Here is a 57,671-nt window from a genome sequence, read left to right on the forward strand (position 1 = left end):
CGTGATGGGCAGGCCTTTGCGGGTTTCGAGCACTCGGTTCAGGTAGCTGTTGTCCGGGTTTTCGTAATCCTCGGCGTTTCCTCGGAAGCCCATTTCGTGAAAGAGGACCCGATTGATGACCACGCAGCGATCGCGTGAGCTGCTGGGTTTGATCAGCAGCTCGCGGCAGCGCTGGGCGATGGATTCGATCTGGTCGCAGATATCCGAGGCCTTCAACTGGGGGTATGCCACTCGGCAGAGCATGATGGTTCCCGTTTCCAACTCGTAGTTCAGCGAGCGTATGAAGCGTCTGAAGTCTTCCGAGGGATTAGCGTTTTTCAGCTCCTCCAGCAGTCGCCGAGCATGGCTGGCCAGCATGCGGTTGGAGCCGCGAGCGAGGGATTCGAGAAAGTCGATGGCTGGCGTTCCGATGCGGGAAAACTCGTCCAGCAGCCCTTTGCGTACGATCGGGCTAGGGTCATCCAACAGGTCGCGAAATGCTTCCTGCCTCTGGCTGTTGAATGGACTAGGCGGCACGGTTGAGATCGTGGTGCTTCTGAGCGGGATGGCAATAGGATAGCGGTGAGATTGGCCAGATTCATTCCGTTTTTCGATCGGGCTCGCCTTGGGGGGAGTTCTTCTCAGTCGGAAATTGAGAAGAACACCCTAGATTTCCCAAAAAAGTTTTCTGCAAGGGACGGATTCGTAAGATGCAGATAATCAGAGCTATAGTCGGTGGAGAGCGTGTAAAAAAGCCGAGAAACAGGCGATGCGAATTTAAGTTGCGGTCTTAGATGACGATTCCCGAGGTACGGCCTGATAGGTCGCCATCTGAATTAGAAGGGAATCTATTCAATCACCACGAGCATGGAACAGCTCTATCCACAGAACATATTAGAACGCCATTATCCGATTCTACGCGAGCAGCGGGAAAAGGAGGAGCGTAAAGCCGATGAGGAAAAGCTTCGGCTTCCCATGGGCATGCATGGAGTCAACGAGGAGTTGGAGAGTCGCTTGTACGAAAACGAGCCTCAGTCCAGCGGTACGATCGGGCTTCAGCTCAACACTTTCGCCTAATGGTCGCCGCTTGGCGTTTGGCTGATTCCGTCTAGCACGGTTTTAGAGAACTCGCTTGCCGAAAACGGCTTTGAGATCAGTCCTGCGATGTCTCTCCCCGCTAGCCGTTCCCTGATTTCGTCGGCGCAGATGCCGCTCATGGGAAAGACTGCCAGATCTGGGGAAACCTCCTTCAATCGATCGTAGAGGTTTTCGCCTTTGGCGTCCTCTAGGTTCATGTCGAGCAGGCAGGCGGTTATCTCGGAAGTCCGCTCCGTCAGGGCGCGCATGGCGTCCTGAGCCGAATCCACGCAGATGGAATCGATGCCCAGCGACATGAGCAGGGCCTCGAGCAGGGTTCTCATGCCCTCCTCGTCGTCGATGACCAGCATCTTTCCTTTCATCGGCTTCTCCATCTTGGCGAACGCAGAGAGACTTGCCGCTGAGAGCGGACGAGAAAAGGAAAAAGCGTAACCATTTCGAAAAGCCACTTTTTGTCGCCAAGGTCTGAATACTCCGAATGTCTTTGGTCGGAGCGGTTTGGACGGACAAGTTTCATTGCTTTTCATCCGTTAGAAGCAAATCGTGCGTGCTGTGAAGAGGATTTCGAGAAAAGGGCTTTTGATGGCCGGGCTCGTTTTGGGGGCGCTGGGGGCGGTCGTTCTTTTCCTCGCGCTTCCCTATTTGCCAAGCGCCGAGGATCTGCGGCGCCTGGTAGGCAGGGTGGCTGAGATGGGGCCCTTGCTCTTCTTTGGAGCGATGGCGATTCTTCCGCTTTTCTGGTTTCCGCTTTCGCCTTTCATCTTGCTGGCGCCCGTCTTCGGGAAAGGCGTTGCCATCGCCGGCACGATCGTGGCCCTGGCGTGCAACATGGCGCTCTCCTGGGTCTTGGCCGGCCGTTGGTTTCGACCGTTTTTTCATCGGTTGGTCGGGCGGTTTGGCTATTCGGTGCCCACGGTTTCGGAGAAGGGGATGGTTGGCATGACGGTGGCTTTGCGACTGACGCCAGGCGTGCCGTTCCCGCTTCAGAACTATCTGCTTGGCTTGGCGGGAATGCCGTTTGGCTTGTATATGGCGGTCTCGGTGCCGCTCAACGCGATCATGTGCGCGAGTCTTATTCTGCTTGGCGACGCGTTGCTGAAGGGCAGCGTGGGCATGCTGGTCGCCGGGGCGCTTGTTTTCTTCGGGGTCGCTCTAGGGGCCCGTTGGCTGCGCATGCGTCTGCGAGCTCGAGCCATGGAGGGAGGGCGAGATGGCGTGGGATGATCTCTTCGAGCAGTACCCTGAGGTAACCGTTAGCCAATACACGGCTTCGATCAAGACGCTGCTTGAGCGGGGCGTGTCTCCCAGCTGGGTATTGGGAGAGGTATCCAATCTTAGGAGACAGAGCAGCGGCCATCTCTACTTCTCGCTCAAGGATGCTGGCGCTCAGCTGCCGGCGGTGATGTTTCGCGCGCAGGCGAGCGGCCTGGCTTTCCGCTTGGAGGACGGGATGCAGGTGCAGGCTTTCGGTCAGATCAGCGTGTACGCTCCGCACGGACGCTACCAGTTGGTGGTCAGGGAGCTGAAGGAGAGCGGGCAAGGGCGTTTGTTTCGCGAGTTCGAGCGTCTCAAGGCGAAACTCGCTGCGGAAGGCTTGTTCGAAAAAGGGCGAAAGCGAGCCCTGCCGCTTCTGCCCTTGAAGGTCGCGCTTGTGACCTCCCCCACTGGAGCCGCCGTGCGCGACTTTACCCGAATCCTGAAGCGGCGCGGCTGGGCTGGCCGCCTGCAGATCTTTCCTTGCAAGGTTCAGGGGGCGGGCGCCGCGGAAGAGATCGCCGCCGCGATCGAGCTGATCAACGAGATCGGCGATTACGACGTCTTGGTCCTGGCTCGTGGTGGGGGCAGCATCGAGGACCTTTGGAGTTTCAACGAGGAAATCGTGGCTCGAGCTGTGTCGAGAAGCGCCATCCCTACGATCTCGGGCGTCGGGCACGAAATCGATTTCACGCTTAGCGATTTCGCGGCGGACGCGCGCGCGGAGACGCCCTCCGGCGCTGCGGAGCTCATCAGTAGCGCTTTTTTGGAGACGCTGTCGCGCTTCGAGGATTTGAGGGATGACATGGAAGCCGCGATCGAAAGTCGGATAGAAGTGTCGCGGCGAGAGCTGTCCACGCTGAAGACGCGCTTGAGAGCGCTGTCGCCTCTGGGGAAAGTTGAGAACGCCCTGTTGCGTTTGGATGAGCTGCATTCCCGTTTGGACGCCCGGTTTTTCTCCGGTCTGCACTCGTGTCGCGAAAAGTTGAATACGTTTGGCGGACGAATGGGCGACTTGGATATCGGGTCTCGGCTAAACCAGCTTCGAAATCGACTGGCTCAGGCGGGGCGGCGAATGGACGAACAGGCCAGGGAGCTAGCTCGAAGCCGTCGTCGTTCGCTTGATCTGGCGGGAACGACGCTGCGAGCGCTGAGTCCCGAGGCGACGTTGGGTCGCGGCTACGTCATTTTGAAATCAAGCTCTGGCGCGATGGTGACCAGTGTGGCGGACGTGAAAAAGGGAGACCGTCTGGGGGCCTCCCTGAAGGATGGACGGATCGAGCTTTCGGTGGACGACGTGGCCGCGGAGTGAGCTCCTTCCGGACTCGGCCTCAGGCGGCGATCTTTATCTCGTCGATGACGTGAGCCGCGAGGTGGATGTTGGAGACTTTCAGGATCATGCGAGAGCCCGCTCCTTCCTCGTCCACGCTGGCGTACATGTAGTCGATGTTGATGCCCGCTTGAGACAAGGCTTTGGTCAGGATGGCGAGGCGTCCTTTCGAATCTTTGGTTCGGATGGCGAGGACCTCGTCGGTCTCCACGGTGAATCCTGATTTTTCCAAGGAACGCTTGGCGGCGACGGGATCGCAGGCGGTGAAGCGAAAGCGACCGCAGGTCGGACCCTCTTGCATGGAGATGGCGCTCAAGCTCACATCGTGCAGGGCGAGAATGTCGCTGAGCTCGGCGATTTTTCCAGGGGCGTTTTCGATCTCAACCGAAAGCTGAGTCTTGATCTCGTATTTCATGGTTTAGGTTGGCTACGAAAGTCGAGAGGTGAGTGGATGCTGGCTAAGGGGAAAAACAAAACCGGAGCGGGGTGAGCTCCGGTTTCGATGACGCTTTGAAATTTGGCGCGTTAGTCAAGCATGTGAGCTCATGGAGAAGCGTTTCTTGATCAAGTGCTTCGCCACGCGATCGTGGCTGACGAAGCGCTGCAGCTTCGGGCGATGGAAGTATGGGGAGGCCTGCGAGCTCTCGCTAGACGGGGAAAATATCCTTAAGGGAGGATTGAACGATGGTTTGGGCGATGATTTGAGATTCATGTCGGGGGTATCGGTTAGTAAGAGACACTACAGCGAAAGCTATGTTCTGTAAACTCGCATGAATTCGAGCTGCGGCATTGGTGTGTCTTTAATCCCTTTTTGATCAAATACTTGTAAAGCGATTCCAGGATCGGTGCTAATACTTAGAGTTTGACTTTGGTTTTACATCCGCGCTTCATGCTAGACTCACCTTTCACCCCGGCCTTCGTATGAGAACAAATACAGTCGCCTGCCTCTTCGCCTGCGCCGCTTTGGTTATGATAACCGGTTGCAGCTCAACAGGGAGTTCCCAGAAATCTCGTTATCCGGTGACGGCTTCAGGAGCCATTCAAAGGGTGGAGAACGGCACGATCGTGGCGACTCGAACGGTGAAGATCGACGGACGGGCCACGAATGTCGGCACTGCGGTAGGCGCTGGGGTGGGCGCCGCAGTGGGGGCCATCGCGGTGCCTCGTCGGCAAACCACCACGATTTCCAGCCCGCAGCCCAATGTCATCCAGGCCAACACCACGAGCAATCGGCACGAGAGCGACGCGGCCATGGCGGTGGGCGGCGCGGTGGGCGTGCTGGCGGGTCGCAAGGTGGAGAAGATGCTGACGGCGCGAAAGGCGCAGGAACTGACCATCGCCATGGAAGGCGGCGAGACCGTTATGGTGGTGCAGGAGTACCGGGAGCCAGAGTTCATGGTGAACGAGCGCGTCAAGGTCTACACTACGCGGACCGGCGAGTCGGTGGTGTACCATTCGGACGAGGATCCGCACTTGGATCCGGACACCGACGCGTATGTCATTCCCGACGATGGCGAATTCGGGGAGGACGAGTTCGAACCCGTGGAGTGGTAGCGATTCGCGGGAGGTGGCGAGCGCTGCGTTCCGCGCGCGTCCGTCCGCTTGGATATTGAGCGTTTGGCCTGAATCCGTTTCGCGGATCGGTCGCGTAGTAGTTCTGTGATGAACTTCAGAAACGCAGCGAAACGCTTTGCCTCTTCTGGAGCAAAGGCGTTCGTCGGGTTAGTGAGTCTTGTTTTGCTGCAAGCGTGCTCGACTGGAGGAGGAACTCAAACGGTGCCGCGATCCGTCGCGGGCCAGGTGCAACGGGTCGATCCCGGTACGGTCGTGGCGACGCGCACTGTGGAGATCGATGGGGAAGCGACCTATCTCGGGCAGTCCGGAGGGGCGATCGTCGGCTCGGCGGTTGGGCAATCCATCGGCAGCGGGGACGGCCGCATTCTCGCTTCGGCTGGCGGAGCGGTGGTGGGCGGAATCGTCGGGGGCATGGTCGAGAAGGAGCTTAGCAAGAAGCGGGCTCAGGAACTGACCATCAGTCTCGACGACGGAAACACTGTGGTCGTCATTCAGGAACTGGAGGACGTGGGCTTCATCGAAGGAGACCGCGTCAACGTCAGCCAGACGCGAGCGGGCGAGGCTTTGGTGGCTCATGCTCACTACGAAAGCGATGGCCTCTATTAGCCGACAGTAGCGGAATCGAGTTCAACCTTCTCAATCAAGGCGGGCCGCGCGAGAGAAGGCGGTCCGCCTTTTTTCTTTTTCCCTCAGCTGAGATCTGAGAGAGTGGCGGGCATGGATGAAGGGAAGCAAAGCCTAGGGAACCAGCTCGGGCGAAGCCGTTCGCCGTATTTGCTGCAGCACGCGGACAATCCGGTCCACTGGATGGAGTGGGGAGAGGACGCGTTTCGTCTCGCTCGCGAGCGCGAGAAGCCGATTTTTTTATCAATTGGCTATTCGACCTGCCACTGGTGCCACGTCATGGCCCACCAGAGCTTCGAGAACGTGGAGATAGCGGAGGCGCTCAACCAAGCGTTTGTGAACGTGAAGCTGGATCGCGAGGAGCGTCCTGACATCGACCGAATCTACATGAGCTATGTGCAGTCGACCACCGGGAGGGGCGGCTGGCCGATGAGCGTTTGGCTGACGCCCGACCTGGAGCCGTTTTATGGGGGAACCTATTTCCCGCCGGAGGATCGCTATGGGCAAGTTGGCTTCGCGACCTTGATCCAGCGCATATCGGAACTTTGGCGAAGCGATCGAGCGACTCTCGTGGACTACGGGAAAAAAAGCCGAGACATTCTGATGCAGTCCGGACAGGCCGATTTGAGCGGAGAGGTGGCCGAAGCGAACGACGCCTTTCAGCTCTGCTTGTCGCAATTGGAGTCGGACTTTGATCCAGAGTATGGCGGGTTCGGCGGAGCTCCCAAGTTTCCGATGGCTCCGACCCTGTCGATGCTGCTCGAAGGAGTCGCTCGACTCGAAAACGCCCGCCTGCGCGAGCTGCTTTGTCAAACGCTTGGCAAGATGGCGGATGGCGGAATCTGGGATCATCTTGGCGGCGGATTTCATCGGTATTCAGTCGATCGATACTGGCACGTGCCGCACTATGAAAAGATGCTATACGATCAGGGACAGTTGGCGGAAGCGTACGCTGAGGCGTATCGGCTGACTGGAGTCGAATCCTTCGCTGGCGTCTCGAGGGAAATCGTAGACTACGTAGCCCGAGACTTGACGGGGCGGCATGGACAGCTTCTCGCCGCTGAGGACGCTGATAGCGCTAAACCGGACGCTTCCGGCGAGCATGGGGAGGGGGCGTTCTACGTGTGGACGAAAACGGAGATCAATTCGCTCTTGAGAGACGAAGCCGCTTTGTTTTCGGCCGCTTACGACATTCAGGTCGCGGGCAACGCGGCGGCCGAATCCGATCCTCATGGAGAGTTGCGGGGGTTGAACACCCTGCGACGTATCCCATCGAAGCAGATTGCGGTGGGCGATGTCGAACGCGACGAAGCCAAGGTCGAGGAACGCCTTGCTCGTTCACGAGCCATTCTTTTCGCTGCCCGGGCCAAGCGGCCGCGTCCGCACCTGGATGATAAAGTGGTGGTCTCTTGGAGCGCCCTTATGATTTCAGGAGGTTGCAGAGTGTATCAAGCTACTGGTTACGAGGGCGCGTATAGCGTGGCGCGCGACGCGGCGAACTTCATTTTTCAACAGCTTTGGGATGAGGAAACGAAGACCATGTATCGCGTGTACCGGGAAGGACGCGGTGATACCATGGGATTCGCGGAAGATTACGCTGGAATGGCGAAAGCGTGTTTGGACCTGTACGAATGCGACTTCAACCCCGATTGGATCGAAAGGTCTCAAGTGTTGCTCGACGCGTTGACGGTTCGGTTCGGAGATGCGGAAAGAGGCGGATACTTCGCGTCCCAGTCCGGGGATCGATCGGTCATTTCTCGACTGAAGGATGACCACGATGGGGCGGAACCGTCAGCCAGTTCCTTGGCCGCTCTGGCCTTGCTCAAGTTGGCGGCGATCACCGATGATGAATCCAAGCGGGAGCAAGCGAGGCGGACCATAGAGGCCTTTGGCGAGCAGTGGAAAGGCGCTCCGCGGGCCATGCCGCTGATGCTCGTGGCCGCGACGCGTTTCTTGGAGGCGGACCAGCAGATCGTGATCGTTGGGCCGAACGGAGCGACTGGGCCGCTTGCGGAGAGGGCGAATCGCCACCGTAAGCCCTTTAGCGCATTGATCGCTATTGATAGCTCGGCAGCGTTCCCCGACGTTTTCCGTAGCAACGAGAAGCTGAAGCGAATGATTGCTTCCGTCGAGCCAGGGAGCGTCCGAGCCTTCGTTTGCGAGGGATTCACCTGTCAGGAGCCAGTGAATACGGCCGAGTCTCTGGACGCGTTGCTGCGATGAGGCTTTGCGAAGCTAGGAATTGGGCGTCGCTAGCATCGTCAGGCTTTCGGCAAGCCCTCCAGGTCGATTTCGAGATAGCCAGTCCTCCTCGAAGCGGTTGAGCAACTCTTGCGGAATCGCTGCCGGCGCTTGGTTGTTCAGAATCGAGTGAGCTTTATGGGCGGCGAACAGCAACAGCTCGCGCGAAACAGCGAGCGAGGAATGGCTAGCGTTTATCGTATTCAGATTATCGATGCAAGCTGTCACTTCCTTTAGCGAGATCGAATCGCGTATCGCCTGAAAATCCTTTTTTGACGCGAAGAGAACCTTGTTGAGCCAAGATGCGTTGTGCAATGGTTGAGAGAAGTGGTCGGGGATGCGTCCCAGCTCCATGAGGTCGCGGAAATCCCTTTCCGTGGTAAGATCGGAAAACACCAGGCGGGCTGCCGTGGAGAGATGGTCGCGATGGGTGGCGTGCTTGTTCCACGCTCGCCCGGCCGCGTAAAGCGCTGAGGGGATCTTGAGCAGATCGCTCTGATGGTGTCCATTGTCACCCCATTCCGTGAGCAGCAATCCCGTCGCTCCGTGCGCGAGGGCGTTATCGGTGGCGGCCTCGATATTGAGCAGGGCGGTCGAGAGGCGCCCTCCTATGCTATTCCAGGTGGAGGTGCCCGGCACCACGTAGTAGGGAAGGCCCGCCTGCTGCATGATGGCGCATTGTTCGGCAAACGGGTGGTTCGCTTCGTAGCCCCAGAGGAGGGCGGTCGTTCCGCTAGGCAGCTCGGAAACGAGACTCGGCTTTTCCATGACGATGTCGCCCCAGAACTGAGGCTGTCTGCCTGATTTGGATACGAGTTTTTGTATTCTTAGCAAATGATCGAGGTAGACGGCGTGTTTGCCGCGGGTGTTCACCAGGGTCTTGCTGGCCCCTTGTCCGAGCTCCCAAGGCTCGTCTCCGCCGATGTTTACCTTGCTGCTGCGAAAGTTGGGCAGGAGCTCCTCCAGCAGCGAGGCGACGAAGTCGAGGGAGGCTTGGTCCGGCTTCAAGGTGCTTCCATGCTCTTTCCATCCGCTGAGCGGATGAAGAAAACCGTTGGGACTTTCGGCGAGGGATTGGTAGGGCTTGTGGCGTAGCCAGCGCTCCATATGTCCGAAGGTGTTCTGGTTCGGGACGAGTTCGATGTATCGATCGTAGCAATACGAGTCGATCTCTTGGATTTCGTCGGCGGTGAGCGGAGAGGCGTCTTGCCAGACCAGTCGATGATCGCGATAGGCGAACGTGTGCTCGGTGTAGAGCTGGAGTTGATTGTATTTCAGGTCTGCAAGTTTGTCGATCAGGCTAAAGAGCGATGATTTTCGAGGAACCTTGCAGCGGGAGATATCGAGCATGAAACCGCGTGTTTCGAGGTCGGGCGAGTCCTCGATGAGCAATGCGGGAATCCTTTCATCGCGTTGTCGAAGCAGTTGGCGGAAGGTCGTGAAAGCGCGGAATGCGGATTCTTCGTCGCTGGCTCGGATGGCGATGCTGTCTCCGTTTGCGGAGATTGTGTATCCAACTGGTGGATGCGATCCTATGTTGAGTTCGATGCCTTCCGATGCGGGTTGGAATCCTAGGCGAGCGACGGCCGACTTCAATCGAGGGGATGCAGCGTGGGGGAAGCGCACCCGGTTTTGGGTGAAGGCGGATGCCCCTTCGAGGAGTTGGACCTTTTTGGGTGGAGGAAATAGGATCACGGTGTGACGAGACCTTTGATAAGCTCGGGTAGTTCGCGGATGGATGAGAGCTCGTGAAAGCTGTCGTGATGGGTGGGAGTGGTATCGATGCGCTCGTGTTCCCACGTGAGGTGATAGGGGATGTGCACGCCTACGCCTCCGAGGTCGAGGATGGGGAGGACGTCGGACTTCAGGGAGTTTCCCACCATGACAACCTGCTTCGCTTCGATCGCCAGGCGATGGAAGAGGCGGGAGTAGGTCTCCACGTTTTTTTCCGAAACCACTTCCGTGTGCTCGAAGCAATGCGAAAGGCCGGACTTGGCGATCTTGCGTTCCTGGTCCCGAAGGTCTCCCTTGGTGATGAGGATCAATCGATAGTCTTCGCTGAGTTGGGTGATGGTTTTTTCGACGCCGTCGAGCAGTTCGACCGGATGTTTCAGCATTTGCTGACCGAACTCGATGATGCGTTTGAGCTCTTCGGATGGGATAGCTCCTTGGGTGAGCTCGATCGCGGTCTCGATGCTGGAGAGCATGAAGCTTTTCACTCCGTATCCATAAAGTTCGAGGTTTTTCATTTCGGTGGAGAAGAGCGTCTTCTCCACCGTCTTGGCTTCGTGGTACTCCGAGAGCAGCTGGCAGTACTTTTGGTGATGTTCCTCGAAAAGGTTCTCGTTGTGCCAGAGGGTGTCGTCGGCGTCGAAGGCGATGGTCGTGATGCGATTCATTGTTCGAGCTCGCAGGATGCGCAAGGCAGCGGCGAAAGGCACGAAAAAGCGTGAGAGAACCTGCGGGCGCGGTTCTGACTTGATCGTCGGAGCGGTGCGTCCACGGCTCCTGGCGTTCCTACAAGTCGGGGTAGTCGGCTCTCGATGAGTCGAGCACGAGCAGCCAATCCGGATACGCGGAGGTGGCAGGGGCGGTGAAGGTGGGCGATTGGGATTGGGTGAACGAGCCGATGGCGGCGCTCTGACCGGTCGAGGGGTTGTACCAGGATGCGGTGAAGCTGGGCATCGCGAGAGCGGAGGTGTCGATGGCTACCGCGCCGCCGTCGGGAAGATAGACCAGGGCGTAGGAATCGTCGTCCGAGTGGGCCCAGATCGAGTGCTTAGGTGGGGACGACGCGATGAAGTCGCCGCCGGGGACGAGCTTTTCGAGAGGACGTTTCTCCCAAAGGGAACGGAGGTGAATCATCTGAGCGGCCGCTGGCCGATCGAGAGCGGACCTCCAGTCGCGAAGCGTTGGCAGGGCGATGGGGTCGCCTGGGCGGTACATCTGCCAGACCGCGTTATGGCCGTAGGTGTGGCCCGCGGCGCCGCCCAGAAAATCCCAGTAGGCGTGGATGCGGACATCGTGCGGCGTGATGAATCCGTCTCGGAAATACTCCGGCTTAACGATGTATCCATTTTCGTCCAACACGTGCTCGGGGGCTCGGGTAGGGGTGGAGAAGTCCAAGTAGTTCCAGAAACGAACGGGGATGTCTTCGTAGGCAGGTTCGCCGTCCACGACCGGTTTGACGGGCTGGCTTTGGCGGGACTTGCCCAGCAGGCGGTGGAGATTGGCGGTGCGGGGTTCGTGTCCGATCTGATACATATGGAAGTCGAGCCAGTCGGAATCGGAGAACCAGGTAGCGGAGGTCTCGTTGCCGCGTGGATGGTAGGTGAGGAGTTGTTTGCCTTCGGAGGAGGCTTTCAGGCTGCGGCCCATGGCGTCCCAGGTTTTTTTGACATTCTGGTTCATCACCTCTCGATCGCCTCCAAGTATCCATATTATGGGGTCAGACTTGTAGCGATCGCCCAGAAACGCTCCAAAGCGAGATGCGTTCTCCGGATTGAATACGATGGGCCCGGCCCCGGGATTGGAGGAAGGAACCTTGTCGCCCCAGGTTGGCAGCATACCGATGTAGAGGCCGCGTTTTTCAGCTTCGTCGACGATGAAGTCCACATGTTGGAAATAGGCTTCGTTGGGGCGGGTGGGGTCGAGGTCGTGCAAGGGAAGGTCGCCGTATGCGTTGGGGACGCGGAGGCCGTTCAGTTCCGCTAGCACGACGGCCTGGACGACGGTGAAACCCTTGGCGGCTCGGTCGTCTAGATAGTGGAGGGCTTGTTCGCGATCGAGCTTATGGAAAAGCTCCCAAGCGGTGTCTCCTATCCAGATGAATGCGGAGCCATCTGGCTCGACGAGGTAGCGCCCGTTCTCGCCGATTTGCAGAGGAGGTGGCGACGCTTGAAGGGAAATGGTGAAGAGCAGAAGCGAGGCGATCGAAAGTTGGCGTAGGCTCATGGGGTGTTAGGTGAGGGGTGTCCGCGGCGGGACGAGTTTTATTCGGGGGATTGGAAGACGGCTGTAGGAGAAAACTGAATACGATCGAGGGCGGACTGGAACGACCCTTCGAGCGGACAGGAGATGTGGATCGCTTGTTGGGAGAACGGGTGAAGGAAGGAGAGCTCGGTGGCGGCTAGGAGCAGTCGATGGATTCCGATGTGTTCGCGGGCGATCGTGTTCGTCTTGTTGCAGCCGTGACGCGTATCGCCGATGATTGGGTAGCGGAGGTGCGCCAGGTGGCGGCGCAGTTGATGGCGGCGGCCGGTTTCGGGATGGAGCGCGACCAGGGAAAGCCGTGTTGTTGCGTAGCGATCGGTTGGATACGGGAGTTCAGCGGTGGCGAGTCGGGTGTAGCGAGTCGACGCTTCTTGCGTTTCGTCGCTTTTCACCATGCCGTCGACATCTCGGAATTTGCGCAAGGGCGAGTCGATCACTCCTTTTTCAGGAGTATAGCCTCGGGTGACCGCGAGGTAGCTTTTCTCCACCTTTCGCTCTTGGAAGGCCTGGGAGAGGGCGACGCAGGCTTCCTCGTCCAGGCCGAATATAAGGATGCCAGAAGTCGGACGGTCGATGCGGTGGACGGGGTACACCTTCTGGCCGATCTGGTCGCGCAGGAGCTGAATGGCGAATCGCGTTTCCCTGCGATCGATGGAGCTACGGTGAACGAGCAGGCCGCTCGGCTTGTGAATGGCGACGAAGCGATCGTCGTGGTAGAGAATGGGGAGGTCTGGATCGCTCTCGAGCATTTCGGGGCAGGGGAGGAGTTTATGTCGACCGCCTTCGGGCAGAGCAAAACGAAAAAGCCCGCGCCGTAGTCGGCGCGGGCTTCCCTCCTCTCCTGGTGTCGCGTATCGCGGCGCGACGACCGGAAATCTGTTTTGCGCGAGGGGGCGGGGCTAGAGGTTTTTTACGGTGACGCTCCCGCCGGAGGTGCGCATGGAGAGCAGAGGCCCGCCTCCATTGATGGACGCGTCGATCTTGTTTCGATCGAATTCGCCGCGCAGGTCGCCGTCGAAATCGAAGCGCACTCTGCCGCCGGCCGCCTTGGCTTTCAGGTCAAAGACCGAGCCGGAAGGGAGGCTGGCGCGGATGCTGCCGCCGTTGGTTTTCAGTTCGGTGCGTCCGCTGATGCCTTCGAAGAGCTCGGCAGTGATGTTGCCGCCGTTGGTGTGGGCTTCGATCTCAGAGGAGTAGGCGGCGATGCGGATATTGCCGCCGTTGGTGTGAATCCGAGCTGGCGCCCGCAGATCGGAGACCTCGATGTTTCCTCCGTTGGTGTGAGCGTCGAGCGGTCCGAGGATGCGATCCAGCTCGATGTTTCCCCCGTTGGTCTTCAATTCGCACTCGCCCGCTAGGTGATGGGCTCGGATGTTTCCTCCATTGGTTTTGGATTCGATCTCGATGCCATAGGGAAGCTCGATTTGGGCATCGAAGGAAACGCCGCGATTGCCGGAAAAGAGTCCGCCTAGGAAGCGGTCGTCATCATCGAGTTTGATGGTGATTACCAGTTTGTCCCCGCGCCGCTCGATCTCCCGCTTGACTTCGCGTTCCAGCTTGTCGGCTTCTGACTGGGAATTCGTTTTGAAGATCTGGTCGAGATCCAGGTGGAGATCCTCGCGTTCGGCGCCAACGAGCTGGATGTTTCCGGAGTTGAGGTGGATTTCGACTTTGTCGATCCCGCTCAAGGAAATGGTTTCCTGATGGTTGCGTACGATTTTGGCGGATGCCAGAGCCGTCGTACCGAGGGCGAGGAGGGTGATGCAGGCGAGTTGGGAAAAGCGCGGTAGTCTCATGGCGGTCGGTTTGTTGTAGGTTCGTCATGGAATACTCGCGGCGAGTCCTTCGGTTACGGGAAAAGTGGATTTCGCCTCGGGCGGGCTGCGGCTCAATCGAGCGGAGATCCGCTCTTGATGCGGCCTGCTTCGATTTCCACCCAGCGGTAGAGCGTGCCGTCCTTGCCTTTTTTCAGGCTTTTCCAGAGGGCCTTGTCGTCCCGCTTTTGCAGCTCGAGATCGCGTAGACCGGAGGCGTCGCAGGAGAGGGCGCGGGTGTATCCCTTGAACTGGCGGGGGCGGCCGATCAGCCGTGACGCGTGGTCCGGCAGCGTCGATCGCGAAGCGTCGGCTGGCGCTAGGGAGCTACGGTCGAGCACCAGAAAGCTGTAGGGCAGCGAGCGCAAGTCGACCTCCATCAAGGTGGCGAATCGGGCCCAAGCCCCTTCGGTGAAGGCTTCGAGGGGAGGCTTGCCGAAGAAATGGCACCAATGGCGGGCGTTTTCTTCCTGAAGCATCGGGCAAGCGTCGCAGCGCAGGCATGGGGCGGCGATGGCGTGGGTGCTTCGCAGGGATTCCCTCAGCGAGATGAGCAGCCGGCTGGTGGCATGGTCGCCAGCTTCGACGCAGAAGACTTGGGCGGCGCCTTTCAATTGCGACGCCAGAACGGTCCGGGTTTCGGTGGTGAGCTCGTTGAGGGCGTGGCTGAGCAGCACGGTGGTTTCGCCGAGCTGTTCGATTTGGGAGGGATTTGGGGCGATCTCCACCGCGAGGTCCGGGTAGGCGTCGGAGATGGTTTTTTGGGCGAAACGGCAGGCGAGCAGCGAATGGTCGTAGAGCAGGACCTTGTCGACCGCTTCGGCTCCGTAGCGCTCGAGCAGGCGCAGGGTGGCGATGCCGCTGCCGCAGCCCCAGTCCAGCAAAACTCGAGAGCGAAGGCTCCAGCCGGACTGCTCGGCGTTTCGCAGCGCGTCGTCCCATTTCCAGCCGATGCGAGCGGCGAAGAAAGCGTGGTAGTGGGCGAGATCCTGCTCGTCCTGCCAGTAGACGCCAGATCCCGCGCTTTGCTCGAGAAAGCGTCGGCGAAGGCGGGCCAGGATTTCCCAATCTATGTTTAGCTCGTCCATGATTTGACTAGGGCTTTCTGAAAGCGGGAGACGCCTCGGAAGTCCAGCCGGGAATTTCTTGCGGCCTGCAAGCCGACTTCGCGACGAGCGGCGGAGCAGGGACAAGCGTTTCGGCGGCGCTCTCGATTTGGCGGATGCCAGCCTGCAAATGGCAGCGTGGAGCGGCCTGTCCGCGTCGCGTTCAGCGTCGACCGCTCCTTGGGCGCCCAAGTATCCGCGAGCCGCTTGGTCCGCGCGATCCTCCGTGAGAGAAAGGAGTTTGCGACGCCCGCAGCAGGTCCCGTGGTTGGATCGCAGGACGCGTCGTATTCGTGGCGCGAGCTGCCCGTGACACGGCGCCTTGTCTGCGAACTACGTATCAGGGCAGAGGTTTCCTTCAGGGGGATCTGGGGACTCTCTGGATCGACCGCTAGGTGGTAGCGGCGGTGGGTCGGAGGACAGCCGCCCAGGCGCCCCTTGCAGGTTGTTCCCGATCGGAACACCGATTTTCGCCGTGCCAGGCATAGCTCTTATTTGAGCGCTCGTTGTCGCCGAGCTGCAAAAGGCAAACCGCCGAGGCCAAACTGCGGCGAGTCAATTACGCAGATCCACCGAACGTTATACGTATTATGATCCCTTATGCTCCGTCCTGTCCTTAATCCCCCTCACTACTGCCTGGGGTGTCGTTCCGATCAGGGGCAAGCGATTCAAATTCGAAAGGGAGCGAACTCCCTAATTTGACGAGAGGTGGGGTAGTCTCGAATCAATTGTAAAGCGAAGTTGAATTCGGTAGTTGGGTCAAGCGGGGCCGGGGGAGGTCGTTCAGGTTTCGTGATTCAATCTCATGCGAGGCCGCGAACGAGAGCGGCGGAATGAACCAAACCAAACAACGACTCACAAATGACGAAAAAAGGAAACGACTCAGCCCTCAAAGGACCCGATAGGGTAGGCGGGCTAGGAAACAAGGCATCGATTTTTTGGATCGGTATTCTCATCGCGATCTCTCCCGTCTTCGCTTTCGCTCAGACGGTGACGCTTTCATGGCTCGATCTCGCGGACAGCGAAGACGGGTTTTTCGTCGAGCGATCGACGGATGGCGTGAACTTCTCGCTGATCGGCGAGTCTGGCCCCAACGAGCCTCGCTTCGTCGACGCTTCGGTCGAGCTGGGCGTGGAGTACTTCTATCGCGTTTGCGCCTTCAACGCCTTTGGCTGCTCGGACTTTTCCGGCGTCGGCTCCATCGAAGTGGGGCAGGACGCGGAGGTTCCGAACGAACTGATCATCCCGGAGTCCGAGCTGATCGGAAACATGAGCGCCGCGGGCTCCTCGGAATACGACGAGGAGATCAACGCTTATTTGATTACGGGTTCGGGCCGTGGCTACGAAACCTACAGCGACGACTTGAGGTTCACGCACGTGGCGGTGGAAGGAGACTTCTCTCTGACCCTGCAGGTGCATACCTTTGAGCCGGACGCGGACTGGGCCCGTGTGGGTCTGATGCTGCGGGAGGACTTGAGCCCCGAGGCGCGTCATGCCTCCATGACCATCAACGGAAGGAACTATTTCGAATCCCTGGTCCGCTCGAGCAAAGGCGGCCGCGTTTCGGCCTCGATGGAGCAGGTGGTTCGTGACGAGGTTTATCTCAGAATCCAGCGAAAGGCTGGCGAAGTGCTGCTGACCTATTCCCACGATGGACAGGACTGGATCGCCGACTCCTGCGAAACCCTGACCTTGACCGGTCGGGCCCATGTCGGAATCGCCATCGGATCGCAGCGCGACGGGCGCGTTTCCGGCGCGTTGGTGGAGGTGCTCGAATCGAGCGTGGAGGGATTCCAGGGCATCGAAGGCGTCGCCTCGCTGCTGGGACGGCCGGTGGAAACGGTCATCATGGGAGCCATGATCGAAGAAGGTGAATACAGCTACGATCCGGTCAGCGGGGCCCACAGGCTATCCGGCTCCGGGCGCGGACATGAGACCTACGAGGACAACCTGAAGTTCGCCCGTGTGAGCCTGACCGAGGACGCCAGCCTCACGGTGAAGATTTCCGACTTCCAGGCGGTCAAGTCCTGGGACCGGGCGGGCATCATGATCCGAAGCAGCGACGCGGCGCAGGCGGCCCACATGACGATGGCATTCAACAGCGGAGGTTTCTACGAGTATCTCTGCAGATCAAATGACGGAGAGGGCGTCTCGAGCACCTTGCTGGAGCCCATCGCAGCCGAAGGCTACCTGCGCTTGGAGAAATCCGGCCCCACGGTTCGTGCCTCGTACTCTGCGGATGGAAGCAAGTGGACGCTCGCCCACGAGGCGCAGCTTCCCTTTGGCGAGTCCTATCTCATCGGCTTCACGGTCGGTTCCCAGGCGGACGGCGACCTAACCTCCGCTCGCTTCGAGGTGGTGGACGAATCGACCGCCGATGCTCGGAAAAGCCCAACCATTCTCGGCCAGATCGCCACTTCCAGCGTGATCGGCCAGATGGATGAGGAAGGCAGCACCCACTTCGACGATCAAAACGGATTTTTCCTCATCGAAACCTCCGGCGTCGGCTACGAGTCCTACTTCGACGAGCTGCGCTACACTTGGGTCAAGACCAGCGGCGATTTCACGCTGACCGCGTTCGTGACCGATTTCGTCCCCGACGACAGGTACGCCCGCATGGGGCTGATGGTGCGCAAGACCTTGGACCCGGACTCGCCTCACGGGTCGATTCTGATCAACGGCAAGGACCAGTTCGAGACGCTTTGCCGTCTCAAGGCTGGCGAGGGCAATCAACGCGCCACCAGCGGCCGAGCCCTTGGCGAGGGCTATCTCCGTCTGCAAAAGGCCGGTGATCTGCTCACCCTCTCCGCCTCCAGCGACGGTGTGGATTGGTTCGTAGTGGACCGCGCCACCATCGCTTTCGGAGAGCAGTTCTACGTGGGAGCGAGCATTGGCTCCCAAGTGGATGGAGCGCTTTCCAGCGGGGCGATCGAGTTCATCGAAGAGTAGGGCTTCGCCCATTTGAAAGAGAACGGAACTCTCCGGGTCGCAACCCATCGAGGCGGGTTGAGGCTTGTCATGCGAAGCGTGGCTGTCTGAATCGGCCCCCTCGATGAAGACGATCTGGAGAGTTTCGAGCTATTTGTTCCGCTACAAATGGCGGTTTGTTGGCACCATTGCCCTCGCCATCGGCAGCACCTTGTTTTTCCTGGTGGTACCGAAGATCGCTGGGTACATCGTCAATCGACTGACCTTGCAGGATAGCCTCGAGGGCTACGCTCCCCTGGTGGGGCTGCTGGTGCTTTGCTTCCTCATGCGCGAGGTTTTGAATTCGCTGCGCATCCGGGTGAACAACGTTCTGGAGCAGAAGGTCCTGATCGATCTGCGGCTCGATTTGCACGGCAAGCTGCTGGATCTGCCGGTTCGATTCTTCGACTCGCGCAAGTCGGGCGACATAGCTTCGCGCGTCATCGAAGACGTGCAGAACGTGGAGCGGGTCATTCTGGATGGCACGGAGCAGGGGAGCACGGCGCTGCTGACGCTGTTTGGGGTGAGCGCCATGATGTTCTATTCGGAGCCGCGCCTGGCGACTCTGATGATTCTGCCCATTCCCATCATGATCATTTTGTCGCGACTTCACTTCAAGTCGCAGAGCAAGAACTGGCGCAAGGTGCGCGAGGCTTCGGGAGAACTGAGCTCGCTGCTGGTGGAGGATATCCAGGGAAACCGTCTGATCAACTCCTTCGCCTTGAAGGGCCGCGAGTCCCGACGTTTTTCCGACAAGGCGGAAGAGCTGAAGCTCTACACCCTCAAGGGCATGTTTCGCTGGTCGCTGCACGGCCCGCTCAATGGATTCATCGTCAGCCTTGGCACCGTGGCGGTCATCGGCTACGGCGGCTACCTCACGTTCACTGAACCGGACACCTTCAAGACCGGCGACCTCGTCGAGTATCTGCTCTATTGCTACATGCTCTACCAGCCGCTGACCCTGATCTCCTCGCTCAACAACATGCTCGCCACCGGCAAGGCGTCGGCGGAGCGCGTCTTCGACCTGCTGGATTTTCCCATCGAAATCGAAGACCCGAAAGACCCGAAACCCTATCCAGCGGCGCCGCTCGAAGTGCGCTTCGAGTCGGTGGATTTCAACTACACCGAGCGCTCGAACTTGCTTTCCGATTTTTCGCTCACCATGCCTGCCGGAAAGGTGACGGCTTTGGTAGGCCACACTGGAGCGGGCAAATCCACTGTATCCAGTTTGCTGCAACGCTACTACGATGTCACCGCAGGCAGCGTATCCATCAATGGAGTGGACGTGCGCCACGTTTCGCTGCAGGACCTGCGCTCGAATGTCGGCGTCGTCGCTCAGGATCCCTTTCTGTTCGATGGGTCGGTGCGCGACAACCTGATGCTCGCTCGCGAGGACGCGACGGAGGAGGATATTGTCCAGGCTCTCGAAGGCGCCTGCGCCTGGGAGTTTGTATCCAAACTTCCTGACGGCATGGATACCTTGATCGGAGAGCGCGGGATACGGCTCAGCATGGGAGAGAAGCAGCGCCTCACCATCGCCCGCGTGATCTTGCGAAATCCGCCGCTGGTGATCCTCGACGAAGCGACCTCTTCCGTGGATACGCTGACCGAGGCCAAGATCCAGGCCGCGGTGGATAACCTAGTGAAGGAGCGTACCACTTTGGTCATCGCCCACCGCCTTTCCACCGTGCGAAAGGCCGACCAGATCGTGGTGCTGGAAAACGGCCGCATCATCGAGTCCGGCTCCCACGACCAGCTGCTCGAGCGCGACGGTCACTACGCCGACCTCTGGCGGGTGCAGACCGACGTGATCGCGGAGTAGACGGCCCCGCCTCTCTGCCGCGAGACGCGGCGTCGACCGAGAATGAACGAACGTTCATTCTATTCTTGACGAACAGTGAATGACCATTCATTCACTATAGTCCAATCGAAGAATCGAAGGACAGGATGAAGAGACGAATTTTTAGTAGTGTGGGTATCATCGCGGCCGCCGCGTTTCTGGCAGGGTGTGGTGAAAAACAGGGTGGAGGCTCTGCTCAGATGCAGATGCCTCCACCAACCGTTTCCGTGATGGAGGTGCAATCCGAGTCGGTCACCCTGACGCGCGAGTTGCCGGGACGGGCGGTTGCGTATTTGATGGCGGAAGTGCGCCCGCAAGTAAGCGGCATCGTGGAGGAGCGGCTTTTCGAGGAGGGCAGCGCCGTCGAGGCGGGGCAGGCCCTTTATCAGCTCGATGACGAAACGTACTTGGCGAGCTACAATATGGCCAAGGCAAATTTGGCGGCGGCCCAGGCGTCGCTTTCCATCGCTCGCACGGAGGCCATGCGTACGGAATCCCTCTACCAGAGCAAAGCGGTGAGTCAGCAGGAGCTGGACAATGACCGGGCTACCCTGCAGCAGGCGGAAGCCCAGCTCGCGGTCGCTGAGGCGTCGCTGGCCAATGCCAAGGTCGCTCTCGACCACAGCCGTATCGAATCTCCCATCAGTGGCATCATCGGCCGTTCTTCCGTCACCCAAGGAGCGCTGGTCACCGCCAATCAAGCCACCGCGCTGGCCACCGTGCATCAGCTCGATCCGATTTACGTAGACATCGCTCAATCCAGCGCCGAGCAGCTTCGTCTCCGTAAGGCCCTCTCGGAAGGCGACCTGCGAGGAGTCGACCTGCCGGTTAAGATCATTTTAGAGGACGGAACGACCTACGAGCATGCTGGCGAGATCGCTTTTTCGGAAGTGAGCGTCGATCGGCAGACGGGCGCCTACACCTTGCGGGTGGTGGTGCCGAATCCAGACGGATTGCTGCTTCCGGGCACTTATTTGAAAGCGGTGATTGGTGAGGGGATTCGCGAAAACGGAATCCTCATCCCGCAAAACGCGGTCTCCCGCGCCCCGAATGGCAGCACCTCCGTCATGGTGGTAGGCGCCGATAACACGGTGAGCGCTCGAGCGGTGGAAACCACTCAGTCGGTGGGCAATCAGTGGCTGATCAAGAGCGGCCTGCGAGCGGGCGACACTATCGTGACGAACGGGCTGCAGAAGGTGCGTCCCGGCATGAAAGTCAAGATCGCCGACTCCGCTGCCCCAGCAGCCAACGCCCACTAGGCACTTAGCCCTCACAGATTATGGCACGCTTTTTCATAGACAGACCCATCTTTTCCTGGGTCATCGCGCTGGTCATTATGATCGCTGGAGCCCTGGCGATGACCACGCTACCCATTTCCCGCTACCCGACCGTGGCCCCGCCATCGGTTTCGGTGAACGCGATGTATCCCGGCGCTTCCGCTCAGGTAGTGGAGGACTCCGTGACGCAGATTTTGGAGCAGAGTCTCACTGGACTCGATGGCCTGATTTACATGTCGGCCACCAGCGACTCCTCCGGTACTTCGACCATTACGCTCACCTTCGCCACCGGTACCGATCCTGACATCGCTCAGGTGCAGGTGCAGAACAAACTTCAGGCCGCCACGCCGCTGCTCCCTTCGGTGGTGCAGCAGCAGGGGGTAAACGTTACCAAGTCGGGCGAAGGCTTTCTTATGGTAGTCGGTTTCGTCTCCGAGGATGGGAGTATGGATCGGGTCGACGTGGCCGACTACCTGACGTCCAACATCGCCGACCAAATCGCTCGCGTCGACGGGGTGGGTGGCGCTCGTGTATTCGGCGGACAATACGCCATGCGCATCTGGCTCGATCCGAACGTGATCGACGCTTACGGTCTCACCGTGACCGATATCACCTCGGCGGTGACCGCTCAGAATCAGCAGGTATCGATCGGCCAGATCGGTGGCGCCCCGTACGTTGACGGGCAGAACGTCAACTTCAGCATCAATACCAAAGGCCGGCTCACTTCCGCTGACGAGTTCGAGCAGATCGTGGTGAGGAGCAATTCCGATGGCTCGTATTTGAAACTCAAGGACGTGGCCCGCGTGGAGCTGGGTGCGTCGCAATACGGGTTTGAAACGCATTACAATGGCAAGCAGGCCGCTGGCATGGCCATCTCTCTCGCTTCGGGAGCGAACGCTTTGGAAACCGCGTCGCGTGTGACCGATTTGCTCGACGAGTTGGAGCCGTACTTTCCCGAGAGCTTGCGGGCGGTGATTCCCTTCGACAATACGCCGTTCGTTCGCGTGGCCATCGAAGGCGTGGTGCACACTCTGATCGAGGCGGTGGTTTTGGTGTTCCTGGTCATGTTCCTTTTCTTGCAGAACTGGCGGGCGACCTTGATTCCGACCATCGCGATCCCGGTGGTGCTGCTCGGCACCTTCGGGGTGCTGGCGGTGCTCGGTTTTTCCATCAACATGCTCACCATGTTCGCCATGATTCTGGCCATCGGCCTGTTGGTGGACGACGCCATCGTGGTGGTGGAAAACGTGGAGCGACTTATGAGCGAAGAAGGCCTTTCGCCCAAGGAGGCTGCCAAGAAGTCGATGGATCAGATCACCGGCGCCTTGATCGGTATCGGCGTAGTTCTCTCCGCGGTGTTCGTTCCCATGGCCTTTCTGGGCGGAGCGACCGGCGTGATCTATCGCCAGTTTTCCGCCACCATCGTATCCGCCATGGCCCTGTCGGTGATCGTGGCCATCGTCTTCACGCCGGCTTTGTGCGCCACTATGCTCAAGCCGATCAAGAAGGGGCATCACGTCAAGGAGACCGGCTTCTTCGGCTGGTTCAACCGCATGTTCGACAAGAACAACGGCCGCTACCAAGGCGCGGTGCGCCGCATTATCTCGTATCGAAAAAGTGGATTCGTTGCCTTCCTAGCGGTAGTGGGATTGATGGCCTATTTCTTCCTGCGCTTGCCGACTAGCTTCCTTCCAAACGAGGACCAGGGATCGATCTACGTGCAGGTTATCGGTCCGGTGGGCAGCACTGCGGACAACACCTTGGAAGTCTTGAAGCAGGTCGAGGACTACATGCTTAACGAGGAGAAAGACGTGGTGGAGGAGCTCTTCACGGTGCAGGGCTTCAGTTTCGCCGGAGGCGGCCAGAGCAATGGTATGGGCTTCGTTAGTTTGAAAGACTGGAGCGAGCGCCCAAATCCTGAGCAAAGCGCCCAGGCGCTCGCCATGCGGGCTAGCATGGCCTTCAGCCAGATCCAGGGAGCGAGCGTATTCGCATTCGCCCCGCCGCCAATTACCGAGCTCGGCAACTCGACTGGCTTCACCCTTTACCTGAAGGACAACGCCGGGCAAGGGCACGAAGCGCTCATGGCGGCCCGTAACCAACTTTTGGGGATGGCAGCGCAGAATCCCAAGCTGACCAAAGTGCGTCCCAACGGACAGGAGGATACGCCGCAGCTGCGCGTCACCATCGATAACGCGAAGGCAAAGGCCCTCGGACTCTCCATCGCGGAGATCAACAACACGCTCGGCGTGGCCTGGGGCGGCCGCTACATCGACGACTTCATCGACCGTGGGCGCGTCAAGCGCGTCTACGTGCAGGCCGACGCTCCTTACCGTATGCAGCCGGAGGACTTCGAAAAGTGGTCCGTGCGCAACAGCAGCGGAGAGATGGTGCCGTTTTCCTCCTTTGGCTCGACTGAGTGGGCCTATGGCTCGCCGCGACTGGAGCGTTACAATGGCGTATCAGCGGTGCAGATCGTCGGAGAGGGCGTGCCCGGCGTGAGTTCGGGAGAGGCCATGCTCGAGATGGAGAAGATGGCCCAGCAGCTGCCAGAGGGATTCGGAATCGAGTGGACCGCCACTTCCTATCAGGAACGGCAAGCGGGCGATCAGACCACCTTGCTCTACGCTTTGTCGCTTATGATCGTTTTCCTCGCCCTCGCGGCGCTCTACGAAAGTTGGAGCATCCCGACGGCGGTGCTGCTCGCGGCCCCATTGGGAATCGTGGGAGCTGTATTGGCAAACATGGTACGCGGTTACGAGCGCGACGTTTATTTCCAGGTGGCGATGCTGACGACAGTCGGTCTCACGAGTAAGAACGCCATCCTCATTGTGGAGTTCGCGAAGGAGAACCTCGAGAGCGGCATGAAGCTTTTGGATGCGACCTTGCACGCGGTTCGCGACCGATTGCGTCCTATCTTGATGACGTCGCTAGCCTTTGGTCTGGGCGTAGTGCCGTTGGTGATCGCTGATGGCGCAGGGTCCGGCGCTCAGCGAGCGATCGGAACCGGAGTGCTTGGGGGCATGATCGTGGGCACCGCTCTTGGCATTTTCTTCGTGCCGCTTTTCTTCTTCCTCATCGAGCGCCTTTTTATCCGCAAAAAAGGACATCAGAGCCATGCATAAGAAATTGAATACATTGACTTTCGCCTTCGCGACGATCGCTCTGAGCGGATGCTCGACCCTGCAGCCGGAGATGCCAGAGGTCGACGCTCAGATAGGTACGGATCAGTCGATCCCAATGTCACAGGAGAATGAATACGAGTTGGGCGACGCAAGCGAACTGGAGTGGCGCAACGTCTTCAACGATCCGAAGCTCATGCAGCTTATTGAGCTGGCCTTGGAAAACAACCGGGATCTTCGCACGGCGACTCTTGACGTGGAACGAGCGCGAGCCCAGTACCGTATCCAACGAGCGGAGCGCATCCCGTCGGTGAACGGTAGCGGGGCCATGAATCGCCTAGGAGGAGACGGTCAGCCTGATGTCGAGCAGTATCAGGCTCAGGTTGGAGTGACGCAATTCGAGCTCGATCTCTTCGGCAGAATGAAGAGCCTCAGCGATGTCGCTTTGCGGAACTACCTCGCTACCGACGAAGCTCGCAAGAGCGTGCAGCTCAGCTTGATCGCGGAAGTTGCCAACGCCTATCTGACCCTTTCGATAGACTCCGAGCTGCTGCGACTGGCTGAGGCCACTTCCGCTAACTATGAGGAAAGCTATCAGATTTTCGAAAAGCGCTTCGAGTTGGGGGCGGTTTCCTCGCTGGAGCTCAGTCAGGCTCGGACCTTGCTCGCAAGCTCGAAGGCCGAGATCGCTACCTATCAAGGTCTCGTGCAGCTCGACAAGACCGCGCTCGCTGTGCTGGTGGGAAATAGGGTGAGCGAAGAGCTGTATCCTGATTACTTAGACTTGGATGTCAGCGGCTTGGCGCGATTGCCAGCTCGGCTTCCGTCGGAGGCGCTGTTGCGTCGCCCTGACATCCAACAATCTGAATACCTCCTGCAGGCCGCCAACGCCAACCTCGGCGCGGCGCGTGCCGCTTTCTTCCCTTCGATCAGTCTGACGGGTACGGTGGGCTCGCTGAGCGGCGACCTGTCCGATCTCTTCAGCGGCGGCACCGGCACCTGGAGCTTCATCCCTCAGGTGACGATGCCCATCTTTCAGGGCGGACGGCTGAAGGCCAATCGCGACGTGGCCGCCGTTGATCGGCAGATCGCTCTCGCCAGATATGAGAAGGCGATCCAGATCGGGTTTAAGGAAGTGGCGGACGCCCTCTACCAGAGTGTGACCTTGGAGGATCGCCGGGAGGCGTTGGAGGCGTTCGCCGAGTCGGCTGCTGAGACGGAGGCGCTTTCGCGCTCGCGATACGAAGCAGGGCAGGACAGTTATCTGAACTTGCTTGATGCCCAACGAACTCTCTATGGTGCCCGCCAAGCTCTGGTACAGGCTCAGCTGCAGGAGCAAGTCAATCGAATCAATCTTTATAAAGTTCTTGGGGGGGGATGGAATGCAGAGTCATGAGCTTGTCCGAAAAGGAGAATCCCCGCTCTCCCGAGCACCTGGAAGCCCAGCGTAACCGAATTTTGGATGCGTCGGAAGAATGCTTTATCAAATACGGCTTCCACGCCGCCAGCATGGCCCGCATCGCGGAGACGGCGGGTATCAGTCAGGGCTTGGCCTACCGCTATTTCAAGAATAAGAGCGCCATCATCCTAGCGATCATCGAGAGGCAGCTGGCGCAGCGAAACCTGCTCTCGGACGGTACCGAGTCGGTGGATGACTTTGCGGATAAAATCGTGGAGCTCGTGCGCGAGTGGTCGGCCCGCGAGGATGGCAAGATCAGCCCGGTGCTCTTTCTGGAGATGTGTTCCGAAGCCAGTCGGGACAAGGAGATCGAGGCGGCATTGGCCAAGGCGGATCAGACTTACAAGGAGGACTTCTCCGCCTGGATCAGAGGACTCGCCGAGCGCGAGGGAAAGGAAATGAGCGACTCGGAGATCGATCGTCGTTTCACCGCCCTGCAAGGGCTGGTGGAGGGCAGCGCCCTGCTCGCCGCGCGGCGCGGAGCTGGCAGGGAGAGCGAGGTCCTGCGCAACGAGATGCTCATCGCCTTCGTGAAGCAAACCTTGTCGGTGGACTGAGGTCGCCGGCGTTTTGGGGCAGATCGTTTGCTCGCGCAAGATCCACCGATTCATCGAGGGTGGTTACGTAAAGGTAATCTGCTTGATATCTATCGGCTATTACGTAGTTCATTCTGTCGATGCTCCCTTGTTTCCGTTCCCTTCCTCCCGTCGCCGTTCTTGGGGCGATCCTTCTTAGTTCAGTGACGTCCGCTGGCGATCTGCGAGTCTCGGGCGATAACTCCTACGGCCAGCTGGGAAATGGAGAGTCCGACTTTTATAACGAGTTCGTAAAGGTAGCCGAGAACGTGGAGAGCGTCTCGGTGGGCGGCGCCTTTGCGCTCTACATGGATAGCGAAGGCAAGCTTTGGCTGCTGGGTTGGAATTCGGTGGGCACGATCGACGATGCGAGCGATCTTGTTTTCGGTGAAACCTATGCCACGCCGACGTTTATCAGCGATAGGGTCACGCGCTTCGAGGCGGGCGATGTTTGGAATTTCTTTCAGTTCGAAAACGATGATCAGCTTTATTCGACCGGCATGTCTACGACGGGGGTGGACGGTTGGGGAATTCCGTTCACCAAGGATACGCCGACGCTTGTCGAGGGGGTGTCTGATATTGAAAAGGCGGTAGCCACCTACTACTCCGCATTGTTTCTCGATGCTGATGGTAGGCTCTATGGCAGGGGAGACTCTTCGCATCTTGGCTTCGACTTTTGGGTTGGCACTGACCTGCCTGTACAGTTTGCCGAAGGGGTGCTCGATATCGGTTTTGCTGGTGTCTTTGCCGCCTACCTCCACAGCAGTGGTGAACTTCGCAAAATGAAGTATTCCGGCGGGTATGAAGTCATCGATACGGGCGTGATCGCATTTTCCGCCAGTTCCGATGGGACTTTCTACTACCTCGATGGCGAGTCGAATCTCTACTCCCGTTCGTCACCTGCGACGGAGAAGACTTTCATCGCCGAGGGTGTGTCTTCGGTGTTGGCGGATGGGGAAGCTGTGTTTTACATTACGAGCGACAACGCTCTCTGGGCTTTGGGAGATAATCGCGCAGGCTTGATGGGAAAAGGCGATTTCGCCTTTGCATCAGAGCCTGTCAAAATCAGAAGCGACGTGAAGAGCATTTCAGCAAACGGCGAGACGCTCTACGTGGTCGAAGCGAACGGTGACTTGTATGCCGCTGGTTCCAACAGCAATTCCAAGATGGGGCTGCAGCTGTCGGCGACACCGCGCGACCCGATCGCCCTGGATGGGTTTTCTGCCAAGCGTGTAGAGGCGGGGTACGACAACCTGTTCTTCATCGATCATTCCGACGATCTGTACGGGCTGGGAAGAAACGATTTTGGCCAATTGGGTCTTGGCGATACCGATCATCGCAAATCCCCTCAACTCATCGCGAGTGGGGTGAAGCAGGTTTCCTTAAACGGCTTCAATACTGCCGGTTCTCATGCCGTGTACACGGATATTTCCGGTGATCTTTGGGGTATGGGTTCAAATAGCTTTTTCCAAATCAGCGATGAGGGCGGCGAATACCATTCCCCTCAGCTGATTGAATCAGAAGTGAGTGCAGCGATCGCCGACACTGACCAAACCGCCTACCTAAAAAAGGACGGTACGCTTTGGCTTCGAGGTGGATACGAAACGGGAGCCCGGAAGATCGCTGAAGGCGTAGCCGATTTCGACGTGGAGGCAGTGTTGTTCTACCTCACCGAGGATGGGGATCTCGTCACTCGAGACGAAGGCTTCATTTCTCGGTACAAGACTGAAAACGGCATCAACAACTGGGAATCGATCGAGAGCCTAGTGATCGACACGGAAGTAAAGAGCCTTGATGCGGAGCGAGCGGTTGTGGCCTACATCAAAGAAGATGCTTCGCTTTGGATCTCGGGAGCGAGAGGGTTTATCGCTGACGGCGACTACGTCGTCGAACCACTGAAGATCGATACTGACGTCGAAAAGGTATCGTTTTCGGGCACTTCCATGCTGTATCAGAAGCTTGATGGAACCATGTGGTTGATCGCGAAGGATATTTCGTATTATCCATCTGAATACGAAAATGTTTCCGATGTCCCTGTTCAGGTGTTTGACGATCTCATTGTAACCGGGTTCTCGGTGGGCGAAACCAATACAGCTATCCTAGTCGATCTGCCTTACCCTCCGGTGATCGAAGAAACGGTTCTGCAAAGCTCGGAGTCCGTGGCGCCTGGCGATGTTGTAACGCTCGAGGTCGATATAACGGGTACGTACTCGGAAATCGATTGGTACGAAGGAGACGTTGGCGACAAGTCGAAGCCGTTGATCGGGAAAAATGGGAGCAGCGCCGTAGTGTATCCACTCCTCTCAACTCGATACTGGGTTGAGGTTTCGAACGCCTATGGTTCGGCCCAGTCCGAAGCATCAGTCGAGGTTGCAGTCGACAATCCCGCGTATGGTACTTGGGCCCAGAGCTTCGGTTTAGAAGGCGCGCACGCCCGCTACGCCGACGACTTTGACCATGATGGAAATCCAAACCTGCTTGAATTCGCCTATGATCTGGATCCCACGAAAGCTGATCCTGTTCCTTGGTCGATCGAGCTAAAGCTCGATGAGAACGCCTGTGTGTTCTCCATCCGAAACATGGAGAAGCAAGGGATTGTCGCTGCCGTTCAGGCACTCGAGGTTGAATCCAAGGATTGGATACTGGTGGGTGAAGCACCTGATCTCGAAGTATTGGAAGGCGACGAAAGTATAGAAGTCGTCGTGCCGCTGGCATCGCTTGCTCAGTTTCTCCTTCGCCTGAAATTGGAACTTGAGTAGAACCACTGAGCCTGATCGCTGACGGTGTCTGGAAAGTAGATAGGGAGCGGCGGCTGGCTATTTGTAGTTGATCCTACGGTACAGGGTTTCGATGCCGCTGTACACCCCGAAAGCGATGAAGCCCATAGCGAGAGCGCCGAGCAGGTAAGGTCCGAAGACTTGCTGGGAGAGGGTGGAAAAGACGTCCTTGAGCCCACCGGCTTTGTCGGGGTCTTGCGAGACGGCGGCGTAGATGAACATGCCTGAGATGACGCTGAAAGCGAATCCTCGGGCGGATAGGCCGAAGCGGCAGATGGGGTTTAGCCGTTTCATGGTCTCGGAATCGACGTCGAAGAAGTCCTTGTAGTTTTCCTGGTAGGCTTTGATCCAGTGGGCGATCCCTACCGCTGCGATAGCTAGACCGAGCGCGACCACCAGCCACGGACCTCCAGGGAGAGCGAGCAGGGAAGCGACTACGCTTTCATTGGATTCGCCGCCGGAACTGGAGCTCAGGTTGAGCGCCATTCTGGCGGTGGTGTAGGCGAGAAAGAGATGCGTCACGGCGCTGATGAAAAGGGCGCCGCGCACCAGCGTACCCATAGCGTCGTGTCCGTGTCCGTCCGCATCGAGAAGCGCTTGGAATAGTCGCCAGACGGCGTAGCCCACCAGAGCCGCTGCCACGGCCCACAGGATCGCCGCTCCCCCGGGGGCTTCGAAGAGTTGCTTGAGGGCGCCTTCGGAATCGGTCTTTTTGCCGCCTTGACCGATGGCCTGAAGAAAGGCCAGTCCGCCGATGATGGCGTAGAGCAGTCCGCGGGCGCCGTAGCCTGATTTGGCGAGCACGACCAGCCAGATCGGGGCACGGCCATTGGTTTCCTGGCTCATGGGTTCGGGGTGTCTTGCGGTTTCGGCACGAGGACCCGCAGCGCTTGGCGTTTGAGATCGAACTGGGCCGGAAGCTTCAGATCCATGAGCTCGCCATCGATCGATACCTTGGTGGACCTTTTTCCCTTAACGGAGATTTCCATCGAGCTGGCGCTTTCCATGAGCATGTCAGGGTCTTGCTTGGTGTGGCCGGTCAAGAAGCGGAAGGCCATCTTGACGTTGGACCAGCGTGACTGATGGTTCGAAATGTAGAGACGGCATTTTCCGGACGAAAGACCTTCGCGGCTTGGAAGGAGGCCAAACTCGTCTTCGTACTCGCCCGGCACGATCAGTAGTAGGCGAGTGGATACGTTTTTCTCGCCGCCCGATTCAGTCTTTATTTTGATGCGGTAGCGTGGCGAGCGGAAATAGGCGGTGGCGAGCTGACCGCTCAGCCTGAAGAATTTCATCCACCACTTGCTGCCGTGAAACTCATCGGCCCGGTTGAGAAGCTCCGGATAGACGCCGATAATCGTCAGGCACAAGCAGGTCCATCCGTTGATCTCCAGCACGTCGATGTCTCTAAACTCCCCGGGATGCAGGGACCTGACTGTTTCGAGGGGATCAAGTGGCGCGCCTAGATCGCGAGCGGCTAGATTGAGTGTGCCGCAGGGAAGGATGCCAAGGGGCGTTTTCGTATTGCGCAACTGGTTGGCGATCGAGGTGGTGGTGCCGTCTCCGCCGCCCGCGATGATGGCGTCGCACTGGCTTTGGATCGCTCGGTCCACGGTGGCTTGAATTTCGTCGCCTTGGACCAGATGAAGCTCGGGCGACCAGCCGTTCGCCTTCAGGGCCTCGAGCAGCTCGGCCTCGAAGCGCTCGGACCAGAGTTCGGAAAGCGTGCCGGACTGCAGGTTGAGGATCACGGCGCAGCGAGCTGGCTTGGTTTCGAGTGATGAGGAGTCGGCGCTCGGCGATGCGTTGGTGGTCGCGTTCATGCAGGTCGGGTGATGGCAGCCTATTGCGTATCTCGCGCCACTCGGTGGCGAAATCAGTTCGGGGGGTGCCGCCAGAGTTTCCTTGGCCGCCTTGCGAGGTCTTGCTCGACGCTTCGATTGCAAACTGCACCGAAATGAAGAGTCGCCCTATGCGTTGCGCGACGTTTGGGCGGGTGAAGGGGGTGCGGGTTGTTCGAGGCCCGAGCTTTCCGTTTCTTGGCGCGGCAGGAAGAGTCGAGCGATGATGACCCAAAGAATCGCCCAGGCGGCGCCAGCGCTCCAGCCGGCGAGGACGTCGGAAGGCCAGTGCACGCCAAGGTACAGCCGCGATAGGCCCACCAGAATGGCCAAGGCGATGGAAGTCCCGATCAGGAAGGATTTGACCAGCAGACGCGGCTGGGAGTTGGCCAGCATCGCCCCAAGGCTGAGGTAGATCACTGCCGAAAGCAGCGAGTGTCCGCTGGGGAAACTGGCGGTCAGCACATGCATCTCGTGTGGGACGAGATCTGGACGAGCTCGATCGTAGAGCCCCTTCAAGCCTTGGCTCAATGCGACGCCTGATAGGGCGCAAAGCAGGAAGAGCAGGCTGGTTCTCCGCTTGCCGATCAGCATGAGGAAAACCAAGGTGCCGACGCTCGCGAGGAGCAGGATGGCGAGGCTGCCCAGGGCGGTGATGTCCCGTGCCGCTTCTTCGAACCAGATCGGACCGATCGGGTCTGAGGTATCGTCGGCCTCCCGCAAGCTGAGCAGGATCGCTTCGTCGAACTGCTTGGTATCGTCCTCAGCCACCTCGTCCGCGACTTCGATGAAACCCCAGGCTCCCATGGCGCAGAGCATGGCGAGCACGAGATTCTTGAAGGGCTTGGGTTGGATGCGTCGCAGGGCGTTTTTCATGGCTTTTCAGGAAACCGTTCACGCAAACCCTGCGCCATAGGTGGATTTTCCGGCGAGGGCGGCCTGCGAGAAAGGCGCGTTTCATGCGTGATCGACTTCCTGTGTACCGACGAGCCGTTTCCCTTTTCCTTTTCGCGATTCAGTCGCTCCTTCCATTGCCTGCCATCGGGCAGGAAACTCCGGCTGTCGCGGAGCGTCCCGACCAGGCGGTGGAGGAGGATCTGAGAGATCGCCTGTCCGAGGTGGAGGGAATGCAAGGCGTGCAAGCCGATTACGAGGGGGGCATCGTGACCTTGTCCGGAAAGGTCGACGACTCGTCGCTGCGCGTCTCCGCGGAGGAAATCGCCCAGGCCCTGCCTTCGGTGGTGGAGGTGAAGAACGAGCTGGTGCTGGGCGGCAAGGTTAGCGATCGGGTGGGCAACGCTCTGGACAGGAGCCTGTTGAAGCTGCAGATGGCGGTAGGATACTTGCCGCTCTTCGTGGTGGCGGTGGTGGTGGTGATCCTGTTCGCTTGGATGGGTGGTATTCTAGCTCGCTCCGGAGTGCCGCGTCGCTTCGTCGGGGGAAATCGCTTCCTGCAGGAGATCGCTTCGCAAGGGCTGAAGGTGGGGGTCTTTCTGATCGGGCTGGTCATCGCTCTGGATCTGCTGGACGCCACGGCGTTGGTAGGAGCGGTGTTCGGGGCCGCGGGCGTGGCGGGCTTGGCCATCGGTTTCGCGTTTCGCGATTTGATCGAGAACTACGTGGCGAGTCTGCTGCTGAGCGTTCGACGACCGTTTAAGCCCAACGATCACGTGGTGATCGACGGACAGGAAGGGCGAGTGATCAGCCTGAGTACGCGGGCGACGATTTTGATGACCCTTGACGGGAATCACCTGAGGCTGCCGAATAGCCTAGTATTCAAAAGTGTGATACTGAACTACACCACCAATGCGGAGCGTCGTTTCGACTTCGTGGTGGGCGTAGGCGTGGAGGAGGACCTGAACGCGGCTCAGGAGCTCGGCGTAGCGACTTTGTCGGATATGGCCGGCGTGATGGAGGATCCACCGCCTTGGGCCATGATCGCGTCGCTGGCTGACTCCAGCGTGAGCATTCAGTTCTTTGGCTGGGTGGATCAGTCAGCATTCAGCTATGCCAAAGTGCGCAGCGAAGCGATCCGATTGGTCAAGAGCCGATTGGAAAGCGCTGGCATGGACCTGCCCGAGCCCATTCATCGCGTGCGGCTGGAAAACTGGAGCCCTGCTCAGACTCCGCCCGCTGCGACGAAGCGGGATTCGAGCTCGAAGCCGGATCCCGACAGGCGATTGCAGCAAGGCGACGTGTCGCGTGACGACGCCATCGAACGACAAGTCAAGGAAGAGGCCAGCAAGGCGGGCAGTCGCAACCTGCTGCTCGACGACGCCCCGCCGGAATAGCCGTCATCGACTTGTAGGGGTGAAGCAACTACGGTCTCCTCGCTTTTCGAGATACGCGCCTGTTGACTCGACGCTCGCTTCATCCGGGTCGCTAGAGCGCTTCGTCGCTCGAGACTTTGAGTCCAAGGAAGCGAGCGCTTGCGGAAGCGGGCATGCTCAGGGTGGCTTCGTGAAGAATGAGCGATTCCGTTTGGCCAAGCGTTCGGGTGTTGATGAGCGAACTGTGCCAGGTGGCGCCATCCTCGGTCCATTCGGGGCCGACCTCGACATTGGCGAGCCCGGAGTAGGTGGCGTAGCGCAGGGTGATCACCTTGTCCTGATAGCTCCAGCCCAGGACGAAGTCCCCCGCTTCCGATCGGTGGTCCAGTCCGAGGGCGAAGTGCTCGAGATTTGAGAATCCATCTCCGTCGGGATCCGCGAGCATGGCGCGGTCCGCTTCGTTTTCAGGGTATTTTTCCTCGGCCCAGGAGGAGAAGGTCCGACCGAAGCGGGCGGTGAGGGCCAAGTCGCGACCGACTGTGGCGGTGAGGGCTTGCGATTTCTCTTTTCCGTAGCCTTCCCAGCCGAGGAATATCCATCCGTCGGCCGGCGCTGCGGTGAGGTTCAGGGTTTGGCCGAAGTCGAAGGTACTGGAATCGGGCAGACCGTCCACTGCTCCTTCGCCCACGATGTTGAGACTGACCTTGTAAACGCGCGGGGTGAATAGCGGGGCAAGGCGAGTGTCTTCATCTAGCGTCAGCAGGTAGAACGCGTCGCCGTAGGGCTTGTCTCCTGCCCAACCGCGGAACTCGTATCCAAAATCCGGTTGCGCCTTGAGACGCAGTTTGTCCTTCCATGCGAACTCCTGCCCGTCTCTCGCTCCGATGACCTGCCCGTTCGGGCTAGGGTCGATGGCAAGATCGCGGCCGGGGACGGTGATCTGCGAAGTCTCCGAAGCGACATAGAAGTCGTTCGACGTGTTGCCATCTTCGGCGACGATGCCATCGGGGAAGCGGGCGCTGAGGTAGTATTGGCTTGGGCTGATGCCTTCAGGAACTGTGGTTTCGATGGTGAAGGCGCGCGCTTCGGACGGGGCGAGCTGGGAGAAGGGGATGGTGGCGCTGCCACCGAAGCCGTCGCTCTCGTTGCGCAAGGTCCAGCTTCCGACGGTCTTGGCGAAGGTGTAGTTGATTTTTGAATCCTTGGCCAGCTGCAGGGTGTCTTGACCGTTGTTCTGAAGGGTTATGCGAAAGCTAATCCGGTCGCCCACGCCGTAGTCGACGTTGGATACGACGAGGTCGCGGATGCTTAGGTCTCGGCTGACTGGTTCGATGAAGGTCAAGTTGTCGGTGTAGAAAACGACGTGATCTTCGAAGGTCGCGACCTTGGCGGGATAGGGGATGATTTGCTCCCACTCAAGTCCGTCGGAGGAGGTCCATACGCTCTCGCCAGCGAGGTAGAACGCGTCGTTGGTAGCCGCTAGGGTGAGGTAGCCGGTGATCGGCAGCGATTGGCTTTGCCAGGATTCGCCGTCGCTGGACAAGCGTATGCTGGAAGTCCCATCGTAGGAGCCGACGAGGGCCCCGAGTCGAGTGTCGGTCGCGGCAAGTTGAACGCTCCCGCTGGCCTGCAACACTTGGGAGGAGCGAGTGAAGTCGTTTGAAAGCCGGATGACGGACTCGCCCCAGTGGGAATAGATGCTCCCCTTGAAGGAAACCGGCTTGTCGAAGAGGCGTTGGTCGTCCTGAGGATCGATGCGTTCCCATTTCAAGCCGTCTTTCGATCGGGCATAGGCGGTATGGTCGACCCGATTGATCTCGTAGTCGATGAGCAGCCAGAAGTAGTCGCCATCGCTATACAGCTCCTCGATGTCGAAGTAGACGTTTGTCAGCCATTCTGGATACGCAACTTTTGTCCAGTTGACTCCATCGACGCTTCGATGCAGACCGAAATGCCAATCGCCGAGGTAGACCCCGCTGGCGAAGACGGTGTTTTCCTCCACACGGGTCTTGGTGCGCTGCCATTGGCCGCCCGAATTCCTAAAGTAGGATTGGTAGTCGGTCACGGCGATCACGGGGTCGATGCCGATGATCGCGATGTTCTCGCGAAACCCGAAGGAGTCGAACGTCTGGCTGTACAGGCTGCCATCGACACCAACAAAGGAATAGGTCGAGCCGTCGTTCGCGGTGAATGCCAAGCCGGAAGGCGAGGCGACGAAGGGACCGATGCGAAACGCGTAGCCCTCGAAGGGAATGGGTTCGCCGAGCTGCTCCCAGTCGATGGCGTCTCGGGAGCGAAGGACGACCATGAACGGGTTGTCTCCTGAACGGGTGGTGAAGGTGTAGTAGTAGCCGTCGGAGTAGCTGATCTGTTGCCCGTAGAAGGAGTCTTCCATAGCGAACCACGTTTCGCCGTCCGCGGTGTAGTGGTAGCCTGATGACGTTTCCAAAAAGAGAAGGTCTCCGACTTTTCGCAGGTCGTAAGCGGATTCCTCTGGAAAGAGCGCGCTCCAGACTTCCAGATTTCGGCTGGTGGAGACCTCGTAGTAGCCCAGGCCGACATAGGTATCGCCGACTTGGTAGACCTTTGAGAAGTTTTCCAGTCGGGTCCAGCTTCGGCCGAGGCCGCCGACGAAGCTTTGATCGAAAGCGTTGAAAACTAGATCTCGTGAATCCGGTTCTACGGAAATGGTTTCTTCACCTGCTGGAAACCAGTTGATGCCGTCGCGTGAGAGCATGGGAGCCCAACTCAGTCCGGCGATGAAGAGACCATTCTCGCACACCACACCGTCCGAATCGAAGTTCCCGGTTTGTATCCAATGTATCCCGTCATGACTAAAGAGAGCTCCTTTTCCCTGGTAGCCAGCTACGAAACCGGACGGATTGGCAGCGATGCTGGTGAGCGGCTCCATGCTGGGAGTCTGCAAGGTTTTCCAGTCGATCCCGTTGGTGGAGAGGTGTACCCGACCGCCGTCGCTCACGCCGTAGTAGGCGCCATGATGGAAGATGAGATCGTTGAGCGAAAACTCGTCGCTGGGCTTTTTCACCGTGAGCAGCGGCGGCACTTCGAGGGCGATGCTGTCGGCGGCTCGGTTGCCATCCTTGGTGTAGGTGACGACCTCGACGAGATACTGTCCAGCGGTCTCTGGAGTGAAGCGGAAAGCGCGACGGTTCGCCGGCAGCGTTTCCCAAAGCTCTCCATTGATGAGCAACTCAGTGCGGTCGATGCTCTCGATCGGCGCGGATGCCAAAAAGCGCAGGTCAAGCGGAGCTCCGAGCTGGCTTCTCATGGTGCTGGGATGGCTGACGAAGCTCGTTTCGCTGAGATTGGAACGGTGATGGCCTAGAATGGCGATGCCGCGTTCGGAACTGGTGACGATGGCCTGCCCCGACTCGGCGGCATTGGAGAGAATCGAGCCGTGATTGTTCACCAAGGTCGGGCTTGCCGCGATCTGCTTCCAGGAGTCGCCATCCGAAGATGTGAAGTAGTAGTCATCCCAATACAGAGCGAGGAACTCGCCATCGATGAAATGGACCTTGTAGACGAAGTCGCTGGAATGGTTGGGCAAGGAGAGGTTGGCCTTGCGTTGCCAGCTTTTCCCGTCGCTCGATGTGTAGCACTTGTTTTGGGCGAAGGCGAGAAAGGTGTCGTTTCCGAAAACCATGGAGGAGAACCGTGCCCCCTCGGGCAGGGATTGCTCGGTCCACTGAATGCCGTCCTCCGAAGTGTAGAGGTCGTCCTCCGAATAGGCGACGAAGACGCCCTTGCCGTAGACGAGGTGGGTCGCGTTGATGCCGGAAACGCTGTTCCATGTCTTTGCGTCGGTGGAGTGCTTGATGCCATCCGGCCAGCTGATGGCGACGAAGCGGTTCTCTTCGAAAACGATGCTCTCGAGATTGACGCTGTGTTTGCTGAGGCTCGATAGGGTGCTTCCGACGTGGTTTTCGCTGAGGTAGACGCCGTTTCCGTAGACGAAGCGCCCGTAGCCATGGTCATAGGTGTTCGACGCTTCTCGAGTCCAATTCGCTCCGTCGCCGGAGCTGTAGAGCCACCGGCCGGAGGAGGCGATGAAGCGGTCGTTGGCGTAGCTGATGGTGGCGTTCGAGTACCAAGACTGGGCTTGGTTGTCAAAGTGCAGCGATGTCAGCTCGTCTAGCGGCGTCACGCCTTTGTTGGTAGAGATGATTCCTTCGCCGTCCTTGAAGGTCAGAGGCGGCGTCCATGGAGATTCTTCGGTGTATAGGAACTTTCGATACTCGTAGCTCTCGCCGTCTACACGGTAAACTTCCAGTCGGTAGCGTGGAGGGTGGAGTCCTTCGTTATCCAGCGTTTCCAGAAGGAGGTAGACTTGATCTTGGTCCTCGTCGATGACCACATCATCGAGCCTGTCCTGGCTGAAGGGAAAGGTGGTCCAGTTTCGGGCGTCTTTCGAGACCCAGAGCGTCTCGACGTCTGCGTATCCATAAAGCCACCACCGTCCGTCGCCGTATTGAGCGATGGTTAGTTGGCCGGTCGGCCCGGAATGCGATGACCACGTGATGCCATCCGGGGAGGAGTAGATGGCGCTGAAGCGAGCGGCGACGAAGAGTCCATTTCCAAAAGCGATGGTCTCTCCCCATTGGCCCGTAAGTTCAAGGGTTTTGGTCCAGGAGGAGGCGTCGGTGGAGTGGTAGATGCCGTCTGCGGCGCGAATCGTGTAGTTGCCGGCACCATACGCGATGGAGTAAAGCGACTTTTCGAACTCCTTTTTCTTCGTCCAGTGGAGCAGGTTGGGAGAGGTGTAAACCGCCTTGTCGGAGATGAGGGTGTAGAAGTCGCCGTTCCAGGTGATGTCCCTGCTCTCAATGTCCACGGTTTGCCAGACGCGTCCATCCAGGGAAAAGGAAAAGGGCCCCGAGCGAGTGGTGACGAAGTAGTTCCCAATCGTTTTCAAACCGTGGGTGGAGACGCTCGAAGACGAAGGCCCCGTCCACGCGTAGGCGTAGAATTCGTCGCGATCCGAGACGACGAGGTAGGCTGGCTCTGAAAGAACGCTGGCGGCCCCTTTGGTCGCTCGTAGTTGGTAGAATCCGCTGTCGGCGGATTTGGCGTTTTGCAGCGATAGGGTCAGATCGTTGGCACCGGGAATCGCTTCTCCATCCTTCAGCCATTGCAGGTCTGGTGTACCGGAGCCCGGATTGAGCAAGGCGGATAGGGTGACGCTCTGTCCTTGTTTTATGGATGCAGGCGCGGGGTTGCGTATGAACTGGAAAGTTCCGGCGAAGAGGCTCAGCACGGCCGAGCGACTGCGCAAGGTCTGGTTAGGAAAGCGGAGCTCCACGGAATAGCTGCCGAGGTCCTCTTTCGTGATCGCTGGGATCTCCACGTTGGCGCGGGTGGCGCCTTGTATCGCTGCGCCGTCCTTGAACCATTGATAGCTTGGCACGCCGTCTCCCACGGCCACTACCGAGAAGGAAGCCCGGTCTCCCAGTTCCACGGACTGATCCTTCGGATGCACCAGGATGCGGGGCGCCCCGATGTAGCTGCCCTCCAAATGGAAATCCGAGCCGAGGGCCGACAGGGAGTCCACGGCGATCGCGTAGGTGACGCCTGCGCTGGCCTGAAACACGAGGTTCGACTGGCTGCCTGACTCGAAAGAGGCCTCGAGCGGGGAAAGGGTCGCTAGCGCCTCTCCGGTGAAAACGCGGGTGAACAGTCGACTCGAGGTTTGGGCGATCTTGAGGTAGACGCTTCCGGACTGGGGAGCTTTCCAGCGGTACCAGACGCTCGCTCCAGTGGCGGACGGGTGTAGAGGCGTTTCGCCTTGTTCGAGACTCGCTGCCGTATTGCGTCCTGATACCGTGAATACGCTTCCTTCGAGAATCGTAGCGTTATCGAAGGCGTCGTTTGGCGGAGCGATCACCAGCTCAAGAGAGAAGGGGCCGAGGCGCTCGTTCACGCTGTCGATTTGTAGGAAGTACGTCTGGTGGGCGAGGATTTCCCAGTTGAGGACAATCGGACCGTTGCTTTCTGTCGATGATGACGTATCCACAAGCTGGATATTTGAAAGGGAACTTCCCTGAAAGATGGAGAGAGCTCCAGCGAAACCGGTTGGGCTCAGCTTGATTTGGGCCACGCCTGACAGGTGGGGCGTCCATATGTACCACACCGTAGCGCCTTGGGCGTTGGGGGCGGGGAGCGGTTCGCCGGATTCCCGAGTTGCTAGGCTCAGGGATCCGCTGCGCCGGCCGCCAAGGCTCGAGAGCTCCTCCGCCTGGGCGAAGGTATCGTTCACAGGCGCGTTGGACGCTCCGGTGACGGCGCGATGCACGTTGAGTCGACCGGAGCTGAGGCAAACGCGCGACAGATCGGTTCGCAGCTCGACCGAGTTGAGCAAGCGGGCCAGGTTTCCCTCGGCAGAGTTTTTCGGGAACTTCGCCTTGATCAGGGCTAGGGAGCCCGCCACCAGAGGGGCGGCCATCGAAGTGCCCTCCAGTTCGGCGTAAGCGTCATCGGCGGTATGGAAGGCGCTGATCGCTCGGGCCGGTGCGGCGATATGGGCGAGGCGGGGACTGTAGTTGGAGTAGAAGGACAAGGTGTCGTAGTTTTCGGTTGCGACGACGGTGACCTGATTCGGGATTTGGTAGGCGGCGGGGTAGGTCGGCGTCTCGTCGAGGTCGAGGGATTCGTTGCCGGCGGCGGAAACGATGAGCGTTCCGGCGTCCGAGGCTCGGGTAAGGGTTTCGTACAAAGCCTCGCTGTTTTCCGATCCTCCCCAGCTGTTGTTTATGATATCGGCGCCATTCGTAATGGCGTAATCGATACATTTTATGGCATCGGAGATCGTGCCGTATCCCGTTTCGTCGAGGAACTTCAGCGGCATCAGCTGGGCGTCCCAGGTGACTCCCGCGATGCCTTTGCTGTTGTTGCCCCGCGCTGCGGCGATGCCGGCGACATGCGTTCCATGGCCGTTGTCGTCGTTCGGATCGCCGTTGTGTTCGATCGCGTTGAAACCGAAGAGGTCGTCGATGATGCCGTTGCCATCGTCGTCGAGCCCGTTGGCCAGTTCGCCCTCGTTTCGCCACAGGTTGTCCTTCAGGTCTTCGTGGGTGGCTCGAATTCCGGTGTCGATGATGGCGATGACCACCTCCGGCGAGGCGTTGATGGTGTCCCACGCTTGCGGGGCGTCGATGTCGCGGTTGGCGCTGCCGGCGCCGAGCGGGTTGGAAAGGTTGTACTGCAGAGGGAAGCGCGGATCGTTCGGCTCGAAGGCCGAGCGTCGGAGGAGCTGATCCGCCTCCACGTAGCGCACGATTTCGGGAAGGGCGCCCAAGCTTGCCATGCGCTGCGGAAGCGCGGCGAGGTTTTCGGTTTCCGGGAAATGAAATCGAAACAGATCGCTATTGCGGGAAAGCGGCTCCGCGGCGGCTCCAAGAGCATCGGCGACTCGCTCGATTTCGGAGAGGCGGCTATTGGCGGTGGCGGCCACGATGAATTCGTTGGCTATGCTCAGGCTTTCTTTGACCAGTTCGCCTTCGTGAATATGCCCTTGGCCGTAGTAGGTTCTATCGAGGCGGAGCAGCGGGCGGTGGAAGCGGGTCCGAGCGATGGTGGTTTCGACGCGGTAGGGTCCGGAGTCGACCGAGCTCTGATGGACGATCTGCTCGGAGATCGATTGGAACCAGGCGAACCGTCTCGCCGGGCTGGCGGAGAGTCCCAGATCGGGAGGGCTCGTTTCGACGGTAGTCGAAGCGTCGCCGGCAATCGGAGCGAGGGCTTTAGTCGGGGAAATGGACTGATCGATCGCTGCCGAGTGGCTTTTTTCGCCAATGTTGAGCAGAGAAAGAACGAGGACAGCAGCGGAAGAGATGGCGAACGCGAGCGCCAGGGCGCGTTTGCTCGAAAAAAGCTTATTCATCAGCAGAGCTTGGTGCTATCACCTAATAGCTAGTTGCGTGCCCCCGTCTAGCTCATTGATGAGTTTACTACGTAAAAAACCGCGGCCCTGAGTGGGACGCGGCTAGAGGTTCTCGAGCGCTAGGCCTCGACGCGATCAAGCAGGCTGCTGGAGCATGGCGGCGATGCGGTTTTCCAGGGCGCGATGGCCAGCCTGGTAGGGCTCGGCGTAATTTTGAGCGAAGGCGTCTGGGAAGATGTCTTCGGTGCCGGCTTCGATGCCGTCGACGATCGCTACGGCGACGTCGGCTGGCGAGGTGGTTGGCAGGGTCATTTCCATGTCCTTGATGATGTCGGTCTCGACGGGGCCCGGATAGATGCCGATGACCTTAGTGCCTTGGGCGGCCAGCAGCAGGCGGCTTCCGCTGATCAGGGAGTGCACGGCGGCCTTGGAGTCGCTGTAGGTCGGGATGGCGGGGAAGTTCGAAAGTCCGGCCACGCTGGAGACGGTGGCGAGCGAGCCGCCTCCGTTGGCCTTCAGAATGGGAGCGAATGCCCGGGTGGTGTACAGCACGCCCCAGTAGTTGACCTCGAATTCATGTCGAGCGGCCGAGAGATCGCCGCCGAACAGGTCGGTGCTTCCGAGCACGCCCGCGTTGTTGATGAAGAGGGTGACGTCTTCGGCTTGGCTGGCCGCCGCCGCGACTTGTTCCGGATCGGTCACGTCGAGCTTCACTGCAACGACGCGATCCGCGTACTGGGAAACGAAGTCAGCTACGCCATCGGTGTTGCGAGCGGCGGCGTAGACCTTTTTCACTCCGCGATTGAGCAGCTCCTGGACGATGGAGCGACCGATCCCACGGTTGCTGCCAGTTACAAATGCGACGGTATTTTCGATAGTCAGGCTCATAATAGTGTTGGTTTTCAGTTGGATAGAAAGATAAATGAACGGTCATACAAAAACCTTTCGCTGATCCGCTTGTCAAATAGTTATTGAACAAAAGTTCAAAAACGATTTCGTAGGTGGAGGTATGGCGCGTCCGGTGAAACATTGTCGCGAGAGCTTGCTTGACCAAGCGACTGACCTCTTCTGGGAGAAGGGCTATCGTGGCGTGTCGATCAAGGACCTGGTCAAGCAGACCGGGGTGCTTGCGGGCAGCATCTACTCCTGTTTTGGAAACAAGGACGGGATCTACACCGAGTGTCTCCACCACTACGCGAGCAAGGTGAGCGTTTTCTACGTGCGCGCTGAGCAGGCGGAGGGACCGCTGCAGCAGATCGAGGCCTTGTTTGAGGAGCTGATCAGAGACGTGATTTCGGATGCTCAGAATCGCGGCTGCTTCGTGGTGAACGGTCTGCTGGAGATCGCCCAGGAGAAGCCGGAGATCCAGAAGGTGCTGCGGGGTTACGTCAGCTGGTCGGAAGGCTGGATCGAATCCCGGCTGCGCCAGGCCCAGGAGCAGGGGCAGATCGAGCCGGACGTCGATGCCGCTGAGTTGGCGAACCTGTTGTTTGGAATCGTCTTCGCGGTGCGGGTGAAGACGCGAGCAGGGGAGAGCGAGGAAAAGATCCGTCGCTACGTCGAGCAGATGGTTTCCGCCCTGCTGGGGCCGGTTCGATGCGATTCGGCGGCCTAGCTGCCGAGGATTGGCGGGTATGGGCTGTCGCGGTCAGACGCGGGTCGACGGCGACGATCAGTATTGGTAGGTCCCGAGTCGAAAGAAGCTTTGTCGAGAGCCAGATTTTTGGGGATCCAGTTCGATGTCTCCATTCCAGTCGGACCAGTTGATCAGGTCGGTGGAGAAAAGGATCGGTAGCGGACCTTCGACCTCGATCGACGGGGTCAGGCGAAGCTTTCCTTGGTGGTGTTCGAGCGAGAGCCATGCTCCGGAGCTGGGGTCCGCGGGATCGGTCCCAAGGTGGTATTCGGTGATGTTGGAAAGGCCGTCCTGGTCGAAGTCGTTGGAAAACGGATCCGTCATTTGCTCGATTTCCGCATTCTCGATGGTCTCGGCCAGCCAGCTCGTGAAGCTATCGTAGGGTTTGATGGTGACCGTCATGGTGTCGGTGGAGCGGTTTCCGAAATGGTCCTCGACGGTCAGCTTCGCGATGTATTCGCCCTCTCGCAGATAGGGAGTGATCTGGGCGCTCTGGTACTGGCGGCCTCTGATTTCCCAGGTCCATTTCTTGATCGCCCAGTCGTCGCTGGAATTCAGACCGTTGAGGAAGGGATATGCCATTGCGTAGCTGTCTCTGAAGAGCACGATATCTTGGCCCGCGTCGGCTATCGGACTTTGGGGGCCGAAGAAGGTCGGATTGGGGGAGAGCGGGTTCCATGCCTCTTGGTAGTGGTAGTAGGGGGTGCCGGTATTCAGCTCCTGTCCGCTCAACAGGAGCTGTCCGTTGTTCAGCAGGACGAGTGTGCGCAGGGGCGTCACGGTGAAGTCTGCGACTTCTCCGCGCAGAAGAGCTTGGGGAGAAGTGAGCTGGGCGTCGGAACCGATTTCGCCCAGGCCGAGGCTGCCGTTGGAGTCCTGTCCGAGCGCCCACAGGCTGCCGTCCTTTTCGAGCCAGAGGGTTTTGCTCGAGGCGACCTTGGCCTGTCGAACCGCTGCGTCCGTGAGACGCACCAGTTGGTCGCTGCGCGCCAGGTCTCGGTGGAGCCCAAGGGCGGCGCCGTGATTGTTTCCCAATCCCCACAATGATCCGTCCAGTTTCGTGATCAGGAGACGTCGGTCGAAGTAGTCGATATCCGCGGCGCCGGAGGAGAGGATGCGAATCGGGGCGTTGGGAGGATTCGCTTGCTCGTCGACATCGCCTTCTTCGCCCGGGCGCAGGTTTGCTCTGCCCCAGGCCCAGACCGATCCGTCCGTTTTCAGAATCACCGTTTCCTGCCAGCTGGCGCGAACCTTGGCCACGCCGGATTCGATGACTTTGGTCCAAGCGACGAGCCTTTCGGCGGACTCGTGGCCCAAGTTCTGATACTGGTTGTCGCCGCAGGCCCAGAGGGAACCGTCTTTTAGAACCGCGAACAAGCAGGCGTCGCCGACGGTGAAATCCACTGCGCCCGACTCGATGACTTTGGTGAACGGGGTGAGCTTGCTGGAGAAACCCGTCCCGAGCTCGCCCTCCTGGTTTGTTCCGGAAACCCAGATCGCTCCAGCGGCGTCGATGGCCATGGTCCGGCCGAACCGTCCCGAGATGCGTTCGATGTCGCTCAGGGGGAGTCGGAGGAAAGTCCTGTCGTTGGCGAGAGTGAATCCAATGTTCGACCGATCGACTCGGCCTCCCGTATAGACGTCGCCGTTTTCCAGCAGAAAGTAGAGGGTTTGGTCGTTTGAATCGAGTGCTCGCAGAGCTGACTTTCGCTGCACGGTGACGCTAGTCTGGCTGGTGTGCGTCAGGCCCTCCGTGTCCTCCACTTCGAGCGTGACCTCGGTTTTGCCCAAGGGGAAGCGAGCGGAAATGACCTTGCCGACCTCGGTCTGGTCGTTCCAGCTCCACCGCCAGGTCTTGATGAACTTGTCGTCGGTGGATTGGCTGCCGTCGAGGATGGCTTCGGCGCCGTCGCGTCCAAGAAAGTCCTCCAGCGTCTGAGGCGGTCCGGCCTGGGCGACGGGAGCCGAGTTCGTCGTGGGGTTGGGAGCCTCCGCCAGGAGTATGGGAATGCCGCTTGGGGCTGCGTCGAACGGGGGATCGCGGTACGGGGAGCTACTCGTCGTCTTAGCCCATACCGAGCCATCCTCCAAAAGGAAGAGCGTGTAGCTGCCGTCTTGACTGACTTTCAGCGCACCCGAAGGAAAGTGGCTGATCGGCGCCAGCACGGGCTGGAGACTTGCGTAGTAGGAATAGTCCGGCGGTTCGTAGGCGTAGCATTTTCCATCTTTGTCTACCATCGCCAGTCGGTTTTCTGAGGCGGAGAGCGAACGGGGTGAGGGGCCGCTGAGCAGGACCCGGTTCCCTCCCGAGCCGAAGATGTAGGAGCCGAATTCGAGCTCCTCCCATCGATTCGCTTTTACCCCGATGCTGCCATCCACCGACTCGTAGAAAAACGAGTTTTGGTCCATGGAAAGCAGCCGTTTGACGAAAGGGCCGTCCCAAGCCGAGAACGTGTATGCGTAGCGCTCGTCGTCGTAGCTTGTTTCCAGCAGTTCGCCCGTTTCTAGCAGGAGGTAAGTCTTGCTATCGGACGTGGCGATATCGGATACCTGCGATGGGTGGATCGGGATCAAACTGCCTTCAGGCAAGTTCGAGGTGGGGCCGAGTTGGCCGCTGCCATTCCTGCCCATGCCGAGCGCTGAGCCATCGTCCATGAGAATCAAGCTGTGGTAGTCTCCGGTGGCGATTTTCTTGGCTCCGGAGGAAACGATTGGGACGAAGCCTTTGCTAAACTGCGCGGCTCCGAGCCCGAGCTGTCCGTAGCCGTTCGATCCCGCGCCCCAGACGGAACCGTCGTCTTTCAGCACCAAGCAATGGCTGACTCCAGCGGAGACTTGAGCGACCCCTTGGTTGAAGAGAGGCAGGAGGACGTCCTCGGTGTCCTGGATGAAACTTCTGCCGAAAAGGCCGTAGGTGTTGTAGCCCTGGGCCCAGAGTGAACCATCCTCCTTGATGACGAACATGCGGCCGTCGAAGGTATAGACATCCACCGCTTTGCTGTGGGGAGCGACCACCACGTCGATGGTTTGCGAATCGCTGCGTCCTTCTCCGTCGGACACGGTCAGAGTGACCGCGTTGGATCCCTGCGGGAGGTCGATCAGTACGCGGGGCTCCTCGCTGGTCCCTCCCTGCCAGCTCCATGCGTAGCTCGTTACTTTCCAGTCGTCCGTGGATCGCAACCCGTGGAGCGTGACCGAAGCGATGCCGTCCCTTCCTCGTGCCACGTTATCCGATTCGTGAACTGCGATCGCGGTGGGGGCGAGATTGGTGAAGGCGTCGTCGCGGGTGCTGGCGGTGATCTGCTCCAAGGGCTGCCTGGTGTGGCTGTTCGAACCGTTTCCGAACTGGCCGTTGCGATTGTCGCCCCCGGCCCAGACCGATCCGTCGACCAGCAGGGCTACGGTGAAATCCCCATCTGAGGTGATACGCTCGACGCGGCCGGGGATGAGGCTGATCAGCTTTCCTTCGGTGGAGATGTTGCCCTTGTAGAGGCTGACGAGATTGGAACCGGTTCCCAGGACCTCGCCCGTCTTCAGCACCACGTAGGTCCCGGAAGACATCGCTTGAACGGAGCGCACGCCGGAGTCGACGATCTTGTGGAGCCCTGGCACGGCGTCGTTTTGTTGCCCCAGTCCGAGCCTGCCCGAGTTGCCGTTGCGCCCGGCTGTCCAAGCGCTTCCGTCCGCCATGGTGAATGCCAGGTGGAAGTAGCTCGCCGAAAGGTCGGTCACGCCAGAGTCCACAACTTTTCGAAAGCGCTGGTGCTCTTCCTCGTCCAGCTCCGGCGAAATGTATTTCGAGAGCTCGCCGCTGATCCAGAGACCGCCGTTCTTGTCCAGAAGAGCGGAGAAGCCGTTCCCGGCCACGGCCTTGACGGCGCCTGCATCGAAAACCACTTGCAGAGAGGCGGGGTCGTCGCTTTTTGCGAAGCCCAGTTGCCCTCTGGAGTTCCCGCCGCAGCCCCAAACCTTGCCGTCTTTGGTGACCAGGAGGATGTGGTTCCAGCTGCTGGCGATGGAAACCGCGTCGGCTGCGAGGATTTTGGTGAAGGTGTCGACCTGGGTCTGGCCTTCGACACCGAGTTGCTGATTTTCATTGCTGCCGATGCCGAACACCGCCCCCTGGGACGTGCGGAAAAGGGTGTGTCCGTAGGCATCGACGATCTCGACCACATCGTCGAGGGCGATCTTCTGGAAGTCGAGCGACGGGTAAGAGGAGGTGGGAAGACCGAACTGCTTGTTCAGGTCGGATCCCGCGGCGAGCACGGTCCCGTTTTCCTTGAGGAGGTAGAGCCGATTGGGGCCGGACACGATGTCGGCGACTTCCGAATAGGCGCTGATGGAAAAGGAAATGGTATCCGTATCCGTCATCCCACTATCGTTGGTGACGGTGAGGGTGACAGTGGTGGCGCCGACGGGCAGCCTCGCCTCCGCCGTCTCGCCGCTCGCCGAACCGCCGTTCCAGCTCCAGCGCCAGGAGCTGGGGCGTAGCCATCCCGAGCTGAGCGAGCCGTCGAGGCTCACCGTATGAAAACCGTCATCGTCGCTGTCCTCGAAATGGGTGCGGGTTTGATTGGTCGCCACGGCGACCGGATGCGTCGGTTTGTAGGAGCGGTAGGCGACGACCTGGCTGGAGATGTTGCGAATGGTGCGGGCGTTGTCGGCATTCACCTTGCCGGTGGCGGCGCCTCTGTACTCCTTGTTTGGATTCGAGAAGACGTTGATTTGGGCTCCCGGGGCGTAGGCCATCACGGTGCGCTTGGTCTGGCCTCTCGCGTCGAAGCGGTAGCCGTAGGAGTAGGGGTAGATGCCCCCCTTTTCCGTATTGTCCGGATCGTGTGCCGCTCCGAGGTTGTGTCCAATCTCATGCTGCAGCACGAGGTCGCTGAGGGCGTATTCGGCGGTGACGATGCCGAAACCCGCGCTTGGGGATCCTGAGGTGTCGTCTAGGATCCAAGCTATGCCGATGGAGTCCACGCCGTAGGTGTCTCCACGAAACAGATACACGAGGTCGGCGCCCGTTTCGTTGCGCCATTCGTGTACCGCGTCCATGACTCCATCGTTCGGCTTGGTCAAGTGCTCGATGTCGACGCCCATGTCCTGCCCATCCTCCCAATAGTCCACCTGCTTGATGCCCACCAGACGGAGCTGGGTGTTGGTATCGCTACCGGCGAAGGCTTCGTTCGAGCTGACGATGCAGGACCGGGCCAGGGCTTCCACGCCGTCGGCCCCTCCGTAGTCGTTGCTGACTCGCTCGGTATAGACGATCAGCACGTCGATGGTGCGGGTGGCCGTGGCCGCAGGCAGGGCGGCCACGCTCCCTGGGATGAGCAGCCAGAGCAGCCAGATTCGGACGACGCTCGCCCAAGTCCGTCCATGTGGGCGTGTTGCGCGGCTGCTAGCGATCATGGGCGCAAGCGGCGCAGGGTTTGAGCTGTTGCAGGTCCACCTTTTCGAACAGCTGTCTGCCGGAGGCATGGTTTCGGATTTCCCACGAGATCCCTTGCTCAGGCAGACGGATAACGCCTGCGACGCTATCGCGAACGTAGCTGAGAATGGCTTGGGATGAATCGCTACCGATAACGGCGCCCGAGAAGGTGCCTTTCTCTGGGCCTGATGATTCGATCAAGCGCAGTCGCAAGGCGTGGCGGGATCCGTCGGGAAGGGTGGTCGAGAGGGTGAAAGAGGTCTGCGCGTCCCATTTCGAGGGGGCGGGATCGATCGAGACCAGCCATTTGCCCAGCTGGTGCGGGTGTCGCGGGTCCACCTCCAAGCGCTCAGGGTCGAGGCTGAGGGCTAGGTCTGTCTCGTAGCTGGTCGAAGGCTCGCTCCGAGCAGCCTCGACAACCGACGGTTGGGGGCGTTCCTGCGTCGCTTCGGCCGGGACCGCTTCCGCCGTTTCCGGAGGACTGGGCGCGGTCATTTCCCTCTGAGCCATGGTCCCGTCCGGCCAATTGGCCAGTACCAAGAGGAGGGCCATCAGAGCCGAAAACAGAGCGAGGTATTTGGTGCGGGGTTTCACGGACAGGTGTTCGGGCTAAGGATAATGGTCGATGTCGCGCGATCAAGCTTTCTTAAGCAATACTACTGAACGTGTCCGAGGAAGCGTCTCGCCTTGATGCCTCGCTTCGGTCTCTCTGAGCTCGGCGGAGCCGAGGGCTTGCCTCGGGATGGCGAGACGGGGGCGAAAATATGCGCTCGGCCGCTCGGGGGGCGAAACGGAATAGCTGCGCCAGGGAGGTCAGTGTATCTAAAGTTAGGATACGATCGACCGCTCGATCGAAAGCGCTTCCGCTGGAAGACGCCAGGGGCGCTGAGGCTGGCCGCTGGGCCGGTGGCCGCTACTTCATCCAGTTCAGCGAAACGCCGCTACCTTTGGCTTTCTTTTTGGGCTTCGGGAGAACGCTTTCGATGTATTGGATCAGCTCGCCGCGTCCGGCCGCGGTTTTCGAGGAGCAGGGCAGCATGGGTGGGATGGGAAACTCCAGGGCTTCCAGCGTTTCCTCGTAGATGGCGAGGTTTCGCTGCCAGGCGTCCTTGGAAAGGGTGTCGGTCTTGGTGAAGACGAGCGAATAAGGCTTTTCGCGTTCGTTGAGCCAGTTGATGAACGCAAGGTCGATCTCGGTGGGCTCGAAGCGCGAGTCGACCAGAGTGAGGATCAGCTTCAGGTTCGGGCGCTCGGTGAGGTAGTCGCCTGCGGCGAGGTTGAAGCTCTGCTCCTCGCCTTTGCCCACTTTGGCGAAACCGTAGCCGGGCAGGTCGACCAGGTTCCAGTTCCCGTTCATGGTGAAGAAGTTGATGAGCTTGGTCTTGCCTGGGACCTTGGAGACTTTCGCCAGATCCTTCTGCTTGGTTAGGGTATTGACCAGAGAGGATTTGCCCACGTTCGAGCGACCGATGAAGGCCACTTCCGGCAGCTTCGAAGGCGGGCAGGAGGCGAGGTCCTTGGCGCTGGTCAGGAAACGGGCGGCGATGGTCTTCATGGAAAAGGAAAAGACATGAGGCGGGAGGAGAGTCAAAGGGAAAGGCGGTTGAGGGATTTCGCTCTTTCCACAGGCTCGAGGATGTCTTTGCCTTGGGAGCTATGTGGAAATTCTGGATCGACACGGGAGGAACCTTCACGGACTGCATCGCCTTGACGCCAGAGGGTGAGCGCCGACGTGCCAAAGTGCTATCGAGCAGCTGCTTGCGAGCGAGTCTCGTATCCAAACTTTCTGACGACGAAGTGGAGGTCGATATCGCCCAGGAACTGCCGGATGACTTTTTTCGTGGATACACGTTTCGCGTTTTGAGTCGGCAGCCGTTTGAAAGCGCGGTAGTGAAATGGGACGCTGACCGTGGCGTCGCCAAGCTGGACCGAGTTCTGCCGGAAGTGCAGAAAGGGCAGTTGTGCGAATTTCAATCCCCCGAGGAGCCGCCCACGCTGGCCGCTCGCTTGATCACCGGGACATCGCTTGATGATGCCCTGCCGCCGCTTGACATGCGTTTGGCGACCACTCGCGGAACCAACGCTCTGCTTGAACGCAAAGGAGCCAAAGTGGGACTGTTCGTGACGCGTGGGTTCCGAGACTTGCTGAAGATCGGCAATCAGCAGCGGCCCGATCTATTCGAGCTCGGTATCCAGAAACCGGATCCGTTGACGGAACGCGTTTACGAAGTCGATGAGCGTCTGGATAGGAATGGCGAAGCGCTGAAACCGTTGGACGAGGTCGCTCTAGCTGAACTGATCGCTGAGGCGAAACGGAACGGCGTTGAGGCCTTTGCGGTGGCGTTGATGCATAGCTACCGAAATGATGTTCACGAAAAGCGTATCCGAGAGATGCTTACAGAAGAAGGATGTCGCTACGTCTCCCTGTCGTCGGAGCTTTCGCCCTATGTGAAGTTGTTGCCGCGGACGGAAACGACGGTCGTGGATACCTATCTCGCTCCTATCATGGAAGCCTACCTCGATGCGGTGGAGGAGGCGATGGAGAGGGGTGAGCGAGCTGGCGAGGAGCGCGAACCCGGAGGTCTGGCGCTGTCTACGCTGCGGGTGATGACGAGCGCGGGCGGGTTGGTAGGTCGGAAGCAGTTTCGCCCCAAGGACAGTTTGCTGAGTGGACCGGCGGGCGGCGTGGTGGGTTCGTCGAGCGTCGGCTTGGCAGCGGGACGCCCGAAGACTATCGCCTTCGATATGGGCGGCACCAGCACCGATGTGTCGCGTTTCGACGGGCAGTTGGACTATCAGTTTGAGCAACGCATCGGGGCGGCTCGCGTCTACGCCCCCAGCTTGCGCATCGAAACCGTGGCGGCGGGCGGCGGCTCGATTTGCTGGTTCGACGGCACGGCGTTGCGTGTAGGGCCGGAGAGCGCCGGGGCCAGTCCGGGTCCCGCTTGCTATGGGGCGGGCGGGCCGCTGGCGGTCACCGATGTGAACCTATTGCTGGGACGTTTGGATGCATCCAGATTTGGAATACCGGTTTTCGAAGAGGCGGCTCGCGAGCGATTGCGCGATCTGCAGGAGCAGATCGAAAAGGCTTTGGGAAAACGCATCGGCGAGGACGAACTGTTGCAGGGATTTCTGGAAATCGCCAACGAGCGCATGGCGGAGGCGATTCGAAAAATATCGGTGGGTGCGGGCTATGATCCGGCGGGCTTCGCTATGGTGGCGTTTGGAGGAGCGGGCGGTTTGCATGCTTGCTCGGTGGCGAATCGTCTCGGCATGGATACGGTTTTGTTCCCCGCGGATGCGGGCTTGCTCAGCGCCTACGGTCTGGAGCGGGCAAAGCTGGAGCAGTTTGCTGGTCGGCAGGTGTTGCGGCCGTTTTCGGAGGTCGTCGATCTCATCGAAAACTGGGTGGCCGATCTGGGAAGCGAAGCCAGCGACAAGCTGCGCCGCGACGGGCTTGCGGAATCCGAGGTGGAGCTGCTGCCGGCGAGGTACGAGCTTCGTTTCGCAGGACAGGAGTCCATCCTCGTCGTGGAGGGTGGACCCGCCGAGAGCATCGCGCAGCGCTTCGAGGCCGCTTACGAGGATCGGTTCGGCTTTCTGCCGACGGGCCTAGCGGTGGAGTTGGTGGCGATTCGCGTGATCGGACGCGGCGGCGCTAGCGACGCAATCGACGAGCGGTTTGAGACGGGTGAAGACGTTTCGCGCGATCGCTCGCGTTTCTTCATTGACCGGGCGGACCTATCTGTAGGCGACCGCCTCGAAGGGCCTTTAGTGATTCAGGATCCCTACAGTACTGTATTTGTGGATACGGGCTGGGTGACGGAAGTTGGGAGCCTAGGAACGCTTCGCCTGCGCAAGGTTTCCGCTGGCGGGGAGACTGGTCGTCAGCTTGATGAGGTCGTAGACCTGGAGCTTTTCACGAACCGCTTTTTGGCTCTCGTCGACGAGATGGGCGCCTTGCTCGAGCGGGTGGCGTTTTCCACCAATGTGAAGGATCGAAAGGATTTCTCCTGCGCCCTTTTGGATGCCGAGGGCTACCTCGTGGCGAACGCTCCCCATATACCGGTGCACCTCGGCGCTCTGGGCGTTTGCGTGCGGACCGTCGTCGAGACCATGGACCTCGGTCCCGAAGACGTGGTGGTGACGAATCATCCCGCTTTCGGAGGAGCCCATTTGCCGGATGTCACCCTGATCGCTCCGGTGTATTCAAAGCATGGATCGCGACGGATTGGATATGTGGCCAATCGCGCCCACCATGCGGAGATCGGTGGAATCAGCCCGGGCTCCATGCCTCCGAACGCGGAAAATCTGGCCCAAGAGGGCGTGGTTATTTCTCCGTTCAAGCTCATCGATGGAGGGCGGGCGAATTGGGACGATCTGAAGCGGCTTCTCAGCGAGGGGGATTATCCGAGCCGATCGCTGGATGAGAACGTGGCGGATCTCTCCGCTCAGCTGGCTTCGATTCGCCGTGGGCAGGCCGCCCTGCGAGAGCTCGCTCGTTCGGAGGGAGAGGAACGCGTGGACCGTTTCATGGGGTTGCTCAAGAAGCGAGCGGCGACAGCCCTGCGAAGAGCGATGGAGCAGAGCGGAGAATTTGGGAAAAACAAGGGAGAGGAAAACGCGCCGTGGACGTCGCGTTCCACCCGGGAGCGCCTGGACAATGGAGCCGAAGTCTGCGTGACGGTTTCTCGTCAGGCGAGCGGCAAGTGGATGATCGATTTCGAGGGATCCGCCGGGGTGCAAGCGAGCAATTACAACGCGACGCCTGCCATCGTGACCAGCGCGGTGATCTATACGCTACGCCTTTTGGCTGCTGAGGATATTCCTTTGAACGAAGGATTTCTTGATGTGGTTGATATTCGGATACCAGAGGGAATGCTGAATCCGACTTTTCATCAGGATGCCAATCGTTGCCCTGCGGTGGTAGCGGGCAACGTGGAAGTTAGCCAGCTTGTGGTGTCGACCTTGATCAAGGCTTTCGGGTTGGCTGCGTGCAGCCAGTCGACGATGAACAATCTGATCTTCGGAACGAGCCGTTTTGGCTACTATGAAACCATCGCGGGCGGCGAGGGGGGCACGCCTCAAAGGGACGGAGCCAGTGGCGTGCATACCCACATGACGAATACAGCGATGACGGATCCTGAGCTGATGGAGCTGCGCTATCCCGTCCGCCTGGAAGCCTTTCACCTGCGAGATGGATCGGGAGGAATAGGGGCCCGTCGTGGCGGGGATGGTGTGGTGAAATGTATCCGTTTTCTGGAGCCGGTCACGTTGTCATTGCTGACGCAGCGGCGTGAGCGGCCACCGTTTGGCATGGCGGGCGGAGAGCCTGGGAGTTGCGGGCGGCAGGCGCTGCTCAAGCCGGATGGCAGCGAGGAGCGTTTGCCAGGGAATGGATCTTTCGAATTGGCAGCCGATAGCGTGTTGCTCGTGGAGACGCCTGGCGGCGGCGCTTGGGGAGAGGGTAATGATGAATAGCGAATGGTGAAGAGGAGTCGAGGGCGATGGTGACAAAAAAAGCGATCCTCTAGTCGTGAGGATCGCTGGGTGGTGGAATCTCTGATTCTTCTTATTTGAGCTTGTTCGCGATGACGCGGTCGGCGGAGAGCTTGCCGCCGCCGGAGATGACGCCGATCAAAGCCAGGCCGATGACCAGAAGATGATACTCGATGCCTTCGCCGGCCTGGTTGCCGTACCAATTCATGAAGAAGCCGTTCGCGGTATGCCCGAAGAACATCGCCACCGCGATGGTGGTTCCCACCCCGAAAGCGGCCACACGGCTTAGCGCTCCGAAGAGAAGGGCGATGGGCCCTAGGAACTCGGCTACGATGGCGAGAAAGGCGAAGAGGGCAGGAATGCCCATGTTTTCGGTGAAGAAGCCCATGGTGCCGCTGAAGCCGTAGCCCCCAAACCATCCGAGCGCCTTTTGGGCCCCGTGAGGGAAGATCACGATGGCCAGCGTGAGGCGAGCGATGAGCGGAGCGTAGGAATCGGTCGTCGCGAAGAGGCGGGCGAGAGGGGAAATCCCAGACGCTGACTCGGAGAGCGAGGAGGATTGAGAGGATGATGGTGTTGTGGTTGCTGTATTCATTTTTTGTATATGGTTGGTTTCTTAGATTACGTTTTTGAAAGCGAGTGGGTTTGGAGAGACCGTGCCCGTTGTTTGTACGGTTTTTTAGTTTGGCGCCGCTGCCCTCCTCGTTGGCGGGCAGGGGCATCCCGGGGACGTGCCGCCCCGCCGGGGACCTAGCTAAGGTCGAAGAGCAGGACTTGGCTGTCGCTAGTCGCTTCGAGCTCGAGGGTTGTGGCTTCGGAGACGTAGGCGGCGTCGCCGGACTCGAGTCGTTGGCCGTTGAGGGTGAGCGAGCCCTCTGCGAGGTGCAGCCAGACATGTCGCTCTGGTTTGACGTCAAAGGCCAGCTGGTCCGTGGCTCCGAGGCGGGCCAGCCAGAGATCGGCGTCCTGATGGATGGCGATGGATCCGTCGCGTCCTTGTTTGCTGGTGACGAGGTTCCACTGCCCGTTCGGGGCGTCGGCGTAGCTCTTTTCCGCGTAGCGGGGCGTCACGTTCCGCTCGTCAGGCTGTATCCAGATTTGCAGGAGGTGCGCCGCTTCGTCGTCGGATGGATTGAACTCGCTGTGGAAGACGCCAGTGCCCGCAGCCATGTACTGGACCTCGCCGGTCTTGATGATGTGTCCGTTGCCCATGGAATCCTTGTGCTCGAGCTGGCCGCTGAGGATATAGGTGACGATTTCCATGTTGTCGTGCGGGTGGCGGCCGAAACCTTGGCCTGGCATGACGATGTCGTCGTTGATGACGCGCAGGCTGCGGAAGCCCATCCATTTCGGATCGTGGTAGTGGGCGAAGCTGAAGCTGTGGTAGGTTTCCAGCCAGCCGTGGTTGGCGTGACCGCGCTCGTTGGCTCGGCGGATTCTGATGTTAGCGTTGGTTGTCGTGTTCATGGGACGAAGTATGCCACAAGGCTTGCGGTTTTGGGAAAGACTATGATTTTTGGCTGAGCATGCCTTTTAGTTATGGTCACGGGGCGAGGATGGTGTTCTATTCCTGCCTGCAGATCGCTCAGATGGGCTCGGAGAGTGTGGGATGATCTGGTTGGGACTGTTGCTAATGGAGCTGAGACATTTGAGATACTTTATCGAGGTGGCGCTGGAGGAAAACGTGACGCGGGCGGCGGAGAAGCTGCATGTGTCGCAGCCGGCGCTGAGTCGTCAGGTCAGGGATCTGGAGGATGAGCTAGGGTTTCCTTTGTTTCGACGCAGCGCCAAGTCGGTGGCGTTGACGGAGGCAGGTCGCGTTTTTCTGGAAGAGGCCAGCGAGGTGCTGGCTCGATTGGATCAGGGGGTGCTGCGGGCGAAAGAGGCGGCGAGCGGGGAGTCTGGGGACTTGCACGTGGGCTACGCGCCATCCTTGACGGTGAAGATTCTGCCGCCCACCATTCGGGCTTTTCAGGAACGCTTTCCTAAAGTGAAGGTGAAGCTGCACGATTTGTCGTCCGAGGAGATGCTGCAGGGCTTGCGCAAGGGGACCTTGGACCTCGCATGCCTGCCGGAAAACAGGAGCGTGAGGGCTAGCGGCTTTCGGTTCGAGGTATTGCGCATGGAGCCCATGGCCTTGGCGGTCGGGGCGTCGCATCGACTCGCCAAGAGGAAGCGGGCGAAGCTCGAGGAGGTGTCCGGAGATTCGCTTCTCGGGTACGACCAAAGCGAGTATCCGGAGTACGGAAGCATGGTGAGAGAGATCTTTGCCTCCGCGGGCATTGATCGTTCGATCGAAGGCGAGCACGAGAGCGTGACCAGTCTCGTGACCAGCGTCGAGGCCGGTATGGGGGTGGCGATCGTGACGGAGTCGATTTCATGCGTAGCGGGGGGACGGATACGACTGCTTGAAATCAGTCCGGCTCCCAATCCGCTCGTGGTGGGGATCGCTTGGAGGGAGCAGAGCTTGTCGCCGCGCTCGCTGGCGTTTTTGGAATGCGCCCGCCGAGCCAGCGCGGACGGAAACGCGAGATAGGAAACGCGCTTGCGCTCGCCCGGAGCGCGGCGCGTGGCGCGAGGTTTCTTCTCAAATCGTGTAACGCGTTTCGGCGAGTGCGGTATTGTGAGTTAGTTTATGCTAACCGATATTCGCATCACCTTTCGTCAACTTAGGAAATCCCGAGCCTTTGCCCTGGTCGCGATGCTTACGCTAGCCATCGGCATCGGCGCGGTGACCACCATCTTCGGCGTATTGCGCTCGCTGGTCCTGGAGCCCGTCGATCTGCCTGAATCCGAGCAGCTGGCTCAAGTCTGGTCCGGCGACCGTTGGCCGCTTTCTCCTGCCGACTTCCTTGACCTGCATGAGCAGATGGAATCGTTCGAGCATTTCGGGGTGTATCATCCACAATCCTACAATATCGGGACGGAGAAGGCACGGGCGATTCTCGGCGCTCCCTGTACATCCGGGGTGCTGAAGGCGTTCGGGGTGCCTCCTCTGAAAGGACGCTGGCTGAACGAAGAGGACAATCTGCCCGGCGCGGAGCCGGTTGCGGTTGTAAGCTATGCCCTATGGGTGGGATACTTCGGAGGGAGCGAGGATTTGCTTGGGTCGAGCGTGCGTCTCGATGGCAGCGACGTGCGGGTGGTAGGCATCATGCCGAAGAACTTCGAGTTCACCGGACCTTGGATTCGCGCGTCGAACTGCGATATCTGGACGCCCATGCCGATCGACGCCGAAAACGCGCCGAGGGACAGCCATTGGCTCTGCGGCATCGGACGCTTGAAGCAAGGGGTCACCGTGGAGATGGCCGACGCGGAGGCGAAAGGGATCGGCCAACGCTTGAGTGAACTGTATCCAAATAGTAACTTCAGCAAGAAATTCCTGGTGCGTTCCCTGCACTTCGAGGTCACGCGCGAATTGAAGGATCAGAGCTGGCTGCTATTCGCGGCGGTGAGCTTGGTCCTGATCGTGGCTTGCTCCAATGTAGCCAGCATGTTGCTCTCGCGCGGGGCCCAGCGTCAAAGCGAGTTCGGCGTGCGCATGGCATTGGGCGCGAGCAAACGTCGACTGTTTCGTCTGGCCCTGGCGGAGAGCGTGGCTCTGGCCATTGGCGGTGGCGTACTGGGCATCGTATTCGCTTATGGCGGGATCGAGGCCATGAAAGGCGTGGTGAGAATGAGCGACGCACGCAAAGAGGCTCTCGGCATCGACGGGATGTTGCTCGGTTTCGCCTTTCTTTCCACGGTCATATCGGTGGCCCTTGCCGGACTTCCTCCTGTGTTTGCGGCTCTCAAGACATCGCTAGCGGCCATCATCCGCAACGATTCGCGTGGCTCGGTCGGGTCGCGCTCCCGCAACCTAATGCTGCGACTCATCGTGATCGGTCAGGTCGCCTTGGCGTTCGTGCTCGTCAACGGGGCAGCTCTATTTTCGTCAGGCTACGTTAAGCTCCTCGAAGAGAACGACCAGCTGACCACGGATCGCGTGCTTACGGCTAAGGTTTCGCTCAACGGCGAATTGTATAAAGAAAATGAGGACAGGGTGAGGATGTGGGATCGGATGGTAGAG

General features: G+C 59.4%; 38 protein-coding genes (2 of these 38 cut by a window edge). 18 read left to right on the forward strand and 20 right to left on the reverse strand.

Annotation, left to right across the window (positions count from 1 at the left end):
• Positions 1 to 516 carry the 5' portion of a transglutaminase-like domain-containing protein gene (locus QEH54_RS10120; RefSeq protein ID WP_309018552.1) on the reverse strand. The gene continues 351 nt to the left of window position 1, outside the view, so the window shows 516 of its 867 coding nt (coding positions 1-516); it begins with the start codon at positions 514 to 516; its stop codon lies beyond the left edge, outside the window.
• A 330-nt stretch (positions 517 to 846) separates the two neighbouring features.
• Here QEH54_RS10120 and QEH54_RS10125 point away from each other — a divergent pair, with 330 nt between their 5' ends.
• Positions 847 to 1,056 carry a hypothetical protein gene (locus QEH54_RS10125; RefSeq protein ID WP_309018553.1) on the forward strand — a complete coding sequence of 70 codons (210 nt, stop codon included), beginning with the start codon at positions 847 to 849 and terminating at the stop codon, positions 1,054 to 1,056.
• Here QEH54_RS10125 and QEH54_RS10130 read toward each other — a convergent pair.
• Positions 1,053 to 1,439 carry a response regulator gene (locus QEH54_RS10130; RefSeq protein WP_309018554.1) on the reverse strand — a complete coding sequence of 129 codons (387 nt, stop codon included), beginning with the start codon at positions 1,437 to 1,439 and terminating at the stop codon, positions 1,053 to 1,055. The two genes, QEH54_RS10125 and QEH54_RS10130, sit on opposite strands and share 4 nt — an antisense overlap.
• 220 nt (positions 1,440 to 1,659) lie before the next feature.
• On the opposite strand from QEH54_RS10130, the gene QEH54_RS10135 reads away from it, so the two are divergent.
• Both QEH54_RS10135 and xseA read left to right on the forward strand, forming a co-directional pair.
• Positions 1,660 to 2,301: a hypothetical protein gene (locus QEH54_RS10135; protein WP_309018555.1), complete on the forward strand. Its 642-nt coding sequence runs from the start codon at positions 1,660 to 1,662 to the stop codon at positions 2,299 to 2,301.
• Positions 2,288 to 3,643 carry an exodeoxyribonuclease VII large subunit gene (xseA, locus tag QEH54_RS10140; protein ID WP_309018556.1) on the forward strand — a complete coding sequence of 452 codons (1,356 nt, stop codon included), beginning with the start codon at positions 2,288 to 2,290 and terminating at the stop codon, positions 3,641 to 3,643. Before QEH54_RS10135 ends, xseA begins: the two co-directional genes overlap by 14 nt.
• 19 nt (positions 3,644 to 3,662) lie before the next feature.
• Here xseA and QEH54_RS10145 read toward each other — a convergent pair whose 3' ends face one another.
• The gene (locus tag QEH54_RS10145) at positions 3,663 to 4,076 is read right to left on the reverse strand and encodes an ACT domain-containing protein (RefSeq protein ID WP_309018557.1); all 414 of its coding nucleotides are present in this window, start codon (positions 4,074 to 4,076) and stop codon (positions 3,663 to 3,665) included.
• 114 nt (positions 4,077 to 4,190) lie between these two features.
• Positions 4,191 to 4,373 carry a hypothetical protein gene (locus tag QEH54_RS10150; RefSeq protein ID WP_309018558.1) on the reverse strand — a complete coding sequence of 61 codons (183 nt, stop codon included), beginning with the start codon at positions 4,371 to 4,373 and terminating at the stop codon, positions 4,191 to 4,193.
• 209 nt (positions 4,374 to 4,582) lie between these two features.
• Between QEH54_RS10150 and QEH54_RS10155 the strand changes: the two genes are divergently transcribed.
• The 3 genes from QEH54_RS10155 to QEH54_RS10165 all read left to right on the forward strand — a co-directional run bounded on the left by QEH54_RS10155 (position 4,583) and on the right by QEH54_RS10165 (position 8,083).
• Positions 4,583 to 5,215 carry a hypothetical protein gene (locus QEH54_RS10155; protein WP_309018559.1) on the forward strand — a complete coding sequence of 211 codons (633 nt, stop codon included), beginning with the start codon at positions 4,583 to 4,585 and terminating at the stop codon, positions 5,213 to 5,215.
• Between the two features lie 222 nt (positions 5,216 to 5,437).
• Positions 5,438 to 5,842, forward strand: a complete 405-nt coding sequence (locus QEH54_RS10160) for a glycine zipper domain-containing protein (protein ID WP_309018560.1) — start codon at positions 5,438 to 5,440, stop codon at positions 5,840 to 5,842.
• A gap of 111 nt (positions 5,843 to 5,953) precedes the next feature.
• Positions 5,954 to 8,083: a thioredoxin domain-containing protein gene (locus QEH54_RS10165; RefSeq protein ID WP_309018561.1), complete on the forward strand. Its 2,130-nt coding sequence runs from the start codon at positions 5,954 to 5,956 to the stop codon at positions 8,081 to 8,083.
• A 12-nt stretch (positions 8,084 to 8,095) separates the two neighbouring features.
• On the opposite strand, the gene QEH54_RS10170 is transcribed toward QEH54_RS10165, so the two are convergent.
• From QEH54_RS10170 to QEH54_RS10195, 6 genes are all read right to left on the reverse strand, one after another.
• A complete protein-coding gene (locus QEH54_RS10170) occupies positions 8,096 to 9,796 on the reverse strand; it encodes a family 20 glycosylhydrolase (RefSeq protein ID WP_309018562.1) in 1,701 nt (566 codons plus the stop codon).
• The gene (locus tag QEH54_RS10175; RefSeq protein WP_309018563.1) at positions 9,793 to 10,500 is read right to left on the reverse strand and encodes an HAD family hydrolase; all 708 of its coding nucleotides are present in this window, start codon (positions 10,498 to 10,500) and stop codon (positions 9,793 to 9,795) included. Before QEH54_RS10175 ends, QEH54_RS10170 begins: the two co-directional genes overlap by 4 nt.
• Positions 10,501 to 10,618: 118 nt before the next feature.
• Positions 10,619 to 12,055, reverse strand: a complete 1,437-nt coding sequence (locus QEH54_RS10180; RefSeq protein WP_309018564.1) for a DUF4038 domain-containing protein — start codon at positions 12,053 to 12,055, stop codon at positions 10,619 to 10,621.
• A gap of 38 nt (positions 12,056 to 12,093) precedes the next feature.
• The gene (locus QEH54_RS10185; RefSeq protein ID WP_309018565.1) at positions 12,094 to 12,843 is read right to left on the reverse strand and encodes a pseudouridine synthase; all 750 of its coding nucleotides are present in this window, start codon (positions 12,841 to 12,843) and stop codon (positions 12,094 to 12,096) included.
• A gap of 150 nt (positions 12,844 to 12,993) precedes the next feature.
• The gene (locus tag QEH54_RS10190; RefSeq protein ID WP_309018566.1) at positions 12,994 to 13,890 is read right to left on the reverse strand and encodes a DUF4097 family beta strand repeat-containing protein; all 897 of its coding nucleotides are present in this window, start codon (positions 13,888 to 13,890) and stop codon (positions 12,994 to 12,996) included.
• A 92-nt stretch (positions 13,891 to 13,982) separates the two neighbouring features.
• A complete protein-coding gene (locus QEH54_RS10195) occupies positions 13,983 to 14,996 on the reverse strand; it encodes a class I SAM-dependent methyltransferase (RefSeq protein WP_309018567.1) in 1,014 nt (337 codons plus the stop codon).
• A gap of 879 nt (positions 14,997 to 15,875) precedes the next feature.
• On the opposite strand from QEH54_RS10195, the gene QEH54_RS10200 reads away from it, so the two are divergent.
• The 7 genes from QEH54_RS10200 to QEH54_RS10230 all read left to right on the forward strand — a co-directional run bounded on the left by QEH54_RS10200 (position 15,876) and on the right by QEH54_RS10230 (position 29,013).
• Entirely contained in the window at positions 15,876 to 17,963 is a 2,088-nt protein-coding gene (locus QEH54_RS10200) for a hypothetical protein (RefSeq protein ID WP_309018568.1), read from the forward strand.
• A 103-nt stretch (positions 17,964 to 18,066) separates the two neighbouring features.
• Positions 18,067 to 19,803 (forward strand): ABC transporter ATP-binding protein, encoded by a 1,737-nt coding sequence (locus QEH54_RS10205; protein WP_309018569.1) that lies wholly within the window; start codon positions 18,067 to 18,069, stop codon positions 19,801 to 19,803.
• Positions 19,804 to 19,928: 125 nt separating this feature from the next.
• Positions 19,929 to 21,080 (forward strand): efflux RND transporter periplasmic adaptor subunit, encoded by a 1,152-nt coding sequence (locus QEH54_RS10210; protein ID WP_309018570.1) that lies wholly within the window; start codon positions 19,929 to 19,931, stop codon positions 21,078 to 21,080.
• Positions 21,081 to 21,100: 20 nt separating this feature from the next.
• The gene (locus QEH54_RS10215; RefSeq protein ID WP_309018571.1) at positions 21,101 to 24,223 is read left to right on the forward strand and encodes an efflux RND transporter permease subunit; all 3,123 of its coding nucleotides are present in this window, start codon (positions 21,101 to 21,103) and stop codon (positions 24,221 to 24,223) included.
• On the forward strand, positions 24,216 to 25,616 hold the full coding sequence (locus tag QEH54_RS10220) for an efflux transporter outer membrane subunit (protein ID WP_309018572.1): 1,401 nt from the start codon (positions 24,216 to 24,218) through the stop codon (positions 25,614 to 25,616). The genes QEH54_RS10215 and QEH54_RS10220 overlap by 8 nt, the downstream gene beginning before the upstream one ends.
• Entirely contained in the window at positions 25,613 to 26,236 is a 624-nt protein-coding gene (locus QEH54_RS10225) for a helix-turn-helix domain-containing protein (protein WP_309018573.1), read from the forward strand. Before QEH54_RS10220 ends, QEH54_RS10225 begins: the two co-directional genes overlap by 4 nt.
• Positions 26,237 to 26,418: 182 nt before the next feature.
• Positions 26,419 to 29,013: a hypothetical protein gene (locus QEH54_RS10230; RefSeq protein WP_309018574.1), complete on the forward strand. Its 2,595-nt coding sequence runs from the start codon at positions 26,419 to 26,421 to the stop codon at positions 29,011 to 29,013.
• Positions 29,014 to 29,070: 57 nt separating this feature from the next.
• On the opposite strand, the gene QEH54_RS10235 is transcribed toward QEH54_RS10230, so the two are convergent.
• From QEH54_RS10235 to QEH54_RS10245, 3 genes are all read right to left on the reverse strand, one after another.
• Positions 29,071 to 29,877 carry a DUF1206 domain-containing protein gene (locus QEH54_RS10235; RefSeq protein ID WP_309018575.1) on the reverse strand — a complete coding sequence of 269 codons (807 nt, stop codon included), beginning with the start codon at positions 29,875 to 29,877 and terminating at the stop codon, positions 29,071 to 29,073.
• On the reverse strand, positions 29,874 to 30,854 hold the full coding sequence (locus QEH54_RS10240; RefSeq protein WP_309018576.1) for a diacylglycerol kinase family protein: 981 nt from the start codon (positions 30,852 to 30,854) through the stop codon (positions 29,874 to 29,876). The genes QEH54_RS10235 and QEH54_RS10240 overlap by 4 nt, the downstream gene beginning before the upstream one ends.
• A gap of 147 nt (positions 30,855 to 31,001) precedes the next feature.
• Positions 31,002 to 31,748: a phosphatase PAP2 family protein gene (locus QEH54_RS10245; protein WP_309018577.1), complete on the reverse strand. Its 747-nt coding sequence runs from the start codon at positions 31,746 to 31,748 to the stop codon at positions 31,002 to 31,004.
• A gap of 83 nt (positions 31,749 to 31,831) precedes the next feature.
• Between QEH54_RS10245 and QEH54_RS10250 the strand changes: the two genes are divergently transcribed.
• Positions 31,832 to 33,163 (forward strand): mechanosensitive ion channel family protein, encoded by a 1,332-nt coding sequence (locus QEH54_RS10250; protein ID WP_309018578.1) that lies wholly within the window; start codon positions 31,832 to 31,834, stop codon positions 33,161 to 33,163.
• A gap of 91 nt (positions 33,164 to 33,254) precedes the next feature.
• Here the strand turns inward: QEH54_RS10250 and QEH54_RS10255 are convergent, their stop codons facing one another.
• Positions 33,255 to 41,039, reverse strand: a complete 7,785-nt coding sequence (locus QEH54_RS10255; RefSeq protein WP_309018579.1) for a S8 family serine peptidase — start codon at positions 41,037 to 41,039, stop codon at positions 33,255 to 33,257.
• Between the two features lie 135 nt (positions 41,040 to 41,174).
• Positions 41,175 to 41,927 carry an SDR family oxidoreductase gene (locus tag QEH54_RS10260; protein WP_309018580.1) on the reverse strand — a complete coding sequence of 251 codons (753 nt, stop codon included), beginning with the start codon at positions 41,925 to 41,927 and terminating at the stop codon, positions 41,175 to 41,177.
• A 133-nt stretch (positions 41,928 to 42,060) separates the two neighbouring features.
• On the opposite strand from QEH54_RS10260, the gene QEH54_RS10265 reads away from it, so the two are divergent.
• The gene (locus QEH54_RS10265) at positions 42,061 to 42,654 is read left to right on the forward strand and encodes a TetR/AcrR family transcriptional regulator (RefSeq protein ID WP_309018581.1); all 594 of its coding nucleotides are present in this window, start codon (positions 42,061 to 42,063) and stop codon (positions 42,652 to 42,654) included.
• 57 nt (positions 42,655 to 42,711) lie between these two features.
• On the opposite strand, the gene QEH54_RS10270 is transcribed toward QEH54_RS10265, so the two are convergent.
• From QEH54_RS10270 to yihA, 3 genes are all read right to left on the reverse strand, one after another.
• The gene (locus QEH54_RS10270; RefSeq protein WP_309018582.1) at positions 42,712 to 48,084 is read right to left on the reverse strand and encodes a M12 family metallo-peptidase; all 5,373 of its coding nucleotides are present in this window, start codon (positions 48,082 to 48,084) and stop codon (positions 42,712 to 42,714) included.
• The gene (locus tag QEH54_RS10275; protein WP_309018583.1) at positions 48,074 to 48,697 is read right to left on the reverse strand and encodes a hypothetical protein; all 624 of its coding nucleotides are present in this window, start codon (positions 48,695 to 48,697) and stop codon (positions 48,074 to 48,076) included. Before QEH54_RS10275 ends, QEH54_RS10270 begins: the two co-directional genes overlap by 11 nt.
• Positions 48,698 to 49,016: 319 nt before the next feature.
• Positions 49,017 to 49,658, reverse strand: coding sequence for a ribosome biogenesis GTP-binding protein YihA/YsxC (gene yihA / locus QEH54_RS10280; protein ID WP_309018584.1), 642 nt, complete (start codon positions 49,656 to 49,658; stop codon positions 49,017 to 49,019).
• Between the two features lie 101 nt (positions 49,659 to 49,759).
• Here yihA and QEH54_RS10285 point away from each other — a divergent pair, with 101 nt between their 5' ends.
• Entirely contained in the window at positions 49,760 to 53,584 is a 3,825-nt protein-coding gene (locus QEH54_RS10285; RefSeq protein WP_309018585.1) for a hydantoinase B/oxoprolinase family protein, read from the forward strand.
• A 91-nt stretch (positions 53,585 to 53,675) separates the two neighbouring features.
• On the opposite strand, the gene QEH54_RS10290 is transcribed toward QEH54_RS10285, so the two are convergent.
• Both QEH54_RS10290 and QEH54_RS10295 read right to left on the reverse strand, forming a co-directional pair.
• Positions 53,676 to 54,197 (reverse strand): DoxX family protein, encoded by a 522-nt coding sequence (locus QEH54_RS10290; RefSeq protein ID WP_309018586.1) that lies wholly within the window; start codon positions 54,195 to 54,197, stop codon positions 53,676 to 53,678.
• Between the two features lie 155 nt (positions 54,198 to 54,352).
• Entirely contained in the window at positions 54,353 to 55,069 is a 717-nt protein-coding gene (locus QEH54_RS10295) for a pirin family protein (protein WP_309018587.1), read from the reverse strand.
• Between the two features lie 181 nt (positions 55,070 to 55,250).
• On the opposite strand from QEH54_RS10295, the gene QEH54_RS10300 reads away from it, so the two are divergent.
• Complete coding sequence (locus QEH54_RS10300) at positions 55,251 to 56,138, forward strand: LysR substrate-binding domain-containing protein (RefSeq protein ID WP_309018588.1); 888 nt, start codon at positions 55,251 to 55,253, stop codon at positions 56,136 to 56,138.
• A gap of 99 nt (positions 56,139 to 56,237) precedes the next feature.
• Positions 56,238 to 57,671 carry the 5' portion of an ABC transporter permease gene (locus tag QEH54_RS10305; RefSeq protein WP_309018589.1) on the forward strand. Its footprint extends 969 nt past the window's final position, so 1,434 of the gene's 2,403 nt are visible here — the first part of the coding sequence; the start codon lies at positions 56,238 to 56,240; its stop codon lies off the right edge, out of view.

Source organism: Pelagicoccus sp. SDUM812003, assembly GCF_031127815.1.
GTDB lineage: Bacteria > Verrucomicrobiota > Verrucomicrobiia > Opitutales > Opitutaceae > Pelagicoccus.

Coding starts and splice junctions, on each gene's coding strand:
- QEH54_RS10155 (WP_309018559.1), top strand. CDS start 4,583: ATGAGAACAAATACAGTCGCCTGCCTCTTCGCCTGCGCCGCTTTGGTT.
- QEH54_RS10245 (WP_309018577.1), bottom strand. CDS start 31,748: ATGAAAAACGCCCTGCGACGCATCCAACCCAAGCCCTTCAAGAATCTC.
- QEH54_RS10235 (WP_309018575.1), bottom strand. CDS start 29,877: ATGAGCCAGGAAACCAATGGCCGTGCCCCGATCTGGCTGGTCGTGCTC.
- QEH54_RS10150 (WP_309018558.1), bottom strand. CDS start 4,373: ATGAATCTCAAATCATCGCCCAAACCATCGTTCAATCCTCCCTTAAGG.
- QEH54_RS10260 (WP_309018580.1), bottom strand. CDS start 41,927: ATGAGCCTGACTATCGAAAATACCGTCGCATTTGTAACTGGCAGCAAC.
- QEH54_RS10295 (WP_309018587.1), bottom strand. CDS start 55,069: ATGAACACGACAACCAACGCTAACATCAGAATCCGCCGAGCCAACGAG.
- QEH54_RS10290 (WP_309018586.1), bottom strand. CDS start 54,197: ATGAATACAGCAACCACAACACCATCATCCTCTCAATCCTCCTCGCTC.
- xseA (WP_309018556.1), top strand. CDS start 2,288: ATGGCGTGGGATGATCTCTTCGAGCAGTACCCTGAGGTAACCGTTAGC.
- QEH54_RS10135 (WP_309018555.1), top strand. CDS start 1,660: ATGGCCGGGCTCGTTTTGGGGGCGCTGGGGGCGGTCGTTCTTTTCCTC.
- QEH54_RS10215 (WP_309018571.1), top strand. CDS start 21,101: ATGGCACGCTTTTTCATAGACAGACCCATCTTTTCCTGGGTCATCGCG.
- QEH54_RS10250 (WP_309018578.1), top strand. CDS start 31,832: ATGCGTGATCGACTTCCTGTGTACCGACGAGCCGTTTCCCTTTTCCTT.
- QEH54_RS10220 (WP_309018572.1), top strand. CDS start 24,216: ATGCATAAGAAATTGAATACATTGACTTTCGCCTTCGCGACGATCGCT.
- QEH54_RS10145 (WP_309018557.1), bottom strand. CDS start 4,076: ATGAAATACGAGATCAAGACTCAGCTTTCGGTTGAGATCGAAAACGCC.
- QEH54_RS10175 (WP_309018563.1), bottom strand. CDS start 10,500: ATGAATCGCATCACGACCATCGCCTTCGACGCCGACGACACCCTCTGG.
- QEH54_RS10205 (WP_309018569.1), top strand. CDS start 18,067: ATGAAGACGATCTGGAGAGTTTCGAGCTATTTGTTCCGCTACAAATGG.
- QEH54_RS10190 (WP_309018566.1), bottom strand. CDS start 13,890: ATGAGACTACCGCGCTTTTCCCAACTCGCCTGCATCACCCTCCTCGCC.
- QEH54_RS10195 (WP_309018567.1), bottom strand. CDS start 14,996: ATGGACGAGCTAAACATAGATTGGGAAATCCTGGCCCGCCTTCGCCGA.
- QEH54_RS10185 (WP_309018565.1), bottom strand. CDS start 12,843: ATGCTCGAGAGCGATCCAGACCTCCCCATTCTCTACCACGACGATCGC.
- QEH54_RS10125 (WP_309018553.1), top strand. CDS start 847: ATGGAACAGCTCTATCCACAGAACATATTAGAACGCCATTATCCGATT.
- QEH54_RS10285 (WP_309018585.1), top strand. CDS start 49,760: ATGTGGAAATTCTGGATCGACACGGGAGGAACCTTCACGGACTGCATC.
- QEH54_RS10130 (WP_309018554.1), bottom strand. CDS start 1,439: ATGAAAGGAAAGATGCTGGTCATCGACGACGAGGAGGGCATGAGAACC.
- QEH54_RS10210 (WP_309018570.1), top strand. CDS start 19,929: ATGAAGAGACGAATTTTTAGTAGTGTGGGTATCATCGCGGCCGCCGCG.
- QEH54_RS10270 (WP_309018582.1), bottom strand. CDS start 48,084: ATGATCGCTAGCAGCCGCGCAACACGCCCACATGGACGGACTTGGGCG.
- QEH54_RS10255 (WP_309018579.1), bottom strand. CDS start 41,039: ATGAATAAGCTTTTTTCGAGCAAACGCGCCCTGGCGCTCGCGTTCGCC.
- QEH54_RS10200 (WP_309018568.1), top strand. CDS start 15,876: ATGACGAAAAAAGGAAACGACTCAGCCCTCAAAGGACCCGATAGGGTA.
- QEH54_RS10180 (WP_309018564.1), bottom strand. CDS start 12,055: ATGAGCCTACGCCAACTTTCGATCGCCTCGCTTCTGCTCTTCACCATT.
- QEH54_RS10225 (WP_309018573.1), top strand. CDS start 25,613: ATGAGCTTGTCCGAAAAGGAGAATCCCCGCTCTCCCGAGCACCTGGAA.
- QEH54_RS10165 (WP_309018561.1), top strand. CDS start 5,954: ATGGATGAAGGGAAGCAAAGCCTAGGGAACCAGCTCGGGCGAAGCCGT.
- QEH54_RS10240 (WP_309018576.1), bottom strand. CDS start 30,854: ATGAACGCGACCACCAACGCATCGCCGAGCGCCGACTCCTCATCACTC.
- yihA (WP_309018584.1), bottom strand. CDS start 49,658: ATGAAGACCATCGCCGCCCGTTTCCTGACCAGCGCCAAGGACCTCGCC.